53 protein-coding genes (2 of these 53 running past the window's edge) are annotated in these 57,434 nt (G+C 69.8%); 41 read left to right on the forward strand and 12 right to left on the reverse strand.

The genetic code is table 11. The features are described 5' to 3' along the window. A protein-coding gene (gene thrS / locus ABT061_RS37885) for a threonine--tRNA ligase (RefSeq protein ID WP_350927247.1) crosses the window boundary here: on the forward strand, positions 1–680 show its 3' portion. It extends 1,288 nt beyond the left edge of the window; 680 of the gene's 1,968 nt are visible here — the last part of the coding sequence; its start codon lies beyond the left edge, outside the window; it ends in the stop codon at positions 678–680. Between the two features lie 102 nt (positions 681–782). On the opposite strand, the gene ABT061_RS37890 is transcribed toward thrS, so the two are convergent. Continuing rightward, the gene (locus ABT061_RS37890) at positions 783–1,448 is read right to left on the reverse strand and encodes an Asp23/Gls24 family envelope stress response protein (RefSeq protein WP_350927249.1); all 666 of its coding nucleotides are present in this window, start codon (positions 1,446–1,448) and stop codon (positions 783–785) included. A 183-nt stretch (positions 1,449–1,631) separates the two neighbouring features. Between ABT061_RS37890 and ABT061_RS37895 the strand changes: the two genes are divergently transcribed. Next, positions 1,632–2,183 (forward strand): HIT family protein, encoded by a 552-nt coding sequence (locus tag ABT061_RS37895; protein WP_350927251.1) that lies wholly within the window; start codon positions 1,632–1,634, stop codon positions 2,181–2,183. Here the strand turns inward: ABT061_RS37895 and ABT061_RS37900 are convergent. The 3 genes from ABT061_RS37900 to ABT061_RS37910 all read right to left on the reverse strand — a co-directional run bounded on the left by ABT061_RS37900 (position 2,126) and on the right by ABT061_RS37910 (position 8,327). Then, a complete protein-coding gene (locus ABT061_RS37900; RefSeq protein WP_350927253.1) occupies positions 2,126–4,240 on the reverse strand; it encodes a hypothetical protein in 2,115 nt (704 codons plus the stop codon). The two genes, ABT061_RS37895 and ABT061_RS37900, sit on opposite strands and share 58 nt — an antisense overlap. A 208-nt stretch (positions 4,241–4,448) precedes the next feature. After that, complete coding sequence (locus ABT061_RS37905; protein WP_350927255.1) at positions 4,449–6,035, reverse strand: glycoside hydrolase family 10-like protein; 1,587 nt, start codon at positions 6,033–6,035, stop codon at positions 4,449–4,451. Between the two features lie 159 nt (positions 6,036–6,194). Then, the gene (locus ABT061_RS37910) at positions 6,195–8,327 is read right to left on the reverse strand and encodes an elongation factor G-like protein EF-G2 (protein WP_350927257.1); all 2,133 of its coding nucleotides are present in this window, start codon (positions 8,325–8,327) and stop codon (positions 6,195–6,197) included. Between the two features lie 276 nt (positions 8,328–8,603). Between ABT061_RS37910 and pgsA the strand changes: the two genes are divergently transcribed. The 16 genes from pgsA to ABT061_RS37990 all read left to right on the forward strand — a co-directional run bounded on the left by pgsA (position 8,604) and on the right by ABT061_RS37990 (position 24,584). After that, positions 8,604–9,221, forward strand: coding sequence for a phosphatidylinositol phosphate synthase (pgsA, locus tag ABT061_RS37915; protein ID WP_350927259.1), 618 nt, complete (start codon positions 8,604–8,606; stop codon positions 9,219–9,221). Between the two features lie 11 nt (positions 9,222–9,232). Continuing rightward, a complete protein-coding gene (locus ABT061_RS37920; protein WP_350927261.1) occupies positions 9,233–10,147 on the forward strand; it encodes a phosphatidylinositol mannoside acyltransferase in 915 nt (304 codons plus the stop codon). Continuing rightward, a complete protein-coding gene (locus ABT061_RS37925) occupies positions 10,144–11,313 on the forward strand; it encodes a glycosyltransferase family 4 protein (protein ID WP_350927262.1) in 1,170 nt (389 codons plus the stop codon). Before ABT061_RS37920 ends, ABT061_RS37925 begins: the two co-directional genes overlap by 4 nt. Then, positions 11,310–11,849: a LemA family protein gene (locus ABT061_RS37930; protein ID WP_350927264.1), complete on the forward strand. Its 540-nt coding sequence runs from the start codon at positions 11,310–11,312 to the stop codon at positions 11,847–11,849. Before ABT061_RS37925 ends, ABT061_RS37930 begins: the two co-directional genes overlap by 4 nt. Before the next feature lie 97 nt (positions 11,850–11,946). Next, a complete protein-coding gene (locus ABT061_RS37935; RefSeq protein WP_350927266.1) occupies positions 11,947–12,957 on the forward strand; it encodes a DUF3048 domain-containing protein in 1,011 nt (336 codons plus the stop codon). Between the two features lie 148 nt (positions 12,958–13,105). Beyond that, on the forward strand, positions 13,106–14,020 hold the full coding sequence (pdxS, locus tag ABT061_RS37940) for a pyridoxal 5'-phosphate synthase lyase subunit PdxS (protein WP_030919964.1): 915 nt from the start codon (positions 13,106–13,108) through the stop codon (positions 14,018–14,020). 170 nt (positions 14,021–14,190) lie between these two features. After that, on the forward strand, positions 14,191–14,781 hold the full coding sequence (gene pdxT, locus ABT061_RS37945) for a pyridoxal 5'-phosphate synthase glutaminase subunit PdxT (protein WP_350927268.1): 591 nt from the start codon (positions 14,191–14,193) through the stop codon (positions 14,779–14,781). 3 nt (positions 14,782–14,784) lie between these two features. Then, positions 14,785–15,537 carry a YebC/PmpR family DNA-binding transcriptional regulator gene (locus ABT061_RS37950; RefSeq protein WP_326638806.1) on the forward strand — a complete coding sequence of 251 codons (753 nt, stop codon included), beginning with the start codon at positions 14,785–14,787 and terminating at the stop codon, positions 15,535–15,537. Positions 15,538–15,726: 189 nt separating this feature from the next. Continuing rightward, the gene (gene ruvC / locus ABT061_RS37955; RefSeq protein WP_350927351.1) at positions 15,727–16,314 is read left to right on the forward strand and encodes a crossover junction endodeoxyribonuclease RuvC; all 588 of its coding nucleotides are present in this window, start codon (positions 15,727–15,729) and stop codon (positions 16,312–16,314) included. Further along, entirely contained in the window at positions 16,311–16,931 is a 621-nt protein-coding gene (gene ruvA / locus ABT061_RS37960; protein ID WP_350927270.1) for a Holliday junction branch migration protein RuvA, read from the forward strand. The genes ruvC and ruvA overlap by 4 nt, the downstream gene beginning before the upstream one ends. Before the next feature lie 73 nt (positions 16,932–17,004). Next, positions 17,005–18,063, forward strand: a complete 1,059-nt coding sequence (ruvB, locus tag ABT061_RS37965; protein WP_350927272.1) for a Holliday junction branch migration DNA helicase RuvB — start codon at positions 17,005–17,007, stop codon at positions 18,061–18,063. A gap of 226 nt (positions 18,064–18,289) precedes the next feature. After that, the gene (gene yajC, locus ABT061_RS37970) at positions 18,290–18,652 is read left to right on the forward strand and encodes a preprotein translocase subunit YajC (protein WP_350927274.1); all 363 of its coding nucleotides are present in this window, start codon (positions 18,290–18,292) and stop codon (positions 18,650–18,652) included. A 79-nt stretch (positions 18,653–18,731) separates the two neighbouring features. Then, positions 18,732–20,480, forward strand: coding sequence for a protein translocase subunit SecD (gene secD / locus ABT061_RS37975; protein ID WP_350927276.1), 1,749 nt, complete (start codon positions 18,732–18,734; stop codon positions 20,478–20,480). After that, entirely contained in the window at positions 20,480–21,553 is a 1,074-nt protein-coding gene (gene secF, locus ABT061_RS37980) for a protein translocase subunit SecF (RefSeq protein WP_350927278.1), read from the forward strand. The genes secD and secF overlap by 1 nt, the downstream gene beginning before the upstream one ends. Before the next feature lie 79 nt (positions 21,554–21,632). Further along, positions 21,633–22,151, forward strand: a complete 519-nt coding sequence (locus tag ABT061_RS37985; protein ID WP_350927280.1) for an adenine phosphoribosyltransferase — start codon at positions 21,633–21,635, stop codon at positions 22,149–22,151. A 237-nt stretch (positions 22,152–22,388) separates the two neighbouring features. Next, a complete protein-coding gene (locus ABT061_RS37990; protein WP_350927282.1) occupies positions 22,389–24,584 on the forward strand; it encodes a RelA/SpoT family protein in 2,196 nt (731 codons plus the stop codon). 145 nt (positions 24,585–24,729) lie between these two features. Here ABT061_RS37990 and ABT061_RS37995 read toward each other — a convergent pair whose 3' ends face one another. Together ABT061_RS37995 and ABT061_RS38000 are read right to left on the reverse strand one after the other, a co-directional pair. Next, complete coding sequence (locus ABT061_RS37995) at positions 24,730–25,959, reverse strand: DUF349 domain-containing protein (RefSeq protein ID WP_350927284.1); 1,230 nt, start codon at positions 25,957–25,959, stop codon at positions 24,730–24,732. 59 nt (positions 25,960–26,018) lie between these two features. Next, a complete protein-coding gene (locus ABT061_RS38000; protein ID WP_350927286.1) occupies positions 26,019–26,885 on the reverse strand; it encodes a peptidylprolyl isomerase in 867 nt (288 codons plus the stop codon). Between the two features lie 147 nt (positions 26,886–27,032). Between ABT061_RS38000 and ABT061_RS38005 the strand changes: the two genes are divergently transcribed. The 3 genes from ABT061_RS38005 to aspS are packed head-to-tail and all read left to right on the forward strand — an operon-like array spanning position 27,033 to position 30,763. Then, entirely contained in the window at positions 27,033–27,761 is a 729-nt protein-coding gene (locus tag ABT061_RS38005; protein ID WP_350927288.1) for an MBL fold metallo-hydrolase, read from the forward strand. A gap of 3 nt (positions 27,762–27,764) precedes the next feature. Continuing rightward, a complete protein-coding gene (gene hisS, locus ABT061_RS38010; protein WP_350927290.1) occupies positions 27,765–29,030 on the forward strand; it encodes a histidine--tRNA ligase in 1,266 nt (421 codons plus the stop codon). Further along, positions 29,027–30,763, forward strand: coding sequence for an aspartate--tRNA ligase (gene aspS / locus ABT061_RS38015; RefSeq protein WP_350927292.1), 1,737 nt, complete (start codon positions 29,027–29,029; stop codon positions 30,761–30,763). The genes hisS and aspS overlap by 4 nt, the downstream gene beginning before the upstream one ends. Before the next feature lie 305 nt (positions 30,764–31,068). On the opposite strand, the gene ABT061_RS38020 is transcribed toward aspS, so the two are convergent. Further along, positions 31,069–31,959, reverse strand: a complete 891-nt coding sequence (locus tag ABT061_RS38020) for a peptidylprolyl isomerase (RefSeq protein ID WP_350927294.1) — start codon at positions 31,957–31,959, stop codon at positions 31,069–31,071. A gap of 201 nt (positions 31,960–32,160) precedes the next feature. On the opposite strand from ABT061_RS38020, the gene ABT061_RS38025 reads away from it, so the two are divergent. Further along, positions 32,161–32,622, forward strand: a complete 462-nt coding sequence (locus ABT061_RS38025; RefSeq protein WP_350927296.1) for a DUF2231 domain-containing protein — start codon at positions 32,161–32,163, stop codon at positions 32,620–32,622. 31 nt (positions 32,623–32,653) lie between these two features. Continuing rightward, positions 32,654–33,967 (forward strand): replication-associated recombination protein A, encoded by a 1,314-nt coding sequence (locus ABT061_RS38030; RefSeq protein ID WP_350927298.1) that lies wholly within the window; start codon positions 32,654–32,656, stop codon positions 33,965–33,967. A gap of 293 nt (positions 33,968–34,260) precedes the next feature. Here ABT061_RS38030 and ABT061_RS38040 read toward each other — a convergent pair whose 3' ends face one another. Together ABT061_RS38040 and ABT061_RS38045 are read right to left on the reverse strand one after the other, a co-directional pair. Beyond that, entirely contained in the window at positions 34,261–34,752 is a 492-nt protein-coding gene (locus tag ABT061_RS38040; RefSeq protein WP_350927300.1) for an RNA-guided endonuclease TnpB family protein, read from the reverse strand. Then, positions 34,739–35,338: a hypothetical protein gene (locus ABT061_RS38045; protein WP_350927302.1), complete on the reverse strand. Its 600-nt coding sequence runs from the start codon at positions 35,336–35,338 to the stop codon at positions 34,739–34,741. Before ABT061_RS38045 ends, ABT061_RS38040 begins: the two co-directional genes overlap by 14 nt. 178 nt (positions 35,339–35,516) lie before the next feature. Here ABT061_RS38045 and ABT061_RS38050 point away from each other — a divergent pair, with 178 nt between their 5' ends. From ABT061_RS38050 to ABT061_RS38125, 16 genes are all read left to right on the forward strand, one after another. Next, the gene (locus tag ABT061_RS38050; protein ID WP_350927304.1) at positions 35,517–36,476 is read left to right on the forward strand and encodes a hypothetical protein; all 960 of its coding nucleotides are present in this window, start codon (positions 35,517–35,519) and stop codon (positions 36,474–36,476) included. Between the two features lie 131 nt (positions 36,477–36,607). Then, the gene (locus ABT061_RS38055; RefSeq protein ID WP_350927306.1) at positions 36,608–37,054 is read left to right on the forward strand and encodes a DUF948 domain-containing protein; all 447 of its coding nucleotides are present in this window, start codon (positions 36,608–36,610) and stop codon (positions 37,052–37,054) included. Further along, the gene (locus ABT061_RS38060; RefSeq protein ID WP_350927308.1) at positions 37,051–37,305 is read left to right on the forward strand and encodes a hypothetical protein; all 255 of its coding nucleotides are present in this window, start codon (positions 37,051–37,053) and stop codon (positions 37,303–37,305) included. The genes ABT061_RS38055 and ABT061_RS38060 overlap by 4 nt, the downstream gene beginning before the upstream one ends. Position 37,306: 1 nt before the next feature. Beyond that, the gene (gene alaS, locus ABT061_RS38065; RefSeq protein ID WP_350927310.1) at positions 37,307–39,979 is read left to right on the forward strand and encodes an alanine--tRNA ligase; all 2,673 of its coding nucleotides are present in this window, start codon (positions 37,307–37,309) and stop codon (positions 39,977–39,979) included. Positions 39,980–40,031: 52 nt separating this feature from the next. Continuing rightward, positions 40,032–40,505: a Holliday junction resolvase RuvX gene (gene ruvX, locus ABT061_RS38070; protein WP_350927353.1), complete on the forward strand. Its 474-nt coding sequence runs from the start codon at positions 40,032–40,034 to the stop codon at positions 40,503–40,505. Next, the gene (gene mltG, locus ABT061_RS38075; protein ID WP_350927312.1) at positions 40,502–41,323 is read left to right on the forward strand and encodes an endolytic transglycosylase MltG; all 822 of its coding nucleotides are present in this window, start codon (positions 40,502–40,504) and stop codon (positions 41,321–41,323) included. The genes ruvX and mltG (ABT061_RS38075) overlap by 4 nt, the downstream gene beginning before the upstream one ends. A 163-nt stretch (positions 41,324–41,486) precedes the next feature. Then, the gene (gene mltG / locus ABT061_RS38080; RefSeq protein ID WP_350927314.1) at positions 41,487–42,662 is read left to right on the forward strand and encodes an endolytic transglycosylase MltG; all 1,176 of its coding nucleotides are present in this window, start codon (positions 41,487–41,489) and stop codon (positions 42,660–42,662) included. Beyond that, entirely contained in the window at positions 42,656–43,483 is an 828-nt protein-coding gene (locus ABT061_RS38085) for a shikimate dehydrogenase (protein ID WP_350927316.1), read from the forward strand. The genes mltG (ABT061_RS38080) and ABT061_RS38085 overlap by 7 nt, the downstream gene beginning before the upstream one ends. 347 nt (positions 43,484–43,830) lie before the next feature. Then, positions 43,831–44,448, forward strand: coding sequence for a translation initiation factor IF-3 (gene infC / locus ABT061_RS38090; protein ID WP_451935649.1), 618 nt, complete (start codon positions 43,831–43,833; stop codon positions 44,446–44,448). Positions 44,449–44,578: 130 nt separating this feature from the next. Continuing rightward, on the forward strand, positions 44,579–44,773 hold the full coding sequence (gene rpmI, locus ABT061_RS38095; protein ID WP_030920046.1) for a 50S ribosomal protein L35: 195 nt from the start codon (positions 44,579–44,581) through the stop codon (positions 44,771–44,773). Between the two features lie 24 nt (positions 44,774–44,797). Further along, a complete protein-coding gene (gene rplT / locus ABT061_RS38100) occupies positions 44,798–45,181 on the forward strand; it encodes a 50S ribosomal protein L20 (RefSeq protein WP_012892552.1) in 384 nt (127 codons plus the stop codon). Positions 45,182–45,253: 72 nt separating this feature from the next. After that, a complete protein-coding gene (locus ABT061_RS38105; protein ID WP_350927321.1) occupies positions 45,254–46,069 on the forward strand; it encodes a TrmH family RNA methyltransferase in 816 nt (271 codons plus the stop codon). A 77-nt stretch (positions 46,070–46,146) separates the two neighbouring features. Continuing rightward, positions 46,147–47,229, forward strand: a complete 1,083-nt coding sequence (locus ABT061_RS38110) for a sensor histidine kinase (protein WP_350927323.1) — start codon at positions 46,147–46,149, stop codon at positions 47,227–47,229. 121 nt (positions 47,230–47,350) lie between these two features. After that, the gene (pheS, locus tag ABT061_RS38115) at positions 47,351–48,400 is read left to right on the forward strand and encodes a phenylalanine--tRNA ligase subunit alpha (RefSeq protein ID WP_350927355.1); all 1,050 of its coding nucleotides are present in this window, start codon (positions 47,351–47,353) and stop codon (positions 48,398–48,400) included. Beyond that, positions 48,400–50,925, forward strand: a complete 2,526-nt coding sequence (gene pheT, locus ABT061_RS38120; protein ID WP_350927325.1) for a phenylalanine--tRNA ligase subunit beta — start codon at positions 48,400–48,402, stop codon at positions 50,923–50,925. The genes pheS and pheT overlap by 1 nt, the downstream gene beginning before the upstream one ends. 129 nt (positions 50,926–51,054) lie before the next feature. Further along, positions 51,055–51,300: a hypothetical protein gene (locus ABT061_RS38125; RefSeq protein ID WP_350927327.1), complete on the forward strand. Its 246-nt coding sequence runs from the start codon at positions 51,055–51,057 to the stop codon at positions 51,298–51,300. Between the two features lie 50 nt (positions 51,301–51,350). Here ABT061_RS38125 and ABT061_RS38130 read toward each other — a convergent pair whose 3' ends face one another. The 3 genes from ABT061_RS38130 to ABT061_RS38140 all read right to left on the reverse strand — a co-directional run bounded on the left by ABT061_RS38130 (position 51,351) and on the right by ABT061_RS38140 (position 55,061). Further along, positions 51,351–51,956 carry a Uma2 family endonuclease gene (locus ABT061_RS38130; protein WP_502991568.1) on the reverse strand — a complete coding sequence of 202 codons (606 nt, stop codon included), beginning with the start codon at positions 51,954–51,956 and terminating at the stop codon, positions 51,351–51,353. 51 nt (positions 51,957–52,007) lie between these two features. Further along, positions 52,008–53,318: an MFS transporter gene (locus ABT061_RS38135; RefSeq protein WP_350927329.1), complete on the reverse strand. Its 1,311-nt coding sequence runs from the start codon at positions 53,316–53,318 to the stop codon at positions 52,008–52,010. Between the two features lie 81 nt (positions 53,319–53,399). Then, positions 53,400–55,061, reverse strand: coding sequence for a class I adenylate-forming enzyme family protein (locus ABT061_RS38140; protein ID WP_350927331.1), 1,662 nt, complete (start codon positions 55,059–55,061; stop codon positions 53,400–53,402). A gap of 271 nt (positions 55,062–55,332) precedes the next feature. Between ABT061_RS38140 and argC the strand changes: the two genes are divergently transcribed. Beyond that, entirely contained in the window at positions 55,333–56,355 is a 1,023-nt protein-coding gene (gene argC / locus ABT061_RS38145; protein ID WP_350927333.1) for an N-acetyl-gamma-glutamyl-phosphate reductase, read from the forward strand. Then, a protein-coding gene (argJ, locus tag ABT061_RS38150) for a bifunctional glutamate N-acetyltransferase/amino-acid acetyltransferase ArgJ (RefSeq protein WP_350927335.1) crosses the window boundary here: on the forward strand, positions 56,352–57,434 show its 5' portion. The gene runs 72 nt beyond the window's last position; only the first 1,083 of its 1,155 coding nucleotides appear in the window; the start codon lies at positions 56,352–56,354; its stop codon lies off the right edge, out of view. The genes argC and argJ overlap by 4 nt, the downstream gene beginning before the upstream one ends.

Below are 57,434 nucleotides of genomic sequence, written 5' to 3' on the forward strand. Positions count from 1 at the left end.
ACGACTTCTACCTGGAGCTGTCGACCAAGGACCCGGAGAAGTTCGTCGGCCCCGACGAGGTGTGGGAGGAGGCGACCGAGACGCTGCGCGAGGTCGCCGAGTCCGAGAAGCTGGAGCTCGTCCTCGACCCCGGGGGCGCCGCCTTCTACGGTCCGAAGATCTCCGTTCAGGCCCGCGACGCCATCGGCCGCACCTGGCAGATGTCGACCATCCAGCTGGACTTCAACCTGCCCGAGCTCTTCGAGCTCGAGTACCAGGCCGCGGACGGCACCCGGCAGCGTCCCGTCAAGATCCACCGGGCGCTGTTCGGCTCGATCGAGCGCTTCTTCGGCGTCCTGGTCGAGCACTACGCGGGCGCGTTCCCCCCCTGGCTCGCGCCGGTCCAGGTGGTCGGCATCCCGATCGCCGAGGCGCACGTGCCCTACCTTCAGGACGTCGCCAAGAAGGCTCGCGAGCGGGGCATCAGGATCGAGGTCGACGCCTCCGACGACCGGATGCAGAAGAAGATCCGCAACGCGCAGAAGTCCAAGGTGCCCTTCATGCTCCTGGCGGGCGACGACGACATCGCCAACGGCGCCGTCTCCTTCCGCTTCCGCAACGGCGAGCAGAAGAACGGGGTCCCGGTCGACGAGGCGATCACCGAGATCGTCGACGCGATCGAGCGCCGTCTCCAGGTCTGAGCCTTCTCCGAGGCTCCGGGTCCGGCTTCCCCTCGGGGGGCCGGACCCGTTCCTTTGACGGGGCCTGGCCCCCACATGGGGGCCAGGCCCCGTCAGGTGTCCCTAGTCGTGCTTCGCGGGCTCGGCGGGTGCCTCGGGCCGGATCTCGCCCGGCAGGCGGACGTCCTCCACGTCGACGTTGACCTCGACGACCCGCATGCCGAGCATCCGGCTGATGGTCCGGGCCACGTTGGTCTTCACCTCGTTGGCCACGTCCATCACCACGTGCCCGTACTCCGCCACGATCGACACGTCCACCGCGGCCGTACGGTCCTGCACATGGGCGCTGACGCCCCGGGGGCCGCGCCTGGCACCGATGCCGGCCCGCTCACGCACCGGCTCCACCGCGTGGGCGGTTTCGCCTCCCAACTCGGCGACGCCCGTGACCTCAAGGGTGGCGAGGGCCGCGACCTTCTCCACCACCTCGTCCGCCACCTTGATCCGGCCCTTCACCACGGCCGAGGACACCGGGGTGACCGGGGCCGGGGGAGTCAGCGGAGAGACGGGAGACACGGTCGCCGTCACGGCGGGGGAAGGGGAGGGCACCTCGTCCGGTGCCGGGATGATCGTCTCGACCACCGCCAGGACGGGCTCGCTCGTGGAGGATGCCGGCGGCTCCGTGTCGGCGGACAGGGACAGGCTGAGGGAGAACGGGCGGGTGGGCCTGCCACCGGTCTCGGCGGGAGACACGGTCTCCTCGGTCGGCTCCTCGACGGAGACGTCGGTCATGGGTACTCCTCGGCTGTCGGTGGTCTTGCTGGGGGATTCTGCCGGAAATTTGCGGCATTCGTCCGTTAATACGGTGAGATATAGATCGGGATCCCGTCCGGCCGCCGGATACCGGCCGGTTCCGGTGCCCCGGCGGGGGAGGCGCCAGACCGCGGGAATCGGCTTGGCAATATGCTGGCGACCATGAGCAACGAGCCGGAGGCGCAGTACGGAGCGGGAACACCGGACGCGTTCCAGAGACTCTGGACTCCGCACCGGATGGCCTACATCAAGGGGGCCAGCAAACCGACGGGTTCGGGCCCCGAGGACGGCTGCCCGTTCTGCGAGATCCCCCAGATGAGCGACGAGGACGGCCTGATCGTCGCCCGGGGTGACGCGGTCTTCGCGCTGCTCAACCTCTACCCGTACAACTCCGGCCATCTGATGGTCTGCCCCTACCGCCACGTGCCGGACTACGCGGACCTGGACGAGACCGAGACCACCGAGCTCGCCGACTTCACCAAACGGGCGCTGGTCGCCCTGCGCAAGGCCAGCGGCGCGCAGGGTTTCAACGTGGGCATGAACCTGGGCGGTGTGGCGGGCGCCGGGATCGCCGCCCACCTTCACCAGCACGTGGTGCCCCGCTGGGGCGGCGACACCAACTTCATGCCCGTCGTCGGCCAGACCAGGGTGCTTCCTCAGTTGCTGCGTGACACAAGGGAACTGCTCGCCGGCTCCTGGCCCGCCTCGTCGTAGCGCGAGGCTCCGCCCAAGGTCCTGATGCCCACCGACAGGGTCAGCGGCACGGCGAGCGCCAGTGCCATGGAGAGCACCGCGGCACCCGAGTCGTTGACCAGCATGCCGATCACCCCGCTGACCAGGGTGCCGATCAACCCGGCCCGCAGCGCGGGGGAGTGCGCGAACGCGGCGGGCAGCACCCCCGCGGTCGCCTGCTCCGGCCGTAGCAGCGCGTAGACGAGGAACGCCGTCGCGGCGATCACGACCGGCATCAGGTTGGGGCTGAGCAGCGTGCCCAGCATCGCGCCGAGCTTGCGGCCGATCACCTCGGTGGCCTCGCCGGTGAGCACCTGGCCGACGAAGCGCCCCAGGTGCGTCTGGAAAGCAGGCGGGCGCAGGTAGTCGAGGTAGGCGATGCCCATCACGGTGACGCCGCCCGCCACGCAGAACGCGCCCAGCTTGACGATCGAGACCCGCCTGCCCGCGATCAGCAGCGCGGTCACCGCGATCCCCGGTACGAACGCGATCACGCCGCCGAAGTCGCTGCCCACGCCCGGCCAGCCGCCCAGGATCATCGCGAAGCCGCCCAGCACCGCCACGGCGGTGACCGCCGCACCCGTGTGGCCTCCGCGCGTCAGCCGGTGCGCGATCGTGGCGGTCAGCAGCAGCACCGAGGTGGCGAAGAGCGCGAACGGGATGTTGCCCAGGCCGTAGTAGCGGGCCCCGACCACGGCGCTGTAGCCCATCACGCTGTTGAGCTGCAGGGTCGTCCCGGTCAGCAGGTCGCCCGCGAGCACCGCCGCGGTCACCCCCGCCACCACCGCCGGTGGTCCGAGCGGTGCGCGCCGCCATGGCCCCGCCAGCGCCAGCGTGGCCAGCAGCAGGGTGCATCCGGCGATCCCGCCGACCAGCGCGAGCAGCGGCGTGCGCGCGTCCTGCCAGGGGGTGAGGTTCACCAGGTACGTCGAGGCGGGCACCGAGGCCAGTGCCACCGCGGCCACGCGCATGCGCCTCAGCCCGCGCCCGCGGCGCAACAGCAGGAACGCGGTCAGGTAGAAGGCGACCTGCAACACGGCGACCGAGGTGAAGAAGACGCCGCCCACGTTCCTGATCGTCTGCCCGGCCACGTCGGCCCTCTCCAGGTCGGCCCGTGCGGCCTCGGTGGTGCCGGCCCGCCTCTCGCTCGCCTGCCAGGGGAGCCCGACCATGCCCGGCGGTGCCTCGACGCCGGTCAGGGAGAGCAGCGTCGCGGTGACGTCCGGCAGGATCGTGATGTCGTCGCGGTGGGTGGAGGCCGCTCCCAGGAAGCGGCCGGAGAGGTCTCCGTCGCGCATCATGGCAACCCGAAGGTGCGGGTCGGCGCCGTGGTCGGACAGGCCCGCCAGCAGCACGCGCGCATCCTTGGGCAGCACGCTCAGCACCGCTCCGGCCTTGGCGTCGGCCAGGCGCAGCGCCGCCGCCCGCTGCTGCGGGGTGAGCCGCTCCTCGACCTTGGGCAGCCGTCCGCCGGTGATGTAGGGCCTGATCAGATCGTCGACGTCGACGGCGATCACACGGCACCTGGTGAGCACGTCCGAGCGGATCTGCGCGGGGGAGGGAGCGTACACGTCGACCCTGCCCGATCTGTCGGCCAGTGCCAGCGCGGCCCCCGGGCCGATCGCCAGCGTGCACTCCCCGGCGGCGTGCACGGCCTCGCCGAGGGCGCCCGCGTTACGCTGCCCGGCGACGTCGCGCAGGTATCCGTAGCCGGGGATGACGGCGCCCGTCTTGTCGGCCTCGGGCAGCGGGGGGAGCCCGCAGCCGTAGCCGACCGCGGACCTCACCCCGGCCGAGATCGTCAGCCAGCCGTCATAGGGACAGGTCACCCGGCCCACCGCGCGGACCGACAGCGAGCCGATCGCGCTCTGCGTGGCCAGCCGCCACAGATTCGGGGTGCCGCCGGGGCTGAGGTCGCTCCACTGCAGGCCAGGAATGCCGATCAGCACCACCCGTCCGTCCACCCGCGTGGCGGACTGCGCGACACCTGGCCACAGCAATCCCAGGACCAGCGCAAACGCGAAAAGCGTCCGCTTCACCGACGACCTCCCCTTTAGCTTCTGCCAGGTGCTCGCACCGTAGGGGAAGATCGTGTCACGGGTCCAGCGAATCCGGGGGTGGCCGGGGGCGCGGCGAGTCCGGAGGCAGGCCGCGGGGTACCCGGGCGCTCACCGCCGCGCCCTGCCCGTCCCACGGCGCGCCCACGCCCGCACGGACGCGTGTCCGAGAGGGCGTGGGCGTGTCCGGTCAGCTCCCGGTGGGGGCGCTCTCGTTCTGCAGGCGGTCCAGGGCGGTGACCAGGTAGGTGCCGCCGCCGGTCGTGGTGAAGGTCTGGCGGTCGCCGTCCACCGCGGGCACGACCGCGACCAGGTTGCGGGCGTCGGCGGTGGCGCACTCGCCTGGCTTGCCGGAGGCGATCCGGTAGACCGCGTACGAGCGGGCCTCCGGGGAGCTCTTCCAACTGAGCGAGGTGCCCTGGAGTCGCAGGTCCGCGGGCTTGGCCGGGGCCTGCCCGCCGCGGTCCTTGATCAGCGGCAGCAGCGCCGGGCGCGGGTAGTGGCTCTTGACGATGCGGTCCAGCACGCCCAGAGGGTCGGTGGACAGCTGCTTGGCGCTGAAGTAGACGTCGCCGGAGACCTGCTTGTTCTTGCGGTTCTGAGTGAGGTGGGAGGGCAACTCGCCGGGCCTGGTCCAGGCGGGGGTGTCGGTGGCGCCGACCCGGTACAGGGCCTGGCCGATGTAGAGGTGCACGTCGGTGCCCTTGACCTCGTTCGCCCACCAAGGCATCAGCACGTCGTAGTCGGCGGCCTTGAAGCCGCGCGGCCAGTAGAGCTGCGGTATGACGTAGTCGACGGTGCCCTTGCGGATCCAGTGGCGGGCATCGGCGTAGATGGAGTCGTACGCCGACATGCCGCCGGTGGCCGAGCCGGTGGGATCCTCGGACTTGTTGCGCCAGATCCCGAACGGGCTGACGCCGAACTTCACGCTGTTCCTGACCTCGTGCACCGCCCTGTCGACCTGCGCGATCAGTTTGTTGACGTTGGCGCGGCGCCAGTCGGCGAGCTTGGCGCCCTTGCCGTACTTGGCGAAGGCGGCGTCGTCGGCGAACCTCGCGTTCCCGGAGGGATAGGGGTAGAAGTAGTCGTCGAAGTGGACCCCGTCGACGTCGTAGCGGGTCACCACGTCCTTGACGACCTTGGTGACGTGGTCGCGGACCGCGGGCAGGCCGGGGTTGTAGTAGGCCTGGCCGCCGTGCTTGACGATCCACTCGGGGTGGACCCGGGCGGGGTGGTTCGCGGGCAGCCTGGACAGGTCGCCGTCGGGGGAGGCGCGGTAGGGGTTGAACCACGCGTGGAACTCCAGGCCGCGCCGATGGGCCTCGGCGATGAGGAAGGGCAGCGGGTCCCAGCCGGGGTCCTTGCCCGCGGTGCCGGTCAGATACTGCGACCACGGCTCCAGGTTCGACCTGTACAGCGCGTCGGAGGCCGGGCGGACCTGGACGAACACCGCGTTGAACCGCCGCTTGACCGCGTTGTCGAGGATCCTGACGTACTCCGCCTGCTGCCGGGCGGCGGACAGACCGGTCCGCGAGGGCCAGTCGATGTTCTTGACCGTGGCGATCCACACCCCGCGCAACTGCCGCTTGGGGTATCTCACATCCACCGGGCACTGTGCCGAGGTGGAGGTCGTCGCTCCCGCCGTTTCGGCCGAGACCGCCGAGCTCTTGGCGCCCTTGGGCCGGGCCGGCGCGGTGTCGGGGCCGAAGGTGTATGCGGCACCCGTGGTCAGAACGGCGAGGGCGGCAGCGGCCAGAAGAGGGCGTCCGTTTCGCATGGTTCCCAAGTCTGGCACCTGGACCGGTGTGCTCTGGCCGGAAAAAAGAAATCGTTTCGTGATGACTTTGTTATGCGAGTGCGTGCTGGGAGGCGTGTGTCCGATGGGGTGTGCCCACCGGGTGGCGACCTGCCGCCGGGCACACGCCTCATCGCCCGATCAGCCGGTGACCTTCTCCACCAGATGTGACGGAAGCGGCTCGTAGCGCAGGAAGACCCGCTGGAACGTCCCCGTGCCGTGTGACATGGATCTCAGGTCGATGGAGTACCGGGTGATCTCCAGCTCGGGCACCTCGGCCCTGACCAGGGTACGTCCCACCCCCACCGGCTCCGTGCCGAGCACGCGGCCCCTGCGCGAGGACAGGTCGGACATCACCGCGCCCACGTGCTCGTCGGAGACCAGCACGGACACCTCGTCGACAGGTTCGAGCAGCAGCGTGGGCACCTTGGTCGCGGCCTCCTTCAGCGCGAGCGCCCCGGCGATCTGGAAGGCCATGTCGGAGGAGTCGACCGAGTGGGCCTTGCCGTCGTACAGCGTCACCCGCACGTCCACCATGGGGTAGCCGGCGAGGACCCCGCGCTGCATCTGGGTGCGTACGCCCTTCTCCACCGAGGGGATGAACTGGCGCGGCACCACGCCGCCAACGATCTTGTCCACGAACTCGAAGCCGCCGCCGGACGGCAGGGGCTCGACCTCCAGGTGGCAGACGGCGAACTGGCCGTGGCCGCCGGTCTGCTTGACGTTGCGGCCCAGGGCCTGGCAGCGGCCGCCGAAGGTCTCCCTGAGCGGCACCCGCAGCTCGATCCTCTCCACCTCCACACCGTGCCGCCTGCTCAGCCGCTCCAGCAGCACGTCGGTGTGGGCCTCGCCCATACACCACAGCACGAGCTGGCGGGTCTCGGGGTTGTGCTCCAGCCGGAGTGTCGGGTCCTCGGCGACCAGCCGCTGCAGCGCCTGGCTCAGCTTGTCGTCATCCGCCTTGGACTTGGGCTGGATCGCCACCGGCAGCAGCGGCTCCGGCATCGTCCAGGCCTTCATCAGCAGCGGGTTCTCCCGGTCCGACAGGGTGTCGCCGGTCTCCGCGCGCGACAGTTTGGCCACCGCCGCGATGTCCCCGGCCACGCACTTGGCGGTCGTCCGCTGGAGCTTGCCCAGCGGCGAGGAGAGCGCCCCGATGCGCTCGTCCACGTCGTGGTCCTCATGCCCGCGGTCGGCCAGGCCGTGCCCCGAGACGTGCACCGTCATGTCGGGGCGCAGCGTGCCGGAGAAGACCCGCACCAGGCTGATCCGGCCCACGTACGGATCGCTGGTCGTCTTGACGATCTCCGCGACCAGCGGCCCGTCGGGGTCACAGGTGATGCCGGCGACGGGCCGGCCGTCGATCGAGGTGATCTCCGGCATCGGGTGCTCGGGTGGCGATGGGAAGCCCTGGGTGATGAGCTCCAGGACCTCCAGCGCGCCCACGCCGGTCCCCGCGGCCAGCACCGGGTAGAAGCCGCCGCGCGCGACGGCCTTCTCCAGGTCCCCGACGAGGGCCTTGGTGTCGATCTCCTCGCCGGAGAGGTAACGGTCCATCAGGGACTCGTCCTCGCTCTCCTGGATGATGCCCTCGATCAGGGTGCCCCGGTAGATCTCGATCTGGTCGGCGTAGGCCGGGCCCGGGGAGTTCTCCGTCCTGGTGCCGGTCGCGTAGTTGTAGAACTTCTGGCTCAGCAGCCCGATCAGGCCGTTCACCCTGCCGTTGGTCACCACCGGCAGGTACAGCGGCGAGACGCCGTCGCCGAAGGCCTCCTGGCAGGCGGCGAGGACGTCCTCGAAGTTCGCCCGCTGGTGGTCGATCTTGGTGATCACGACCGCGCGGGGCATCCCGACCGCCGCGCACTCCTCCCAGAGCATCCTGGTCAGGCCGTCCACGCCCTCGACGGCCGAGACGACGAACAGCGCCGCGTCGGCCGCGCGCAACCCGGCACGCAGGTCGCCGGCGAAGTCGGCGTAGCCGGGCGTGTCCAGCAGGTTGATCTTGATGTCGTTGTGGATCACGGGGGCCACGGTGAGATTCACCGAGCGCTGCTGGCGCACCTCGACCTCGTCGAAGTCGCTGGCCGTCGTGCCGTCCTCGACCCGGCCGGGCCGCTGGATGGTCTTGGTCGCGGCCAGCAACGCCTCCACGAGCGTTGTCTTCCCGGCACCGGAATGGCCGACCAGCACGACGTTTCTTATCTTGTCCGGCTGATCGACCGTGGGTGCCCTCCCCGCGGCTCCCGCTGTTCCGCCGGTTGCTCTCTCCGCCACATCGCCTCCCGCGTCGTTGCCGAAGGGGCGCGGCCTGGTGGGGCCACACCCCCGCCGATCCGCTGCCGCGTCCATACACCGCATGGACGCGGTGTGTTCACCAAATACCCATGTGGCGAATATCACAAGAGGGGTGGGGCGATCCTATTGCGAGCGGGAAGTCTGATCGCTAGGTGTCCGAGCCTCCTCCGGAGAGCCCTCGCCACGACGGCAACGCCTTGTCACACGGCTCGCCGATGCGCGCTCGCAGGCCGGGTGGCCTACGATCGGAGCGCGATGCTGAAACTTCTGCGCCCCGCCGTCACCCGAGTCTTGACCCCGCTGGGCAGGGCACTCACCCGCCGCGGGATCAGCCCCAACGTGGTCACCGCGGTGGGCACGCTCGGCACCGTCGCCGCCGCGCTGTTCTTCTACCCCAGGGGCCAGCTGTTCGTGGGCACGATGGTGATCACCTTCTTCGTGCTGGCCGACCTCCTCGACGGGGTCATGGCCAGGATGACGGGCGCGGGAAGCACCTGGGGCGCCTTCCTCGACTCCACGCTCGACAGGGTCGGCGACGCGGGAATCTTCTCCGGGCTGGTGTTCTGGTTCATCGTGAGCGATCAGCGGACGCTGGCGGGGGTCGCGCTGTTCTGCCTCGTCGCCGGAGCGGTGGTGTCCTACGTCAAGGCCAGGGCGGAGGCATTGGGCATGACGTGCGACGTCGGTCTCGCCGAGCGGCCGGAGCGCCTGGTGGTGGGTCTGGTCTCGGCCGGACTCGGCGGCCTCGGTGTGCCGTACATCCTGGCCGCGGGGCTCTGGCTGCTCGCCGCGGCCAGCGCGGTCACGGTCGGCCAGCGCCTGCTGCACGTGCGCCGGCAGGCCGTCTCCACCTCGCCCCGGCCCCTCCGCTGATCGGAAAATCGATGACAGACAAGCCCTCCCCCCAGGACCGTCTCGTCGCGGCCGCGTTCGGCGCCGGATGGACGATCGTGCCCCGCCTGCCCGAGCGGCTCACCGCCTGGGCCTTTCGCGCCGCCGCCGACCGGCTGTGGAGGCACCGGGGAAAGTCGGTGCTCAGGCTGGAGGCCAACCTCGCCAGGGTCAAGGGCGCCTCGCCGGGCGACCCGGCGATCCGGGAGCTCAGCCGCGACGGCATGCGCTCCTACTTCCGCTACTTCCACGAGGTTTTCCGGCTGCCCTCGATCCCCGTCGCCGAACTCGTCTCCCGGATGCACGTGATCGGGGCGGAGCCCGTCTACGACAACCTCGCCGCGGGGCGCGGCGTGGTCCTCGCCCTGCCGCACATGGGCAACTGGGACCAGGCGGGCGCCTGGTTCGCCGGGACGGGACATCCCTTCACCACGGTCGCCGAGCGGCTCAAACCCGAGTCGCTGTTCCATCGCTACACCGCCTTCCGCGAGGGGCTGGGCATGGAGGTGCTGCCGCTCACCGGTGGTGACGGTCACACCTTCGGCACCCTGGCGCAGCGCCTGCGCGCCGGGCTCCCGGTCGCCCTGCCCGCCGAACGCGACCTGACCGCGAACGGTGTCGAGGTGCAGTTCTTCGGCTCGGCCACGCGGATGCCCGCCGGCCCCGGCCTGCTGGCCGTGCACACCGGGGCCGCCCTCATCCCGACGATCCCCTACTTCCAGGGGACCGGCTGGGGCCTGCAGTTCCACGAGGAGATCGCGGTCCCGGCCGAGGGCACCAGGAAGGAGAAGGTGGCCGTCGTCACGCAGAGCCTCGCGGGCGTCTTCGAGAAGGGCATCGCCGAGCACCCCGAGGACTGGCACATGCTCCAGCGCCTCTGGCTCGAGGACCTGGAGCCCAGGGGATGAGGATCGGCATCGTCTGCCCCTACACCTGGGACGTGCCGGGCGGAGTCCAGGTGCACATCCGCGATCTCGCGGAGGCGCTCATGGAGGAGGGCCACCACGTCTCGGTGATCGCCCCCGCCGCGGACAACGCCCCGCTGCCCCCGTACGTGACCTCGGCGGGCCGCGCGATTCCGGTGCCCTTCAACGGGTCGGTGGCCAGGCTGTCGTTCGGGTTCCTGTCGGCGAACCGGGTGCGCCGCTGGGTGCGCGAGGGCGCCTTCGACGTGCTGCACGTGCACGAACCGGCCATCCCCTCGCTGGGACTGCTCGCCTGCTGGGTGGCCAGGGGGCCGATCGTGGCCACCTTCCACGCCTCGTACGGTAACTCCCGGTCCTTCTCGGTCACGGCCTCGGTGCTGATGAGCGCGCTGGAGAAGATCACCGGCCGGATCGCCGTGTCCGACGCGGCCAGGAAGACCCTGGTCGAGTTCATGGGCGGCGACGCCGTGCTCATCCCCAACGGGGTGACGGTCGGCCGCTACGCCGAGGGCGAGCCGCTGCCCGGCTGGGACGAGGGCGAGGTGATCGGCTTTCTCGGCAGGATGGACGAGCCGCGCAAGGGCCTGCCGGTGCTGCTGGAGGCATTCGTCCTGCTGGCCGCCGAGCGGCCGGCGCTGCGCCTGCTCCTGGCCGGGCCGGGTGACGCCGCCGAGGTGCTGGAGCGCGTCCCGGCCGCCCTCCACGACCGGATCGGCCTGCTCGGCATGGTCAGCGAGGAGGACAAGGTGCGTGCCTACCACACGGTCGACGTCTTCTGCGCACCCAACCTGGGGGGTGAGAGCTTCGGCATCGTGCTGACCGAGGCGATGTCGGCCGGCGCGGCGATCCTGGCGAGCGACATCCCGGCCTTCCGCAAGGTGCTCGACGACGGCCAGGCGGGAGCGCTGTTCGAGACGGGCGACGCCACCTCGCTCGCCCGCCGGGCCGCCGAGCTGCTCGACGACCCCGTGCGCCGGGCCAAGCTGTCGCAGGAGGCCCGCGCCGCCGTGCGGAAGTACGACTGGTCGACGGTCGCCCGTGACGTCCTGCGGGTCTACGAGACGGTGGCGAGTACGGCCGGGGTCGAGGAGGACGCCGAGGGCACGGTGGCGAGCAGGGCCTGGGCCGAGGGGAACGACACGCTGTGACGACCACGCTGATCCTGGTGGTGGGCGCGATCGTGGTGCTCTGCGCCGTCTACATCTCCTGGCGGGCGGGCAGGCTCGACCGGCTGCACATCCGGCTGGAGCTGGCCCGTGAGTCCCTGGACGCCGCCCTGGTGCGGCGGACCGCCGTCAGCCTGGAGCTGGCCGCCTCCCGGCTGCTGGACCCGGCGACGAGCCTGGTGCTGGCCGCGGCCGCCCACGAGGCCCGTACGGCGGGCCCCGAGGAGCGTGAGCACGCCGAGAGCGACCTGTCGCGCACCCTGCGAGCCGTCGTCGACCAGGAGCGCTTCCGTGACCGGCTGGCCGACACTCCGGCAGGTTCCGACCTGCTGGAGGAGTTGGGGGCCGCGGTGGCCAAGGTCCTCTACTCCCGCCGGTTCTACAACAACGCGGTGGGCGTGACCCGCGCGGCGCAACGCCGCTGGCTGGCCCGCACGCTGCGGCTGGCCGGGTACACCGAGTATCCGGGCTTCTTCGAGATCGACGATGCGCCGCCGAAGGCCCTGGCCGCCGAATAAGCCGCACATAAACTGGAGTAACTGACAAGTCGGACACCGGTAGGCTCTTGGCGGTTCGTGGCCGAGTGGCTAAGTGGCTGACTTGAGGAGATGAATCGTGCGGGTTTCTCGGATGATCGCCGTCACGCTGGCGGGAGTCGCGGTTCTCGCGCCGGTCGCGGCCTGTTCCTCCGACAAGCCCGCGTCGGCGGGCAATCCGGTGGCCGGTGAGCCGAGCGCGGAGCCGACCCCCACGCCCGAGCCGACGCACCCCTTCACCGGCCTGCCGGGCGCGGCCCGCAGGCCGGTGCTCGCGGCGAAGATCGAGAACACCTCGGCGGGCAAGCCGCAGCTCGGCCTCAAAAGCGCGGACATCGTCTACATCGAGCAGGTCGAGGCGGGCCTGACCCGGCTGATGGCGATCTTCTCCTCGAAGATCCCGGCCAAGATCGGCCCGGTCCGCAGCGCCCGCATCTCCGACCTGCACATCGTCCCGCAGTTCGGCAGGCCCGCCTTCGCCTACTCGGGCGCGCAGACCAAGATGCTCCCCTTCATCGCCGAGGCGCCGCTGTTCGACGTCTCCGACAGCCGGGCGCCGGGCGCCTACTTCCGCCAGGAAGGACGCTTCGCCCCCTACAACCTGTTCGCCAACACCAGGCAGCTGCTGAGCGAGGCGCCCAAGGCGAGCAGGGCCAAGGACATCGGATTCACCTTCGGCGACGCCCCCGAGGGCGGCGTGCCGCGGAAGGCGTACAGCGTGAAGTACCCGGCGGCCCGTTTCACCTTCGCCTGGTCGCAGGCGGCGGGCAAGTGGCTGATCTGGCAGGACGGCAAGAAGGACATGGCGGCCGAGGGCGGCCAGCTCGGCGCGCCCACGATCGTCGTGCAGTACACCAAGACGGAGCGCTCGGAGTTTCACGACAAGAACCAGAGCTACACGCCGCTGGTGCACAGCACGGGCAAGGGCAGGGCGATCGTGCTCCGCGACGGGCAGGCGTTCAAGGCCCGCTGGTCACGGGAGACGGAGAAGGACGGCACTGTCTTCACCACGGAGGCGGGTGAGCCGATGAACTTCGCCCCCGGTCAGGTCTGGATCGCACTGGCCTCCGCCAAACCCGTCATTCCCTGACGCGCAAGTCCTACATCATGTTCAAGAGGATCTTCTAAGAACGACAAGACGGCGTGTAGGGGGCATCCTGCCCAGCGCCTACGATGGAAGCGTAGTGGCCGTCCAGCGCGGGCGGCCCGTGATCCGCAGCCGTCGTGAGGTAGAGACCGTGTCCAGCAGCACGCCCGAAGTCAGCGATACCACCGTCACCGGAACCGCCCGGGTCAAGCGCGGCATGGCAGAGATGCTCAAGGGCGGCGTCATCATGGACGTCGTCAACGCCGAGCAAGCCAAGATCGCCGAAGACGCCGGTGCCGTGGCCGTCATGGCCCTCGAACGGGTACCCGCCGACATCCGCGCCCAGGGCGGTGTCTCCAGGATGAGCGACCCCGACATGATCGACGGCATCATCGCCGCCGTCTCGATCCCGGTCATGGCCAAGGCCCGCATCGGCCACTTCGTCGAGGCTCGGGTGCTCCAGTCGCTTGGCGTCGACTACATCGACGAGTCCGAGGTGCTCACCCCGGCCGACTACGCCAACCACATCGACAAGTGGCAGTTCACGGTGCCCTTCGTCTGTGGCGCGACCAACCTGGGCGAGGCGCTGCGCCGCATCACCGAGGGCGCGGCGATGATCCGTTCCAAGGGCGAGGCGGGCACCGGCGACGTCTCCAACGCCACCACCCACATGCGCAAGATCAGGGGCGAGATCAAGCGCCTGACCTCGCTGCCCGCCGACGAGCTCTATGTCGCGGCCAAGGAGCTCCAGGCGCCGTACGAGCTGGTCGCCGAGGTCGCCAAGACCGGCAAGCTGCCGGTGGTGCTGTTCACCGCCGGTGGCATCGCCACCCCGGCCGACGCCGCGATGATGATGCAGCTCGGCGCCGAGGGCGTGTTCGTCGGCTCGGGCATCTTCAAGTCCGGCAACCCCGCCGAGCGCGCCGCCGCGATCGTCAAGGCCACCACCTTCCACGACGACCCCGACGTCATCGCGAAGGTCTCCCGCGGTCTGGGCGAGGCCATGGTCGGCATCAACGTCGACGACATCCCGGCCCCGCACCGGCTGGCCGAGCGCGGCTGGTAGCGGAACTCAGGGAAACCGGCGGAGAGGCGGCCTCCTTGAGGGAGGCCGCCTCTTCGGCGCTAGAAGGGCCCTCCAGGAAGGCCCAGGGCTGGTTATGAACCAGTTTGGGGTGATCCGTGGGGTGGCCATACCCTGAAAGGGACGTTTCTTTTCCAGGGGAAGGACCATCGGTGACCATCGTCCCGACGATCGGCGTGTTCGCGCTCCAAGGCGACGTGCGCGAGCACGTGCGCTCGCTGGAGGCGGTGGGTGCCAGAGCGGTCGCCGTACGGCGCCCCCACGAACTGGAGGCGGTCGACGGCCTCGTCATCCCGGGCGGCGAGTCCACCACGATGTGGAAGCTCGCCGAGACCTTTGAGCTGCTCGAACCGCTCCGGATGCGGATCAAGGCCGGGATGCCCGCCTATGGCTCCTGCGCCGGCATGATCATGCTGGCGGACCGGATCGAGGGCGGCGTCGAGGGCCAGCAGACGATCGGCGGCATCGACATGGTCGTTCGGCGCAACGCCTTCGGCCGCCAGGTCGACTCCTTCGAGGCCGACATCGACTTCGCCGGCCGCGGTGCCATGCGGGCGGTCTTCATCCGCGCACCCTGGGTGGAATCCGTGGGTTCGGGGGTCGAAGTGCTGGCGTTGGCCGAACCTGGAGATAGGATCGTCGCGGTCCGTCAAGGACCGCTGCTCGCCACATCCTTCCACCCGGAGATTACCGGGGATGTTGGTGTGCATTCATATTTCGCTGAGATGGTGAGGGAGCTCTAGGGGATGTCCGGCCACTCCAAATGGGCGACGACGAAGCACAAGAAGGCGGCGCTTGATTCCAAGCGCGGCAAGCTGTTCGCCAAGCTCATCAAGAACATCGAGGTCGCGGCACGGACGGGCGGCCCCGATCCGGACGGCAACCCGACGCTGTACGACGCCATCACCAAGGCGCGCAAGAGCTCGGTTCCGATCGACAACATCGAGCGCGCCCGCAAGCGCGGCGGCGGCCTGGAGGCCGGCGGCGCCGACTGGCAGACCATCATGTACGAGGGCTACGCCCCCGGCGGCGTCGCGGTGCTGATCGAGTGCCTCACCGACAACCGCAACCGGGCGGCTTCCGAGGTCCGTGTCGCGCTGACCCGCAACGGTGGCTCGCTGGCCGACCCGGGCTCGGTGTCCTACATGTTCAACCGCAAGGGCGTCGTGCTCGTCCCCAAGGGCGAGCTGGGTGAGGACGACGTGCTGACCGCGGTCCTCGACGCGGGCGCCGAGGAGGTCAACGACCTGGGCGACCAGTTCGAGGTCGTCTCCGAGGCCACCGACCTCGTCCCGGTCCGCAAGGCCCTGCAGGAGGCCGGGATCGACTACGACTCGGCCGAGTCCGGCTTCATGCCGACGATGAACGTCCCGCTCGACGAGGACGGCGCCCGCAAGGTCTTCAGGCTGATCGACGCCCTTGAGGACAGTGACGACGTGCAGAACGTCTGGGCCAACTTCGACGTCTCCGACGAGGTCATGGAGAAGCTCGACGCGTGATCTCGCGCTTCGGCGTCCCCGCCGCGGAACCCCGGGCGGTGACCGCCTTCACCGTGCCCCGCGTGCTCGATCGCCGCTGACACTTCCCGCGGGCCCCGCGAGGGCCGTGCGCGACGTGCTCTCAGGCGGTAGAGTCTGGCACCGAACAGGTGTTCGGCGAGCGGAGGCGTGCCGGTGCGGTTGCCCGAACTGCGGGTCATGGGGGTCGATCCCGGGCTTACCCGATGCGGGCTCGGCGCCGTCGAGGGGAGGCCGGGCGCGCCGCTGAGCCTGGTCAAGGTCGGAGTGGTCCGCACCCCCGCCGACGACGAGATCGGCGCCCGGCTGGTGGCGATCGAGACCGGCATAGAGCAGTGGCTCGACGAGCTCGAACCCGACGCGGTGGCCGTGGAGCGGGTCTTCGCCCAGCACAACCTCAGGACCGTGATGGGCACCGCGCAGGCCTCCGCCGTGGCGATCCTGTGCGCCTCCCGCAGGGGGCTGCCGGTCGCCCTGCACACGCCGTCCGAGGTCAAGGCGGCGATCACCGGCAGCGGCACGGCCGACAAGCAGCAGGTCGGCACGATGGTGACCCGGCTGCTGCGGCTGGACGCCATGCCCAAGCCCGCCGACGCCGCCGACGCGCTCGCCCTCGCGATCTGCCACGTGTGGCGGGGCGGAGCCCAGAGCAGGCTGGCCGAGGCCGCCGCGAAGGCCGCGAGCGGCCCCGGCACGAGCGCGGCGGCCTACTTCCGCGGCCGGGGCAGGGCCGGATACCCGAGAGGAACCACGAAGTGATCGCCTCGGTACGAGGACAGGTGACCGCGATCGCCCCCGACGGGGCGGTCGTCGAGGTGGGCGGGGTGGGAGTGCTCGTGCACTGCACGCCGGGCACGCTGGCGACGCTCAGAACGGGCGAGGAGGCCCGGCTGGCCACCTCGCTGGTGGTCCGCGAGGAGTCGCTGACGCTGTTCGGCTTCGCCACCGACGACGAGCGCGGGATCTTCGAGATGCTGCAGACGGCCAGCGGGGTCGGACCCAAGGTCGCACTGGCGATGCTGGCCGTGCACACCCCCAACGCGCTCAGGATGGCCGTGGCCACCGCCGACGTCAAGGCGCTGACCAGGGTCCCCGGGGTGGGCCCGAAGGGCGCCCAGCGGATCATCGTCGACCTCAAGGGCAAGCTCGGCACGCCTGAGGAGGCGGTCAACGCCGCGCTCAACGGCCGCGCCGCCGTGCCCGCCTGGCGCGATCAGGTCCACTCCGGCCTGGTCGGCCTGGGTTACTCGGTACGGGACGCGGACGAGGCGGTCGCCGCCGTCGCGCCCCGGGCCGACGCCGAACTGGCCGAGGGCCGCACCCCGCAGGTGGCGGCGCTGCTCAAGGCGGCACTCGGCGCGCTGAGCACGCGATGAGAGGTGCGACGGGGAGAAGGCGGCGGGGAGAGCGCGGGCGCCTCCGCCGTACGGTGAGCAGAGGTGGGGCGGCGTGAGTTTCGAACGGGATCTGGTGTCGCCGGACGCCGAGGGCGACGAGAGGAACATCGAGGCGGCGCTGCGGCCCAAGCGGCTGGAGGAGTTCATCGGGCAGGCACGGGTGCGCGAGCAGCTGTCCCTGGTGCTGCAGAGCGCGCTGCGGCGCAACCGGCCGCCGGACCACGTGCTGATGAGCGGCGGTCCCGGGCTGGGCAAGACGACCCTCTCCATGATCATCGCGACCGAGCTCTCCGTGCCGCTCCGGATCACCTCGGGGCCCGCGCTCGAGCGGGCCGGTGACCTCGCGGCGATCCTGTCGACCCTCTCGGAGGGCGAGGTGCTGTTCATCGACGAGATCCACCGCATGGCCAGGCCCGCCGAGGAGATGCTCTACCTCGCGATGGAGGACTTCCGCGTCGACATCGTGGTGGGCAAGGGGCCGGGGGCGACCGCGATCCCGCTGGAGATCGCCCCGTTCACCCTGGTCGGGGCCACCACCAGGGCCGGCATGCTCCCCGCGCCGCTGCGTGACCGCTTCGGCTTCGTCGCGCACATGGACTTCTACGGGGTCGCCGAGCTGGAGCAGGTGCTGCACCGCTCCTCGCGCCTGCTGGGCGTGACGCTGCCGGGCGACGCCGCCACCGAGATCGCTGGCCGCTCGCGGGGCACGCCCCGCATCGCCAACCGCCTGCTGCGCAGGGTCCGCGACTTCGCCGAGGTGCGCGCGGAAGGCGTCATCACCAGGGACGTCGCCTCCGCCGCGCTCAACCTCTACGAGGTCGACGCCGAGGGGCTCGACAGGCTCGACCGGGCGGTGCTCGGAGCGCTGCTGCGCAAGTTCGGCGGCGGCCCGGTGGGGCTGTCGACGCTGGCGGTCGCGGTGGGGGAGGAGCCGGAGACGGTCGAGGTGGTCGCCGAGCCGTTCCTGGTGCGGCAGGGTCTGCTGGCCCGCACCCCCCGTGGCCGGGTCGCGACCGCCGCGGCCTGGACCCATCTGGGGCTGGTGCCCCCGCCGGACGCCTTCGGCGCCTCGTTCCTCATCGATCTTGGGGATGATGCTGAGCAAATCTAGCGTTGTGCATCGGTAGGGGAGACGTACAAGCTTGATCACAGATGGATGACAACTGTATCGAAATGGGAACTTCCCTGCGTGCCGGATCGTGACTTCGTTGCCGCGCTTCTAACAACTCGCCTAAACTCCGAGCCTTGGCTGGCTGTGTAGGCTGACGTGCTGAGCGGCGTGGTCGTATATGACGTCCGGTTTCACGCCGGTCATTCTCAAGAGAGGGAGCGGCCCTGTGGGCGGCAACTATTCAAGCCTGATCATGATCGCTCTCATGGTCGTGGTCTTCTACTTCCTGCTGATCCGACCGCAGCGCAAGCGGCAGCAGGAGCAGGTCAAGATGCAGAACAGCCTTACGCCGGGCACCGGTGTCATGACCACGACGGGTCTTTTCGGGACCGTGGTGGCCATCGACGCCGACGACGTGATCCTGGAGATCGCCCCCGGTGTGGAGACTCGCTGGGTGAAGGCGGCGATCGGCCGCGTCCTGGTTCCCGTCGACGATGTGGAGGAGGATGTCAAGGCCGTCGACCACGACGTCGCGGAGACCACCGAGCAGCAGAGCGAAGAGCGCGACTCGGCGAGCAAGAAACTGTGAATAGGTTCACCACCAATCCCCTATAACCGAAAGTCGACCAGTGGCCCGACCGACCAGCGGCCAGAGCAGACCGGGGCGCATGCTCCTGGTGCTTCTGGCGATCATTCTCGCCATGGGAGGGGTGATGCTCCTCAACAAGGCGTACACCCCGGAATATGGCCTCGACCTCGCCGGCGGCACGACAGTGACGCTGCAGCCCATCACCCCGAACGGAAGCGCTCCCTCCCAGGAGAGTCTCGATCTGGCGGTGAACATCATCCGCGAGCGGGTGAACGGCAGCGGCATCTCCGACGCCGAGGTCGCCAAGTCCGGTGACAACATCGTCATCTCCGTCCCCGGAGTTGGCCAGGAGGAAGTCGTCAAGCTGGTCGGCACCACTGCGGAACTGCGGTTCCGCCAGGTGCTGGCGATCGGGGCCGGATCGCCTCCGCCCCCCGGGGAGCTGGCCACCCAGCCGCCGACGCCGTCCCCCTCGCCCGCCACCTCCGGGGGCAAGGGAACCAGGGCGCCCAAGCCCACCGAGTCCGCGGTGCCGAAGCCGGCCGCGACAGCCGCCCCCGACACGAGCACCTCGCCCGCCGGGCGCGCCCTGTCGTCGGGGCTGCTCAAACCAAGCCCAGGAGCAAGCTCCGAGTCCTCTACGGAGCCTGCTCAACCCGGCGACCAGTCTTCCAAGCCGGGTGACGGCACCGCCGCGCCGACGGCCCCGCCGGCGGCGGCCGAGGACCCCATGGCGGGCGTCGACCCCACCGGGATCGACCCGGCGGCCCTCAAGGAGTTCCAGACGCTCGACTGCGCCAAGCAGACGAACCGAGGGGCACAGGACGCGCCGGACAAGCAGTACGTGGGCTGCAGCACCGACGGCAGCACCAAGTTCATCCTCGACAAGGCGGCCGTGACCGGCACCTCGATCGACAGCGCGTCCTCAGGCGTCGACCAGACCACCGGCGAGTGGCTCGTCCAGCTCTCCTTCAAGGGCCAGGGCCCCGACCAGTGGTCGAAGATCACCACCACCGCCTTCAACTCGCAGGCCCCCCGCAACCAGATCGCCATGGTCCTCGACGGCATGGTCATCTCCGCGCCGGTCATCCAGGAGCCGATCACCGGCGGCCGTGCGCAGATCTCCGGCAACTTCACCCAGGTGAGCGCCGACGAACTGGCCAACCAGCTCAAGTACGGCGCGCTCCCGCTGAAGTTCGAGAAGAGCTCCATCGACGAGGTCTCCTCCACCCTGGGCGCCGACCAGCTGCGCGGCGGCCTCATCGCGGGCGCGATCGGCCTGCTGCTGGTCGTGATCTACTCGATGCTCTACTACCGGGGCCTGGGCGTCGTCTCGGTGCTGAGCCTCCTGGTGGCGACGGTTCTGACCTACCAGTCGGTGGTGCTGCTCGGCGCGTTCGCCGGCTTCCGCCTCTCGCTGCCGCACATCATCGGCCTGATCGTCTCGATCGGTATCACCGCCGACTCGTTCATCGTCTACTTCGAGCGCATCCGTGACGAGATGAAGGAAGGCCGCCGCTCGCTGCGCACGGCGATCGAGGTCGCCTGGGTCCGGGCCCGGCGGACGATCCTCATCGCGGACGCCGTCATGTTCATCGCCGCCGTGGTGCTGTACTTCCTGGCGGTCGGCGGTGTGGCCGGGTTCGCCTTCGCGATGGGCCTGACCACGCTCATCGACATCGCGGTGGTGTTCATGTTCACCAAGCCGTTCGTCGCGATGCTGGCGAGGCTGAAGTTCTTCGCCAAGGGTCACAAGCTCTCCGGCCTCGACGCCGAACGCATGAGCGAGACCGCCACCGCTCCCAAGACCGCTCCGCAGGAGGCCTGATGTCCGGCATCGCGCGCCGGCTGTACCGGGGCGAGGTCAACGTCGACTTCGTCGGCCGCAGGAAGCTCTGGTACAGCCTCTCCGTAATCCTGCTGGCGATCTCCATCGCCGGTCTGGTCTTCAACGGCCTCAACCTGGGCGTGGAGTTCAAGGGCGGGTCCGTCTTCTCCTTCAAGGCCCCGGCGTCCGTCAACATCGAGCAGGTGCGCGGCACGTTCACCGAAGCCGGTGTGCACCAGGTCATCGCGCAGACGACCCAGAACGGCTGGCGGGTCACCACGGAGAGCCTCCCGGCCGAGCAGGTCACCGCGGTCCAGAAGGCGGTGGCGGGCGAGTTCAAGCTGCCGCAGAACGAGGTCAACCTGCAGGTGATCGGTGCCTCCTGGGGCGGCCAGGTGGCCAACAAGGCCATCATCGGACTGATCGTCTTCATGCTGGCGATCATCCTGTACCTGACGATGGCCTTCGAGTGGAAGATGGCGCTGTCGGCCGTCGTGGCACTGTTGCACGACCTGGTGATCACCGCCGGTGTCTACGCCTGGTCCGGCTTCGAGGTCACCCCGGCGACCCTGCTGGGCTTCCTGACGATCCTCGGATACTCGCTGTACGACGCCGTCGTCGTCTTCGACATGATCAAGGAGGTCACCGCCAAGCTCGGCACGACCTCCAAGATGACCTACACCGAGGCCGCCAACAACGCGCTGAACCACACGCTGATCCGGTCGCTGAACACCACCCTGGTGGCGATCCTGCCGGTCGCGGCGATCCTCTTCATCGGCACCACGCTGTTCGGCGCCGGTACCCTGAAGGACCTGTCGCTGGCCCTGTTCGTCGGCATGATCGTCGGAACCTACTCCTCGCTGTGCGTCGCGACGCCACTGCTGGTCACGCTGAAGGAGCGCGAGCCGCGCTACCAGGCGATCGCCCGCAGGCTCGCCGCCCACGGGGGTGGCTCCGGGGGCAGGACGACGCGCCAGCCGGTCACCGCCGGAGCGTCCAACGGGGCCGCCAACGGGGCCACCACCGTGGTCAACGGGGCCGCGGCCGGTGGCGACAAACGCAAGAAGAAGTAAGCTCCGAGCAGTTCGCGCCTCCGCTCCCTGCCCAGGGGGCGGAGGCGTTTTCCTTCCCCCTTTCCAAGGAGTGCCGACCATGACCGAGCTGAGCAGGCTGATCCTCGATCGCATCCGGGACGTGCCCGACTACCCGCAGCCCGGGGTGATGTTCAAGGACATCACCCCGCTGCTCGCCGACCCGGTGGCGTTCGGCGCGGTGACCAAGGCGCTCGCCGGGCTGTACGAGGTGGACAAGATCGTTGGAATCGAGGCGCGGGGGTTCATCCTGGCCGCCCCGGTCGCCTGCGAGGCGGGCGCGGGCTTCGTCCCGGTACGGAAGAAAGGCAAACTGCCCTCTGAGACGCTTGAGGCGTCCTACGATCTGGAGTACGGCTCCGCCATCATCGAGGTTCACCGGGACGCCTTCATCCCCGGAGAGCGCGTCCTCATCGTCGACGACGTGCTCGCCACGGGGGGGACGGCGCGCGCGGCGGTGGAGCTGGTCCGCGAGGCGGGTGCCGAGGTCGTCGGCCTCGCCGTGCTCATGGAGCTGGCCTTCCTCAAGGGTCGCGAGCGCCTGACCGACGTCGAGTTGCACTCCCTCGTCGTCGTTTGATCGACCCCGCGGACAAAAGCACACAACCCCGTCTGGATACACTGAGGGATCTGGACTCGAACGTGAGGAGTCTGAGTGCCCCGTGATGTGGTCGTCCCCGACACGACCGCCAACGGTGGCGGTCCCGAGATGGCCGTCCCAGCAGGCGACGCCGGTTCCGCCATGTCCGGAGCCGTCGAGGAGAAGCCGGCGGTAAGGCGAAGGCTCGCACGTTTTGGGGGGCAATGGGGTGGCGGCATGAATCCGGTTCTGGAGCCGCTGTTCCGCACGGTCCGCGCTACCCATCCGAAGGCGGATCTGCGGCTCATCGAGCGCGCCTACGACGTGGCGGCCTATCACCACCGCGACCAGAAGCGCAAAAGCGGTGACCCGTACATCACCCACCCGCTGGCGGTGGCGACGATCCTGGCCGAGCTCGGCACCGACGACGAGACGCTGTGCGCCGCGCTGCTGCACGACACCGTCGAGGACACCGCCTACGGCCTGGACGAGCTGCGCTCGGACTTCGGCGACAACATCGCACTGCTGGTCGACGGCGTCACCAAGCTCGACAAGGTCAAGTTCGGCGCCGCGGCCGAGGCCGAGACCGTACGCAAGATGGTCGTGGCGATGTCCCGGGACATCCGGGTGCTGGTGATCAAGCTCGCCGACCGGCTGCACAACATGCGCACCATGCGCTACCTGCCCGAGCACAAGCGGCACCAGAAGTCCCGCGAGACGCTGGAGATCTTCGCGCCGCTCGCCCACCGGCTGGGCATGAACACCATCAAGTGGGAGCTGGAGGACCTCGCGTTCGCCATGCTCTACCCCAAACGCTACGACGAGATCGCCCGGATGGTCTCGGAACGGGCCCCGCGCAGGGACCTGTTCCTGCAGGAGGTCATCGAGAAGGTCTCCGGCGACCTGCGCGACGCCAAGATCCGCGCGGCCGTCAAGGGCCGCCCCAAGCACTACTACTCCGTCTACCAGAAGATGATCGCCAGGGACGTCGCCTTCGACGACATCTACGACCTGGTCGGCATCCGGGTGCTGGTCGACACGGTCCGCGACTGCTACGCGGCACTCGGAACGATTCACGCGCGATGGAACCCGGTGCCCGGCCGGTTCAAGGACTACATCGCGATGCCCAAGTTCAACATGTACCAGTCGCTGCACACCACGGTCATCGGCCCGGAGGGCAAGCCGGTGGAGCTGCAGATCCGCACCCATGGGATGCACCACAGGGCCGAGTACGGCGTGGCGGCGCACTGGAAGTACAAGGAGGACATGACCACCTCCGGTCCTCCGGGGGCGAAGCTGAAGCCCGCCAGCGACATGGCGTGGCTGCGCCAGCTCCTCGACTGGCAGAAGGAGACCGCCGACCCGGGGGAGTTCCTGGAGTCGCTCAGGTTCGACCTGTCGGTCTCGGAGGTCTACGTCTTCACGCCCCGGGGTCAGGTCATCGCGCTGCCCGAGAACGCGACGCCCGTCGACTTCGCCTACGCCGTGCACACCGAGGTGGGGCACCGTTGTATCGGAGCCAGGGTCAACGGCCGCCTGGTGCCCCTGGAGTCGCGACTGGGCAACGGCGACACGGTGGAGATCTTCACCTCCAAGTCGCCCGACGCGGGCCCCTCGCGTGACTGGCTGAAGTTCGTCAAGTCGGGACGGGCCCGTAACAAGATCCGGCAGTGGTTCTCCAAGGAGCGCCGCGAGACCGCGATCGAGGCGGGCAAGGAGGCGATCGGCCGCGCCATGCGCAAGCAGGGCCTGCCGCTGCAGCGCCTGATGTCCGGAGAGTCCCTTCTGGCCCTCGCCAGGGATCTGCGCTACCCGGACGTCTCCGCGCTCTACGCGGCCGTGGGAGAGGGCCACATCGCCGCGCAGGCGGTCGTGCAGAAGCTCGTGACGTCCATCGGAGGAGTGGACGGCGCGGAAGAGGACATCGCCGAGGCCTCAGTGCCGACCAAGCTGCGCGGCCGTCCCCGGGGCAGTGGCGGTGCCGGAGTGGTCGTCGCGGGCGACTCCGACGTCTGGGTCCGCCTGTCGCGATGCTGCACTCCCGTGCCCGGCGATGAGATCGTCGGTTTCGTCACCCGCGGGCATGGCGTGTCGGTGCACCGCACCAACTGTCCCAACATGGATCAGCTCAAGTCCGAGCCCGACCGCCTGGTCGAGGTCGCCTGGTCCGCCGCGGACGACTCGGTGTTCCTGGTCGCGCTGCAGGTCGAGGCGCTCGACCGGCCGCGCCTGCTCTCCGACGTGACCCGCACGCTCTCCGACCAGCACGTCAACATCCTGTCGGCGTCGGTGACGACGTCCAGGGACAGAGTGGCGATCAGCAAGTTCACCTTCGAGATGGGCGACCCCAAGCATCTGGGGCACGTCCTGAAGGCCGTCCGCAACATCCAGGGCGTCTACGACGTCTACCGGGTCAGCGGCGCCGGTTCCTGAGCGTCGGGCGCCCTCGGAATCTCCGAGCAGGGGAGGCGCCGACGCCCCATCGCGAACGTCAGGGCCGCGGAGGACGCTCCCCGGTCGGGGAGCCCTCCGCGGCCCTGTCGGTCCTTCAGATCGCGTCAGCCGCTCGCGAAAGGGGTCAGGAGAACTCGGCGAGCGTGCGCTCGGCCTCCTCCAGCCAGGAACGGCGGGCGGCCAGGGCCTCCTCGGTGTCCTTGACGTCCTTGTCCCTGCCCGCGTCCCTGGCCTTGGCCAGGCGGCCCTCCAACTGCGCGATCGACTTGCGCAGCTGGTCGACCGTGTTCTGGGCGCGGGCGCGTGCCTCGGGGTTGGAGCGCTTCCACTCCGCCTCCTCGGCCTTGCGGACCGCGTCGTCGATCTTGCGCAGGCCACCTTCCAGCCGGTCGCGCTGCTCGCGCGGGACCGGGCCCGCGGCCTCCCAGCGCTCCAGGACGCCGCGCAGGGCGCTCCTGGCCGCACGGGCGTCGGTGACCGGGAGGATCTTCTCGGCCTCGGTCAGGAGTTGCTCCTTGACCTCGGCGTTGGCCGCCAGTGAGGCGTCGCGCTCGGCGAAGACGGCCGAACGCGCCTGGAAGAACTGGTCCTGGGCGCCCTTGAAACGGCCCCAGAGCTCGTCCTCGACCTCCCGGGAGGCCCGGCCCGCGGACTTCCACTCCTGCATCAGCTCGCGGTAGGCCGACGCGGTGGAACCCCAGTCGGTGGACGAGGCCAGCGCCTCGGCCTCGGCCACGATGCGCTCCTTGGCGGAGCGCACGCCCTCGCGCTGCTCGTCCAGCCCCGCGAAATAGGCCTTGCGCCGCTTGGCGAAGGCCGTGCGGGCCGCCGACAGGCGCTTCCACAACGCCGCCTCGGTCACCCGGTCGATGCGCTCGGCGGCCTTCCACTCCTCGATCAGCTGGCGCAGCCGCTCGCCACCGGTCTTCCAGTGGGTGGTGTCGTCGGCGATGCGCTCGGCCTCGGCGACGATCCGCTCCTTGACGCCCTTGGCCTCGGCCCTGGCCACGTCGCGAGCGGCCTTGACCTCCTCCCGGCGCTGGGCGACCAGCTCCGTGAGGGTGTTGAGGCGGTTCAGCAGCGCGTCGAGGTCGCCGACCGCGTGCGCGTCGGTGATCGCCTCACGGAGCTTGACGATGGTCGCCTCCGCCTGGGCGGGCGGCAGATCGGTGCCGCGGACCCGCTGTTCGAGCAGGGTGACCTGCCCGGCCAGCTCGTCGAACTTGCGATGGAAGTAGGCGAGTGCCTCTTCCGGTTCGCCGGCCTGCCAGGACCCGACGGCCCGTTCTCCCTCAGCCGTACGTACGTAGACGGTGCCGTCGTCGTCTACCCGGCCCCACGGGTCGGTGCTCACCGTGTCCTCCCGCACTTTCATCAGCCTTTCGGGACTTACCGCCCCTTGTATGTATTACGTCAGCTCTTGCTGGACATTGTCACGTCTTTGATTTCGAGGGTTTCCTTCGGTGCCCCGGTGCCGTCAGGTCCCGGAGTGATGACGCCCGCCTTGTTCACCTTGTCGAGGATCTCCAGGCCCTTGGTGACCGTACCGAAGGGTGTGTAGTCCGGTGTCAGTGGGGCATCGCCGTACACGAGGAAGAACTGGCTGCCGTTGGTGTCGGGGCCGCTGTTGGCCATGGCCACGACGCCGCGTGTGTACTTGGCGCCCTCCAGGTTCTCGTTGACGAAGCGGTAGCCCGGGCCACCCTGACCGTCGGTGGGGTTCTTGCCGTCGGCCTTGGCCAGCGGGTCGCCGCACTGCAGCATCGGGAACTGGTCGGAGCCCAGCCGGTGACACTTGGAGCCGTCAAAGTACTTCTTCTGCGCCAGGAAGGCGAAGGAGTTGACGGTGCACGGCGTCTTGTCGGCCGACACCTTGATGACGATGTCGCCCTGGTTGGTCTTCAGGGTCATCGTCGTGGGAGTCTTGTCGACCTTCGCCGGAGGCAGGCCCACGTCCTTGGTCGTGCCGCCTTCCGAGGCGACGTAGCCGCAGGTGCCGCTGGCCGCGTCGAAGGCCGTCGGCTGCGCGCCGGCGTCCGCGGAGGCCGTCTCCGAAGGGTTCCCCGAGGGTGCCGGATCGGCGGTCGCCGTCGTGTCGGAACCCCCGAACACGTTGGTCGCGACGATCACACCCGCCACGGCCAGCACACCGACCACACTGGTGCCGATGAGTGCGATGCGCTTGGCCCTGGCGACCTTGGCCTCACGTTCGATGCGCCGCTTCGTCTGCCGCTCGTAGTGCTCGCGCGCCAACTGCTTCTGGCGCTCCCTGCCGCTCACCGCTTCGCCCTCCCGAGTGCCGAGTCGTACTTAATGAGGTGGGCGAATCGTATCGGCCAATGGGTAATGGTTCGCAGCCCGCCGACCCGCACCGGTACCCTTCGGTTACATTCCCATCCGCATTCTTGACGAGATCAGCTGAGGCAGATGCTCATCGCCGGCTTTCCCGCAGGGTCCTTCCAGACCAACTGTTACGTCGTCGCTCCCGCCGCGGGCGAGGAGTGCGTGGTCGTCGATCCCGGCCAGAACGCCGTCGGCGACCTCGATGACCTGCTGCGCGAGCACAGGCTCAAACCGGTCGCGGTGCTGGTCACCCACGGGCACCTCGACCACATGTGGTCGGTCGCCCCGGTCTGCGGCGCGCGTGACGTCCCCGCGTGGATCCATCCCGAAGACCGCGCGCTGCTGTCCGATCCCGGCAAGGGGATGTCGCTGTCCGCGAAACAGCAACTGTTCGGGGGACTGACCTTCACCGAGCCGGACGACGTGCGCGAGCTCGCGGACGGCGAGGTGCTGCGGCTGGCGGGCCTGGAGCTCACCGTCGACCACGCCCCCGGCCATACCAGGGGGTCGGTGACCTTCAGGTTGCCCAGCACCGAGGAGATCCCCGACGTGCTGTTCTCGGGCGACCTGCTCTTCGCCGGCTCCATCGGCCGCACAGATCTTCCAGGCGGCGACTACCCGACCATCCTGCGCAGCCTGGCGGCCAAGTGCCTGCCGCTGCCGGCGGACACGGTGGTGCTGCCCGGCCACGGACCACAGACCACGATCGGCCAAGAGCGTGCCACCAATCCGTATCTCGCGGAGGCGGAGCAGGCCGCGGGCGCAGGCCCCGCGGGTCTCGGGCACGACCGCGGCCCCGGCAGGGGACTTTAGACAATGACTTTGCAGGCGCCCAAGGGCACCTTTGACTGGCTCCCACCGCGTTCGGAGCGGGCGCTCGCCGTACGCGAGGCGCTGACCGCCCCCGCCCGCCGGGCGGGTTACGGCTACATCGAGACGCCGGTCTTCGAGGACACCGCGCTGTTCGTGCGCGGCGTCGGTGAGTCGACGGACATCGTCTCCAAGGAGATGTACACCTTCGAGGACAAGGGCGGGCGCTCCATCACGCTGCGCCCGGAGGGCACCGCCTCGGTGGTGCGCGCGGTCCTCCAGCACGGCCTGCACAACGGGCAGCTTCCGGTGAAGCTCTGGTACTCGGGCAGCCAGTTCCGCTACGAGCGGGCGCAGAAGGGCCGCTACCGCCACTTCTGGCAGGTCGGTGCCGAGGCGCTGGGCTCCGAGGACCCGGCGCTCGACGCCGAGCTGATCCTGCTGGCCGTTGACGGCTACGCCGCGCTGGGGCTCACCGGGGTCCGGCTGCTGATCAACACGCTGGGTGACAGGGAGTGCCGCCCCGTCTACCGGGCCGCGCTCCAGGACTTCCTGCGCGGCCTCGACCTCGACGAGCCCACCCGGCAGCGGATCGAGATCAACCCACTGCGCGTGCTCGACGACAAGCGCCCCGAGGTGCAGGAGCGGCTGGTCGGCGCGCCGCTGATCGTCGACCACCTGTGCGGGGCGTGCAAGGCCTATCACGAGGAGGTCCGCTCGCTGCTGACCGCCTCCGGCGTGGCCTACACCGACGACCCCCGGCTGGTCCGCGGCCTCGACTACTACACGCGGACCACGTTCGAGTTCGTCCACGACGGGCTCGGCTCCCAGTCCGCGGTCGGCGGCGGGGGCCGCTACGACGGGCTGAGCGAGATGCTCGGCGGTCCCGCCCTGCCCAGCGTCGGCTGGGCGCTCGGCGTCGACCGCACGGTCCTGGCCATGGAGGCCGAGGGCCTGTTCGCGGGCGACGGCGAACAGGCGCGCGTACAGGTGTACGGTGTGCCGCTGGGTGAGGAGGCGCGCCGCCGGATGTTCCTTCTTGTCACCGAGTTGCGCCGGGCGGGCCTGGCCGCCGACATGTCGTTCGGCGGCAAGGGTGTCAAGGGCGCCATGAAGGGCGCCGACCGCTCGGGGGCGAGCTACGCGGTGATCCTCGGCGAGCGTGATATCGCCGCGGGGACCGCGCAGGTCAAGGACCTGGTCAGCGGAGAGCAGACCGCCGTACCACTCGCTGAGATCGTCACGACGTTGAAGGAGAGACTGGACAAATGATCCGCACGCACGAAGCGGGATCACTGCGCGAGGAGCACGCCGGGCAGCAGGTGACGCTCGCCGGATGGGTGGGGCGACGCCGCGACCACGGCGGCGTGGTCTTCATCGACCTGCGTGACGCCTCCGGCTCCGCCCAGGTGGTCTTCCGCGAGGAGGACGACGCCCACGGCCTGCGCGCCGAATACTGCGTCAAGGTCGTCGGGCAGGTGCGGGTCCGCCCCGAGGGCAACGAGAACCCCGACCTGCCGACCGGTGCGATCGAGGTCGTCGCCTCCGAGGTCGAGGTGCTCAGCGAGTCCGCCCCGCTGCCGTTCCCCATTGAAGGCGCGGCCGGCATCTCGGAGGAGGCCAGGCTCAAGTACCGCTACCTCGACATCCGCCGCCATCAGGTCGCGCACGCCATGCGCACCCGTTCCAAGGCCACCTACCTCGCCCACGAGGTGATGAACGAGCACGGGTTCGTCTACGTCGAGACTCCGACGCTGACCCGTTCGACCCCCGAGGGCGCCCGCGACTTCCTCGTCCCGGTCCGGCTCCAGCCGGGCAGCTGGTACGCCCTGCCCCAGTCGCCCCAGCTGTTCAAGCAGCTTCTCCAGGTCGCCGGGCTTGAGCGCTACTACCAGCTCGCCAAGTGCTACCGCGACGAGGACCTGCGCGCCGACCGGCAGCCGGAGTTCACCCAGATCGACGTCGAGATGTCCTTCGTGGACCAGGACGACGTCATCGCCCTGGGCGAGGTGCTGATCGGGCGCATCTGGAAGGAGACGGTCGGCTACGACCTGCCGGTGCCGCTGCCCCGGATGACCTACCGCGACGCCATGGCCCGCTACGGCTCCGACAAGCCCGACCTGCGCTTCGGCCAGGAACTCGTCGAGATGACGGAGTTCTTCGCCGACACCACCTTCCGCGTGTTCCAGGCGCCGTACGTGGGCGCGGTGGTCATGCCGGGCGGTGCCTCGCAGACCCGCAAGGAGCTGGACGGCTGGCAGGAGTGGGCCAGGTCGCGCGGCGCCAAGGGCCTGGCCTACGTGCTCGTCGGGGAGGACGGCACGCTCGGCGGGCCCGTCGCCAAGAACCTGTCGGAGACCGAGGCGGCCGGCCTGGCCGCCAAGGTGGGGGCCGAGCCCGGTGACGCGATCTTCTTCGCGGCCGGTGCGGCCTCCGCCTCCCGCGACCTGCTCGGCGCGGCCCGGCTGGAGATCGGCCGTCGCTGCGACCTGATCGACGAGTCGGTGTGGAACTTCCTGTGGATCGTCGACGCCCCCATGTTCGAGGAGGACGGCGAGGGCGGCTGGACCGCGGTGCACCACCCCTTCACCGGTCCCAAGCCCGAGTGGGCGGACAACTTCCAGGACCACCCCGGCGAGGCCCTGGCCTACGCCTACGACATGGTCTGCAACGGTATGGAGATCGGTGGCGGCTCGATCCGGATCCACCGTGCCGAGATGCAGCAGCGCGTCTTCGACGTGCTCGGCATCTCCAAGGAGGAGGCGGAGAACAAGTTCGGCTTCCTGCTGGAGGCGTTCAAGTACGGCCCGCCGCCGCACGGCGGCATCGCCTACGGCTGGGACCGGATCTGCATGCTCCTGGCGAGAGGTGACTCCATCCGCGACGTCATCGCCTTCCCGAAGACGGCCTCGGGCTTCGACCCGCTGACCGGCGCGCCCACCCCGATCACGGCGGAGCAGCGCAAGGAGGCCGGCGTCGACAGCAGGCCCAAGGCCGACGCCTGATCCGAGGTCCGCACCAGGAGTGACCGAGGGCCCCCGGACGACGTTCCGGGGGCCCTCGGCGCGCCCGGGGCACATGGCCCCGGTGGTGCTCTCCGCGGGCCTGTCGGGCATCCTGCGCGGCCGGGCGGAGGGGGCCGGGCCTTCCCGACGGAGCGGGCCCCACGTCCCTTACCCGGCCGCTCCGGCGTCCCGGCTCCCGGGCGGGCGGCCTCGCCCCGAGTCGTACGGGGGTGATACCGCAAGACGCCCCGGCGGTCGGATGACCACCGGGGCGTCTCGCGGGCGGCGGACCGCCGCGGATCCGGCTAGGAGAGCCGTACGGTCTTGATGATCACCGGGATCTTGGGAGCGTTGGAGCCGCCGTCACCGGTGATGTCGTCGGGGTTGCTGATCCAGCCGCCCTTGTAGATCTTTTCGAGGATCTCCATGCCCTTGGAGACGACACCGAAGGGTGTGTAGGCCTTCTCCACCTGGTCGGTCTCGTCGGCCAGCGAGATCCAGAACTGGCTGCCGTTCTGGTTGACGGCGTCGACCGCCTGGGCCACCGCGACCGTGCCCCTGGTGTACGGGATCCCGCCGAGGTTCTCGCTGTCGTAGACGTAGCCCGAGGTGCCCTGACCGTCGGTGGGGTTCTTGCCGTCGGCCTTGGCCTGCGGGTCACCGCACTGCAGCAGGCCCACCCCGGAGTTCTCCGGGGTGGCCAGGCGGTGGCACCTGGTGTTGTCGAAGAAGTGCTTCCTGGCCAGGAAGGCGAAGGAGTTGACCGTGCAGGGAGCCTGCGCGGTCGCCAGGTCGATCACGACGTCACCGTGGTTGGTGGTGATCGTCATGGTCTTCAACTTCAGGTTGGGCTTGGCCGGCGGCCTGCCCACGTTCTTCATCGGGCTGCCGCTGGTGTCCTTGCGGTAGGAACAGGTCACGGGGGCCGGGGGGGCCGTGATGCTCGGCTCGGGCGTCGCGACGGCGTCCTCGGACGGTGTGCTGCTCGCATCGGGCGTCGCGGCGGCCTGGACCTCCTTGCCGTCACCGCCGAGGAGCCTCACCCCGGCGAACAGGCCTCCCGCGACGACGACCACCGCGATGACAGCTCCGATGACGGCGTTCCGCTTCGACGTGCTCTTCTGCTGCTCAGCACGTTTCGCCTGCCGCTCCTTGTGCTCCCGAGCCAACTGGCTCTGGCGGTCCTCGGCGCTCACCGCTATGTCCTCCAGGATTACTGTTACATGACTACGGACTGGCGGAAAGCGTACCGGCCCTAAGGTGTGCTGCACGTAAGTGGCGGAATTCACCGGATGGGGACAGAGGGGAAAGACCGGGATCTCTTCACACTCTCCATAACCCGTTCATGGTGGGATCCGTACTTGCTGATGACGAGCCACGCACCACCGGAGCGCTCCATGTTCGACGAGATCCTCGGTCTGCCCCTCCACCCCCTGGTCGTCCACGCCGCCGTGGTCCTGACCCCGCTCCTGGCGGTGCTCGCCGCCGTGTACGCGCTGCTGCCCCGTACCCGGCCCGTGCTCACCTGGGCGGTGGTCGGGCTCGCCCCGATCGTGCCGGTGAGCGTCTTCGTGGCACGGGAGAGCGGGGAGTCGCTGGAGGAGGGCCGTTTCGCCTCCGCGGGCGGGCAGGTCGGCGAACGCATAGCCGAGCACGCGAGCTTCAGCATCCCCCTGCTGCTCGTCACCCTCGCCCTCGGGGTGATGTCGCTGGCTCTCGTCCACGTCTCGCGCGGTGACCGGTTCGGCCGTCGGGCGGGGCTGGCCGTCTCGGCGCTGACCGTGGTCCTGGCCGCCGTCGCGCTCTACTACGTGGTGCGGGCCGGGCACAGCGGGGCCGTCACCGTCTGGGCGAACTGAGGCGTAGCCGGGCAGCGGTACTGTCTCAGGAGTGGACAGCCTGTTCGATTCGGCGGCGGAGGAGGCCCATCGCGGCCAGGAGCCCCTGGCGGTGCGGATGCGCCCCAGGAGCCTGGACGAGGTGATCGGCCAGCGGCACCTGCTGGGCTCCGGTACGCCGCTGCGCCGCCTCGTCGAGGCCGAGGCGCCGATGTCGCTCTTCCTCTGGGGCCCGCCGGGCACCGGCAAGACCACCCTCGCCTACGTGGTGGCGGGCGTCACCAAACGCCGCTTCGTGGAGGTCTCCGCGGTGTCGGCGGGTGTCAAGGAGGTCCGTGCGGCCATCGAGCAGGCCCGGCGAGAGCTGGGCATGTCCGGTCGCCAGACCGTCCTGTTCGTCGACGAGGTGCACCGTTTCAACAAGGCGCAGCAGGACGCCCTGCTGCCCGCCGTGGAGAACCGCTGGGTCACCTTCATCGGCGCCACCACGGAGAACCCCTTCTTCTCCGTCATCTCGCCCCTGCTGTCGCGCTCGCTGCTGCTGACCCTGGAGTCGCTGTCGGAAGACGACATCCGGGTGGTGCTGGAGCGCGCCGTCGCCGACCCACGTGGTCTGGAGGGAAGGGTGCGCCTGGCGCCCGAGGCCGCCGAGCATCTGGTGCGGCTGGCCGGCGGCGACGCCCGCAGGTCGCTCACCTACCTGGAGGCCGCCGCGCTGATCGCCGCCGACGGCGAGGTCACCGTCGAGGTGGTGGAGCGGGCGGTGGACAAGGCGGCCGTGCGCTACGACCGTCAAGGCGACCAGCACTACGACGTGATCAGCGGTTTCATCAAGAGCATGCGGGGCTCCGACGCCGACGCCGCGCTGCACTACCTCGCCCGGATGGTCGAGGCGGGCGAGGACCCTCGGTTCATCGCCCGCAGGATCGTCATCTTCGCCTCCGAGGACGTCGGCATGGCCGATCCCACCTGCCTGCAGGTCGCGGTGGCCGCGGCCCAGGCGGTGGAGTTCATCGGCCTGCCGGAGGGGCGGCTCAACCTGGCCCAGGCGGTCATCCACTGCGCGCTGGCCCCCAAGTCCAACGCGGTGATCAATGCCATCGGCGCGGCCGCCGAGGACGTGCGGCGCGGCAACATCGGCCATGTCCCCGACCATCTGCGTGACGCCCACTACCCGGGAGCCAAGAAGCTCGGCCACGGCAAGGGCTACAAGTACCCCCACGACTTCGAGCACGGCCTGGTCCGTCAGGAGTACGCGCCCGAGGAGCTCAGGGACCGGCGCTACTACCGGCCCACCCGGCACGGTGCCGAGGCGGGCTTCGCCGACCGCTGGTCCAGGATCCGCACCTTCCTGCGCGGAGAGTGACCCGCCGTACCGCTCGCCCGGCCCCCGGCACGCCGCCACGTACGATCTCGCGGGTCGTCCCGCTCCCACTGCCCGGCTCAGGCCCGAGGGCTCACCCCGCCGGGCGGCCCCGCTCCGCGAGCGGGGCGCGCCGGCGCGGGAAGCGCATGGTCAGCAGCCTGGCGCGTGGGGCGACCCGTCCGGCCAGGTTGAACAGGGCCTCGGTGCGCGAGCGGTCGGCGTCGAGATGGGTCAGCTTCTCGGCCCCGAGGGGGCCGAGCTTGCAGCTCCTCGCCGTCGATGGATTCGACGGTTCAGGCCGCGTCGTCGGCAGCGTGACGCACTGCCCGGCGACCGATGTTGATCGCCGCGAAGTAGTCCGCCGGGCCAGCGAGCCCGCACGAAACACACCGGAACTCATCCCTGGTGGGACGGTTCCGTTTGTCGAGGTGACCGCAGCCTGGGCAGGTGCGGGAGGTGTTGCGCGGATCCACCAGCCGTACGACCACCCCGGCCAGGGCGGCCTTGTACGCCACGAACGTGCGCAGTTGATGAAAACCCCAGGAGTTCAGGTCGGCACGCTGAGCCTTACGAACCGTGACCCGCTCCCGAATGCCTTGAAGGTCTTCCAGGGCGATCCCAGAGCGGGTGTCTTTGGCCTTGCCGACCAACTGTTTGGAGATGACGTGGTTGACGTCGCGGGCGAACCGCGACTCCTTACGGCGGCGCCTCTTCAGCAGCCGCTTGGCGGATTTCGTGCCCTTGGCCTGGAGGCGGGCTCGCAGGCGGGCGTTACGCCGCCGCACCGCCCGCACCCCCCTTGCCGCTGTAGGGCTCACCCGTGGAGTCGGTGGCGAGGTTGACGATGCCCAGATCAACCCCCAGCCACTCCCTCGGCTCCTCCCCCGAGGGTGGATCGGGCACCTCGACGACCACGGAGAGGAAGAACACGCCGTCGCGATAGACGAGATCCGCCTGACCCCGCAGGGTCGCTCCTGCACTGTTCAGCCACCGCCCCCGGTAGAGAACGGGCACGACGACCCGGCCGCTCAAGGTGAGGAGACTGATCGAATCTGGGCCTTTCCAGGTGAGGATGCGCGGGTCGTAGGCGACCGCCCCCAGCTGGCGGAAGACCAGCTTGATGGTCTTGTCGCGCTTGTAGGCCTGGCAGGCCTTGGCGATGGAGCGGACGGCCATCTGCGCCGACAGCCCGAACTCCTGGCGCAGGTCGGCGTAGACGAGCTTCTGCAGTACGAGCTTGTTCGCGGTGCGGTGGGCAAAAGCGATCTCGGCTGCCCTAGTGGCGGCGGCGTTGCACGCGCGCATCGTCGCCAGCAGCGCCCGCCCCTGTTCAGGCGAGGGCGCGAGTTTCAGCACCTCTGTCACCAGCACGCACCGAGTCTGTCACTCACCGCTACCGGACGGCACCGTTTTCCGCGTTCCCTCCCCGCCGCGAACGACGGGGCTTCCACGCTGCAATTCCGGTGAACAGGTTGACGCCCAGGTAGAAGGTGATCGCCGCGTAGGCCAGGTCGCGGAGCGACATCAGCCTCTGGGCTTTCCTTCCCCGGTGCGCGCCGAGGGATCGGGGCTGAGGGGCGGTGACCAGCGGGAGATCACCTTCACCCCGCGCCGCTCCCTGGGTATCGGCGCCTTCCAGGAAGCGCGCTCGATGACTCTCCGGGGCAAGGAGCGATCCCCAGGGGCTGTGCGAGACCTCAGGCTGCCCACCCGCTCCCTGCTGCAGGTGGTCCTCGCGGGCGGTCTCGGAGTGGTCCTGCCCGTCGCGCTGACCGAGGTCTGGCGGCAACCGGGCTGGGTGCTCGGCCTCCTTGTCCAGGCGCTCGCCGTGCCGCTGCTGCTCGGCGTGGCCGCGGTACGCGAGTTCGCGATCTTCGGAGGCGGCACGCCGCTGCCGTACAACCCGCCCGGAAAGCTGGTGACCGGCGGCCCCTACGGATACGTGCGAAACCCGATGCAGGTCTCGATGGCCGGGACCTGTCTCGTCCTCGGCCTCTTCGACCCGCGGTTCCTCGCCGCGGTGCCGGTCGTCCTCGCCTACGGCGCCGGTCTGGCGGCCTGGCACGAGGGGGAGCGGCTCACCGGCCGTTTCGGCGAGGAGTGGGCGGCCTACCGGCGGGCCGTCCGTCCATGGGTGCCGCGCCTGCGGCCCGTCATGCCGCCGGCCTCGGTGTACGTGTCAGGCGGCTGCGTCGCGTGCTCGGCAGTGGGGAGATGGATCGTCCGCAGGCGGCCCGAGGGGCTGCGGGTGCTGGCCGCCGAGGAGCACCCCTCGGGGCCGCGCCGGATCAGCTACGAGCGCGCGGACGGGCGGGTTTTCCAGGGCGTGGCCGCGATGGCGTACGTCCTCACCCATATCCACCTCGGCTGGGCGCTGGCTGGCTGGGCCCTCATGCTCCCCGGGGTCGACCGGTTCGCGCAGCTGTGCGTGGACGCCTTCGGGTACGGTCCGCGGACCGTGCGCTCCCCGTACGTTACGGAGGGCGGGCCGGGCGCGGAGGCACCGTGAACCCCGTGCGGTCCGAAGAGCGCCCGGGTCCTTCGGAGGCGGGCCTTCCCCGAAAGGACCGGCCGGCCCCGAAGGCGTGGTCCGGTCGCGCGCGGTAAGTGAGGATGAGTGATATCGGGCACGATAGGGTTTTGCCAATCCACCCGACCATGGCCGGGGTCACCTATGAGGGGACGGGTCCGCACATGCTTACCGCAGGAGAGGTCGCGGGGCTGATCGTCGCGATGGCCTGGGCGATCCTGGTCTGTTTCATGGCCGTCGTCATGGTCAGGCTGGCCCGCCTGCTCACCGAGACCACCAAGATGGTCTCCCAGCTGGGGGACCGCGTCGTGCCTCTGCTGGAGGACGTGTCGGCCGCCGTCGGCGAGACCAACCGTCAGCTGGTCGCCATCGAGGCGATCACCAGGGACGTCAAGCAGGTCAGCGGGCACGTGGCCAAGGTCAGCGACGTCACCCAGAACCTGGTCACCGGGCCGCTGATCAAGGTCGCGGCCCTCACCCACGGTGTCCGCCGGGCCGTGGGTGCCCGCAGGCGCGCCAGGCCCGCCGCGCAGGCGCTGGAAAGGCGGCGGAGATGATCCGCAGGCTGTTCTACATGGGCCTGGGCGCGTTCGGCGCGCTGTGGGTCATGCGTAAGCTTCAGGCACTGCACCCGAACCACCTGGCCCGCCGGGCCGTTCGGAACGCGGGCGGGGTCCTGGAGCAGGCGCGGGATCTCGCGGAGGACGCCCTGCGGGGCGCGGCCGAGCGGGAAACCGAGTTGCGATCCAGGTTCGGGCTCGACACTGTGGAAAACCCCTATCACTCCAACGTAAAGGATGGCCGCTGACATGGAGTCGGCAGAGATCGCCCGCCGCTTCCTGCGCTTCTTCGAGGAGCGTGGGCACACCGTTGTGCCCTCGGCCAGCCTCATCGCCGAGGACCCGACGCTGCTTCTGGTCAACGCGGGCATGGTGCCCTTCAAGCCCTACTTCCTGGGCCAGCAGAAGCCGCCCTACAAGCGGGCCACCAGCGCGCAGAAGGTCGTCAGGACCCTCGACATCGACGAGGTCGGCAAGACGACCAGGCACGCCAGCTTCTTCCAGATGCTCGGAAACTTCTCCTTCGGCGACTACTTCAAGGAGCAGGCGATCCCGTTCGCCTGGGAGCTGCTGACCAAGCCCGAGTCCGAGGGTGGGTTCGGCTTCCCCGAGGACCGCCTCTGGGTCACCGTCTACCTCGACGACGACGAGGCCGCCGACATCTGGCACAGGAAGGCCGGAGTGCCGCTGGAGCGCATCCAGCGCCGTGACCTGGCGGACAACTACTGGCACATGGGCGTGCCGGGTCCTGGCGGGCCGTGCAGCGAGATCTACTACGACCGCGGTGCCGAGTACGGGCGCGAGGGCGGCCCGATCGTCGACGAGAACCGCTACCTCGAGGTGTGGAACAACGTCTTCATGCAGTTCCAGCTCGGTGCGGTCCGCAGCAAGGTGGACTTCGACATCGTCGGCGAGCTGCCGGCCAAGAGCGTCGACACGGGCATGGGCCTGGAGCGCATGGCGGCGATCCTGCAGGGCGTCGACAACATCTACGAGATCGACACCACGTACAAGATCCTTGACCGGGCCGCGGAGCTCACCAAGACGCGTTACGGCCGCGACGAGCGCGCCGACGTCTCGCTGCGGGTCATCGCCGACCACGTCAGGACCGGCGTGATGCTCGTGGCCGACGGGGTGCTGCCCTCCAACGAGGGCCGGGGATACGTGCTCCGCCGCATCCTGCGCCGTGCCATCCGTAACCTGCGCCTGCTCGGCGCGGGCGAGGAGCGCTACATGCACGAGCTCACCGCGGTGACCGTCGATGTCATGGGCCGGCAGTACGCGGAGCTCAAGGCCGACGCCCCGCAGATCCACGGCGTCATCGACGCGGAGGAGGGGTCCTTCCTCGGCACCCTCCGCACCGGCACCGCGATCTTCGACGTGGCGGCCGAGGAGACCAAGCGCAAGGGGCGGGGCACGCTCGCGGCCGACCAGGCCTTCCAGCTCCACGACACCTACGGGTTCCCGATCGACCTGACCCTGGAGATGGCCTCCGAGCAGGGGCTGCAGGTCGACGAGGAGGGCTTCCGCCGGCTGATGAAGGAGCAGCGCGACCGGGCCAAGGCCGACGCCGCCTCCAAGAAGACCGGCAACGCCGACATCTCGGTCTTCGGCCAGCTCCTGGAGAAGGCCGGCAAGGTCGAGTTCCTCGGCTACGACCACGTGACGGCCGAGGCCGAGGTCGCCGGCCTCCTCGTCGACGGCGCCTCCGTCGCCGCGGCGGGCGCGGGTACGACGGTCGAGGTCGTGCTGAGCCGCACCCCGTTCTACGCCGAGGGCGGTGGCCAGCTCTCCGACCAGGGCCTCATCCGCACCGGCGGGGCCGAGGTGGAGATCGTGGACGTGCAGTCCCCGGTCGCCGGCCTCGTCGTGCACCGGGGCAAGGTCCGTACCGGGGAGATCCGGGTGGGCGAGACGGCCCAGGCCGAGATCGACGTCGAGCGGCGCCGGGCCATCTCCCGCAGCCACACCGCCACCCACCTGGTGCACCGGGGCTTCCGCAACGCGCTGGGCGAGACCGCGGCGCAGGCCGGTTCCGAGAACTCGCCGGGCCGCTTCCGCTTCGACTTCACCGCCGCGGGCGCCGTGTCGCCCAGCGTGTTGCGCGACGTCGAGGATGAGGTCAACGCGGTCCTGATCAACGACCTGCGGGTCAACGCCTTCCACACCTCCCAGGCCGAGGCCCGCGCGATGGGCGCGCTGGCCCTGTTCGGTGAGAAGTACGGCGACACCGTCCGCATCGTCGAGGTCGGTGAGTACTCCCGTGAGCTCTGCGGTGGCACCCACGTCGCCAGCTCCGGGCAGCTGGGCCTGGTCAAGGTGCTGGGTGAGGCCTCGATCGGTGCGGGGGTGCGCCGCGTGGAGGCCCTGGTCGGCCTCGACGCGTTCCGCTTCCTGGCCAGGGAGAGCGTGCTCGTCGCCCAGTTGTCGGAGCAGCTCAAGGCGCGCAGGGAAGAGCTCCCCGAACGCGTCGAGGGCATCGTCACCCGGTTGCGCTCTGCGGAGAAGGAACTGGCCACGTTGCGCTCGGCCCAGGCGCTCGCCGGTGCGGGGGAGATGGCGGGAAACGCCCGTGATCTGCATGGAGTCTCCGTTGTGACGCACCGTGCGCCTGATGGAACATCTCCTGATGATCTGCGTAAACTCGCACTCGACGTGCGCGGCCGGTTCCCGAGCGACCGCGCTGCGGTCGTCGTCGTCGCCGGTGTCCCCAATGACCGGCCGGTCGTCGTGGCCGCGGTCAACGAGGTGGGACGCGATCGTGGCCTGAAGGCCGGCCGTCTGGTCGGCGTCGCCGCGAAGGCACTCGGAGGTGGCGGTGGCGGTAAGGATGACGTCGCTCAGGGAGGCGGTGTGCGTCCCGAGGCGATCGACGAGGCGCTCGCGGCCGTCGACCAGGCGATCACGCAGACGCTCACCTGATGGGGAACGACACTCTCGAGCCGCGGCCGGTACGAGGGTGGAGACAGAGATGATGAGAAACGGCATTCGGCTGGGCGTCGATGCCGGCTCGGTCCGTATCGGCGTGGCCAGAAGCGATCCCTCGGGGTTGCTGGCCACGCCGGTGGAGACCGTCCGGCGTGGCAGGGGCGACCTCGACCGGCTCGCGGAGATCGCGGCCGAGTACGAGGTCGTCGAGGTGGTGGTCGGCCTGCCGACCTCGCTCTCCGGGCGCGAGGGGCAGGCGGCGGCCGTCGCCCGTGACTTCGCGAACCGGATCGCACTCCGGCTGGCGCCCGTCCCGGTGCGGATGTTCGACGAGCGGTTGACCACCGTCACCGCCCAGCAGGGACTGCGGGCCAGCGGGGTGAAGGCGAAGAACCAGCGCGGTGTGGTGGACCAGGCTGCCGCCGTCGTGCTGCTCCAGGCGGCGCTGGACGCCGAACGCGCCACCGGCAGGCCTCCCGGCAGCCCTGTCGCGCCACCGGGCGGCGGGACCGTTCGGTGAGCCGTCCGCGGCCGATATGGCTGTTGGTGGCCGGGGCGACGGTGCTCGCCGCCGTCGCCGGGACGGCGGCCGGGCTCGTCGTGGTCCGCCCCTATCTCATGCCCGCCGACTTCGAGGGGCCGGGATCCGGCACGGTCGTCGAGATCTCCGAGGGGGCGAGTGCCGGTGCGATCGGGCCGGCGCCGGCCGACGCCGGAGTGGTGGCAAGTGCCAGGGCGTTCGTCAGGGCGTCGGAGGAGCAGGCCAGGACGGGCAGCCTGCACCCCGGCCACTTCAGGCTCCGCTTCCCCGCCACCTACGAGATCGAGCCCGGCACGACCGCTCAGGACGTGCCGGTCGCGATGGTGGAACGTTACAAACAGGCCGCCGAGCACCTCGACCTCAAGGAGCGGGCCGCCAGGAAGCGGTTGACCCCCCTGGAGGCTGTCACGATGGCGAGCATCGTCCAGGCGGAGGGTGGGCGGGACCCGGACTATCCGAAGATCGCTAGAGTGATCTACAACCGGATCAGGGCAGGAACGCCACTTCAACCGGACACCACGGTGCTGTACGCGCAGGGGCGCAGGACCCTGGAGGTGTCCGAGAAGGACACCGAGGTGAGGTCTCCGTACAACATCTATCGCAGACCCGGCCTGCCCCCCGGACCCATCGCGAACCCCGGGGAGAAGGCGTTGATCGCGGCACTTCGGCCAGATCAAGGTGATTGGTTCTGGTTTGTAACCACAGATCCGGAGCATAGAATCACGAAATTCACTGACAAAGAGAGTGAGTTTGTGAGATACCGGGAAGAGCTGAACAGATACCTCGGGAAGCGTTGATGCCCGGCGGAACACCCCCCGTTCCGCCGCATGCGGCGCCCCGTACCCGCGAACCAGACGACCACTTCCGGAACACCGGAAGGTCTGGCCGGGTGCTTTCCTTCGGTTTGGCACACCCGCTTGACGCCAGGCCGTCCCTAGCGGGAGATTGGCCAGCGCCTCTATGAACGATCTCGATATGGACTTCCTGGTCGGCTCCGACGACGAAGGTCGGCCGGGCCGAAGATCTCGCGCGTCCTCAGGACGCGACTCCGGTGGCCGGCGTGGCCGGCGCAGGAAGCGCCGTCGTAACCGGGGCGGCTTCCTCGCCCCCATGCTCGCGGTCATCGTGCTGTTCGGCGGCATCGGTGCCGCCGGCTTCTACGGCTACACCTGGGTCCGCGACGTGATGACCCCGGACGACTACACCGGACCCGGGTCCGGCGAGGTCGTCGTGGAGATCAAGGACGGCCAGAACGCCTCCGACGTCGCCCAGACCCTGGAGGAGCAGGGCGTGGTGAAGAGCGTCAAAGCCTTCGTCAACGCCGTCGCCCAGGCGGGCAAGAGCTCCTCCCTGCAGCCTGGCGAATACAGCATGCGCAAGCAGATGGCGGCCGCGGAGGCCGTCAAGCTTCTCGATCCGGCGAAGCGGCTGCTGGAGAGGGTCACCCTCAAGGAGGGGCTGCGCCTGAGCGACACCCTCAAGCAACTCGCCGAGAAGACCGGCAAGCCGCTCAGGGAGTTCCAGCAGGCGGCCAAGAACAGCCGGAAGCTCGGCCTGCCGTCCTACGCCAGGGGCAGGCTGGAGGGCTACGCCTTCCCGGCCACCTACGACATCAGGCCCAAGATGACGCCCTCCGACATCCTGGTCGCGCTGGTCGAGCGCTTCACCCAGACGGCGGAGAAGGACGACCTGCAGGGTAAGGCCAAGGAACTCGGGCACACTCCGCACGAGATCATGACGATCGCCAGCATCGTCCAGGCCGAGTCCGGTACCAAAGAGGACATGGGCAAGGTGGCCCGGGTCATCTACAACCGGCTCGACGGCAATCCCCGCCGCAAGCTGGAGATGGACAGCACGGTGATGTACGGGCTGAACAAGTACGGCATCGAGTCCTCCCACAAGGATCTTGAGAGTTCCTCGCCCTACAACACCTACAGGTTCGAGGGCCTGCCTCCCGGACCGATCGCCAACCCGGGAGACGACGCCATCCAGGCGGCGCTCAACCCCACCAAGGGGGACTGGGTCTGGTTCGTGACCACCTGCCCGGCGCGGCAGATCACCAAGTTCGCCTCGACGGAGACGGACTTCTTCGCGCTCAAGGCCGAGTACGAGAGAAACAAGGGGAACGGATGCTGAGAGCGGCGGTCCTGGGGTCGCCGATCGCCCACTCGCTCTCCCCGTACCTGCACCGCGCCGCCTACGAGGGCATGGGCCTGCACGACTGGCGCTACGAGGCGATCGAGTGCGACGAGGCCGGGCTCCCCGGCCTCCTCGACGGGCTGGACGCCGACTGGGCGGGGCTCTCGCTCACCATGCCGCTCAAGCGGGCCGTGCTGCCGCTGCTCGACACCGTCTCGGAGCTCGCACTCCAGGTGGGTGGGGCCAACACGGTGATCCTGCGCGACGGCGCCCGGCACGGGGACAACACCGACGTGTACGGCATCGTCCGGGCGCTCGCGGAGGCGGGCGTGGCCCCGCCCGCCTCCGCGACCGTCCTCGGCGGGGGCGCGACGGCATCCTCCGCGCTGGCCGCCCTGCGTGAGCTGGGCCTGGGCGAGGCGACCCTCGTGGTCCGTGACCCGTCCAGGGCGGCGGAGACCGTCGAGACGGCCGAGCGGCTGGACATGAGCCTGACGGTGCAGACCTTCGACAAGCTCGACACCGCGCTGGGGGTCGACCTGGTCGTCTCGACCCTGCCCTCCGGCGCGGCCGACGGTTTCACCGAGTCGCTGGCGGACGTGCCGGCGCTCTTCGACGTGGTCTACGCACCCTGGCCCACCCGACCGGCGGCGGCGGTGGCCGAGCGGGGCGGGACTGTCGTCGGAGGTTTCCCGATGCTCCTGCACCAGGCTGTCCGGCAGGTCGAGATGATGACCGGCCGCGCGGACGTGCCGGTGGAGGCGATGCGCGAGGCGGGGAAGAGCGAGATCGTCAGGCGTGCCGCCTCGACGGAATGATTCTGGGTGAGCATGTCGTTGTGGTAGAGTGACTAATCGATCGGTCCGGCGTTCCTGCTGGACGCGCAAGCGGAGGTCATCCTCCCACCTCGTCGGCCGCAAGGCTGACAGGTCAGGATCACACCGGGTAGGTTTCCGGCGAGCTTAACGGCATAAAGCCTTCGAGTTCATGTGGCCCCGCATGCGTGACGTGCGGGGCATCTTGCGTTCGACGCGCCTTTACTGGGTGCGTGTTCTGCGACTTCCCGGCACGATCGAGCATGTTGCGACCTTTCGTAAGAAAGGTCGCGGATCGCAACCTAGGAGGCCCCATCAGCGCCGAGCCCCGCATCAATGACCGCATTCGCGTGCCCGAGGTCCGCCTCGTGGGCCCGAACGGCGAACAGGTGGGCATCGTCTCCATCGGCGATGCTTTGAAGCTGGCTCAAGAAGCCGACCTCGACCTGGTCGAGGTCGCGGCGACGGCTCGCCCGCCAGTGTGCAAGCTCATGGACTACGGCAAGTTCAAGTACGAGTCCGCGATGAAGGCACGCGAGGCGCGCCGTAACCAGGCGTACACCATCATCAAGGAGATCAAGCTCCGGCCGAAGATCGACCCGCACGACTACGAGACCAAGAAGGGTCACGTGGTGCGGTTCCTCAAGGCCGGCGACAAGGTCAAGGTCACCATCATGTTCCGTGGTCGGGAGCAGTCCCGGCCCGAGCTGGGCTTCCGGCTCCTGCAGCGACTGGCGGAGGACGTGACGGAGCTCGGCTTCGTCGAGTCCCAGCCCAAGCAGGACGGCCGAAACATGATCATGGTGATCGGCCCGCACAAGAAGAAGGCTGAGGCCAAGGCCGAGAAGGCGGCGGCCAAGGCGCGGCATGACGAGAACCCCTCGGGGGACAGGTCGCCGGCCGGCGGCGAGACGCACGTCAACGACGAGGTGTCCGTCAACGGAGCGGTGGCTGCCCCGCAGGAGTAACTCGCATAGCCTGGATCGTCAGGTAGTCGCGATATCACGTCGAGACCGGGTCCGGTCTCGTAGTCAGGCATGCCCTTGACTTGGGTTACCGGCCCGGGACATCGGCACGATCGAGGGAGAGACGGCTGAGATGCCGAAGATGAAGACGCACAGCGGTGCGAAGAAGCGGTTCAGGCTCACGGGTTCCGGCAAGCTTGTGCGCCGCCGCGCCAACCGTGCGCACTACAACGAGCACAAGCCGTCCACCTTGACGCGTCGTCTCAAGCCCGAGGTCGTGCTCTCCGACGCCGACTCCAAGAAGATCAAGAAGCTGCTCGCTAAGTAACCGCCCCCGGGGAGATAGATACACATGGCACGCGTGAAGCGGGCGATCAACGCCAAGAAGAAGCGCAAGGTCGTTCTCGAGCGGGCGAAGGGCTATCGGGGTCAGCGTTCCAGGCTGTACCGCAAGGCCAAGGAGCAGATGCTCCACTCGATGACGTACGCCTACCGCGACCGCAAGGACCGCAAGGGCACCTTCCGCCGTCTCTGGATCCAGCGCATCAACGCCGCTGCCCGCCAGAACGGCATCACCTACAACAGGCTCATCCAGGGCCTGCGGCTCGCCTCCATCGAGGTCGACCGCAAGATCCTCGCTGACCTCGCGGTCAACGACGCCGCCACGTTCGCGACGCTGGTCGAGGCCGCCAAGAAGGCGCTCCCGGCCGACGTGAACGCGCCGGTCGCCGGCTGAGCGAGACACTGACGACCATGCGGTCCGCAGCGGTGACGCTGCGGGCCGCATTCGCATTCTTGGGGGACGGGCATGGCCGGGTCTGAGCTGACCAATATCAAGTCACCGCGGGTCAAGGCCGCGCGGAGGCTGACCAAGCGGGCTTTCAGGGACCGCGACCGCTCCTTCCTGGCAGAGGGGCCACAGGCGGTCCGTGAGGCGCTGGCGCTGGACGGCGTCGTGGTGGAGCTGTTCGCCACCGCCGAGGCCGAGCTGCGCCACGCCGACGTCATCGCCGCCGCCACCGCCGCGGGGGTGCCCCTATTCCGGGCCAGTGGCGAGGTCATGGCCGAGCTGGCCCAGACCGTCACCCCCCAGGGACTGCTGGCCGTGTGCCGCTTCGTGCACGTGCCCCTGAACGACTCCGTCACCTCCGACGCCAGGCTGGTGGCCGTGCTCGCCCACGTTCGCGACCCCGGCAACGCGGGCACGGTGCTGCGCACCGCCGACGCCGCGGGTGCCGACTCGGTGGTCTTCACCGACGCCTCGGTCGATCCCTACAACGGCAAGTGCGTGCGGGCCAGCGCGGGCAGCCTGTTCCATCTCCCGGTCACCACGGGTGTCCATGTGACCCGGGTCGTGGAGCACCTGAAGGGTTCCGGGCTGCGGGTGCTCGCCGCCGACGGCGCGGGCAAGCAGACCCTGGACGACATGGACCTGTCCGGCCCGACGGCCTGGATCTTCGGCAACGAGGCCTGGGGGCTTCCCGAGGAGATTTTGGAGTTGGCCGACGACGTCGTCCGGGTTCCGATCTACGGGCGGGCCGAGAGCCTGAACCTCGCGACCGCCGCCGCGGTCTGTCTGTACGCATCTGCCCGGTCTCAGCGCACCGGTCCCGGCGCCAGGTGACGCCCCCCGCCTCGAGGCTGCCGTACGACGCGGGAAACCCGCTATTGTCGGCCATGTAGCGTCGAGGAGGCGGGGTCGTGCACGGCGAACACACCGGCGAGCGGAGCACCGATCCCGCTTCTGTGATCGACGTCGACGAGCTTCCCGACGGCCTCGTGGTGACCGATGGGGACGGCCACGTGCTGACCGTCAACCGGGCCGCGGCCCGGTTGACCGGGGTCACCCGCGAGCAGGCCGCGGGGCGGCACCTGCGCGATGTGTTCTCCTTCCACGACCACGACGGGCGCGACTGGTGGAAGTGGCTCGACACCTACGGCGGGTTGCGCACCCGCACCCGCCAGCCCGAGCTGCCGCTGCGCACCCTCGGTGGCCAGGAGATGCTGGTGGCCGCCCGGCTGGTGCGAGAGCCACTGCGGGGCGGCGAGGTGGTCCGGGTGGTCATCACGCTGCGTGACACCGGAGCCCGTGCCCGACTGGAGCGCAGCCGCGCCGACCTGGTCTCCACGGTCGCCCACGAGCTGCGCTCCCCGCTGACCAGCGTCAAGGGGTTCACCGCGACCCTGCTGGCCAAGTGGACCCGTTTCACCGACGACCAGAAGCTGGTCATGCTGGAGACGGTCAACGCCGACGCCGACCGGGTGACCAGGCTGATCACCGAGCTGCTCGACGTCTCGCGTATCGAGTCGGGGCGGCTGGAGATCCATCGCCAGGTGGTCGACATCCCGGCCAGGATCTCCAAGGTCATCGCGGGGCGGGTGGCGGCGGGTGAGCCGGACGACCGCTTCCTGCTCCAGGTGCGCGGTGAGCTGCCCGAGACCTGGCTCGACCAGGACAAGATCGATCAGGTGCTTGCCAACCTGGTGGAAAACGCGGTGCGGCACGGGCGCGGTACGGTGACAATAGTCGTCGAACCGAGCGAATGGGGAGTGACCGTGTCCGTCCGTGACCAGGGAGAGGGCATCCCGCCCGAGCTGGTCACGCGCGTCTTCCGGCAGTTCTGGCGGGGCAACGCCCGCCGCCGCGGCGGCACCGGGCTCGGCCTGTTCATCGTCAAGGGGCTGATCGAGGCTCACGGTGGCACCATCTCCGTGCAGCGCGGACCCGAGGGCGGCGCCGAGTTTCGATTTATGGTGCCCACCGGCACCCCTGACTTCGCCTGAGCGTGAATGCCAGCCCGGTGGGCTTACCCGACTAGACTCGTGGCCGCTCAAGCCCTGGATTCGGAGCTCTCTCTTGTCAAACTACGACCCGGTCGAGGTGACCCCGCTGCACGCCGACGAGATGGCGCGCATGCAGGCCGACGCGATCGACGCCGTCAAGGCGGCGCGCGACCTCGAAGAACTCAAGCAGGTGCGCCTCGCGCACGCCGGTGACCGCTCACCGATCGCCCTGGCCAACCGCGAGATCGGCGCCCTGCCCCCGGCGGCCCGCGCCGAGGCGGGCAAGCGTATCGGCGGCGCCCGCAAAGCCGTCGCCGACGCTCTCGCCGAACGACAGGCGCAGTTGGAGGCCGAGCGCGACGAGCGGGTCCTCGTCGAGGAGACCGTCGACGTCACGCTGCCCTCTGGCCGCGCCTCCCGAGGTGCCAGGCATCCGCTGACCACCCTCCAGGAGCGCATAGCCGACGCCTTCGTCGCGATGGGCTACGAGGTGGCGGAGGGCCCCGAGCTGGAGGGGGAGTGGTTCAACTTCGACGCGTTGAACATCTCCGCCGACCACCCGGCGCGCTCGGAGCACGACACCTTCTTCGTGGAGTCCGTCGACTCGGGCAAGGTGCTGCGCACCCAGACCTCTCCCGTTCAGATCCGGGCGCTGCTCAGCAGGGAGCTTCCGATCTACGTGATCTCGCCGGGCAAGGTGTTCCGCACCGACGAGCTTGACGCCACCCACACCCCGGTCTTCCACCAGGTCGAGGGGCTGGCGATCGACGAGGGCCTGACCATGGCCCATCTCAAGGGCACCCTCGACCGGTTCGCCGAGGTCATGTTCGGTGAGGGCATCACCACCCGGTTCCGGCCCAACTACTTCCCGTTCACCGAGCCCTCGGCCGAGATGGACCTGAAGTGCTTCGTCTGCCGCGGTGCCTCCGCGATACCGGGAAACCCGTCCTGCCGCACCTGTAAGTCGGAGGGCTGGATCGAGTGGGGCGGCTGCGGCATGGTCAACCCGCGGGTGCTCATCGCCTGCGGCGTCGACCCCGCCCGCTACAGCGGCTTCGCCTTCGGCATGGGCGTCGAACGCACCCTGATGTTCCGCCACAACGCCGAGGACATGCGCGACATGGTCGAGGGAGACGTCCGCTTCACGCTCCCCTTCGGAATGGAGGTCTGATGAAGGTCTCGCTTTCATGGCTGCGGGAGTACGTCGATCTCCCCGCCGTCACGGCGCACGAGATCGCCGAGAAGCTCACCGCGGCCGGGCTCAAGCTGGAGTCCGTCATCTCCTACGGCCACGACATCAAGAACGTCGTGGTGGGCGAGGTGCTCTCCATCGAGACCCTGGAGGGTTTCAAGAAGCCCATCCGCCACTGCCAGGTCGAGGTGGGGGAGGCCGCGCCTCGCGAGATCGTCTGCGGTGCGACCAACTTCGAGGCCGGCGACCGTGTCCCGGTCGCGCTGCCCGGCGCCGTGCTGCCCGGCGGGTTCGAGATCGCCTCCCGCAAGACCTACGGACGCCTGTCGGACGGCATGATCTGCTCGGAGGCGGAGCTCGGGGTGGCCGAGTCCTCCCCGGGCATCCTCGTGCTGCCCGGGGACACTCCGATCGGCGCCGACGTGGTCGAGCTGCTCGGCCTGCGCGACGACGTGATCGAGCTTGAGATCACCCCGGACATCGGCTACGCGCTCTCCATCCGGGGTGTGGCCCGCGAGGCCGCCGCAGCCTTCGACTCGGCGTTCCTCGACCCGGCGGACGTCTCCCCGCCCGTCGCGTCAGGTCCCGCCTACCCGGCCTCGATCGCCGACCCGTCGGCCTGTGACCGCTTCGTGCTCCGCGAGATCCGCGGGTTCGACCCGTCGGCGAGCAGCCCGCTGTGGATGCGCGCACGGCTCACCCGCGCCGGTATGCGCCCGGTCTCGCTGGCCGTCGACGTCACCAACTACGTCATGCTGGAGCTCGGCCAGCCGCTGCACGCCTTCGACGCCGCCAGGCTGACCGGTGAGATCGTGGTGCGCAGGGCCGAGCCCGGCGAGACGCTGGAGACACTCGACCACGTGGTCCGCAAGCTCCACCCGGACGACATCCTGATCACCGACGGGTCGGGTGTGATCTCGATGGCCGGCACCATGGGCGGCCTGCACACCGAGATCTCCGACGCCTCCACCGACATCGTGATCGAGGCAGCCCACTTCTCCACCAGTGGCATCGCGCGCATGTCGCGCCGGCACAACCTGGTCAGCGAGGCATCCAAGCGCTTCGAGCGGGGCGTCGACCGGGAGCTTCCGCTGTACGCCTCCTGGCGTGCGGCTCAGCTTCTGGCCGAGCTGGGCGGCGGCACGATCCAGCCGGGCGTCACCCACGCCGAGGTGGAGGTCGAGCCGGCCCGTGTCGCCATCCCGAGCGGCTACCCCGGCAGGGTCGCGGGCACCGTCTACGACCGGGAGACGGTGATCCGCCGCCTGGAGCAGGTCGGCTGCGCGGTCGAGAGCTCCGCCACCGAGACCGGCGGCACCGCCGACGGGATCGCCGCGAAGCTCGCGGTCACCGGCGACGACATGCTGGTGGTCACCCCACCCTCGTGGCGGCCTGACCTGACCGACCCGAACGACCTCGCCGAGGAGGTCATCCGGCTGGAGGGCTACGAGAACCTGCCCTCGATCCTGCCCGCCGCCCCCGCGGGTGCCGGTCTCACCGAGAGCCAGCGCCTGCGCCGCCGGGTCGGCCGCTCACTGGCCGCCGCCGGCTACGTCGAGATCCTCTCCTACCCGTTCAGCGGGGAGCGCGACTTCGACAACCTGCAACTGCCCTCCGACGACGCGCGCCGCCTGGCCGTACGGCTGGCAAATCCGCTCAGCGAGGACGAGCCGCTGATGCGGACCACCCTGCTGCCCGGCCTGCTCAAGACGCTGGTCCGCAACGTGGGCCGGGGTTTCGGTGATGTGGCGCTGTTCGAGACGGGCCTGGTCTACCGGCCCTCGCCGGACGCGCCCGCCGTCGCCCCCGTGCTGGGCGTCGACCGCAGGCCGAGCCCGGAGGAACTGGCCTCGATCGAGTCCGCGCTGCCGGCCCAGCCGCTGCGGGTCGGGGTCGTGCTGGCCGGGGAGTTCGAGCCGTCCGGCTGGTGGGGCAAGGGCAGGGGAGCCGACTGGGCGGACGCCGTCGAGGCGGCCCGGGTGGTGGCCGCCGAGGCCGGCGTCACCCTCGACGTCCGCGCGGACCGGCACGAGCCCTGGCACCCGGGCCGCTGCGCCGCGCTGTACGCCGGTGACGTGCTCGTCGGCCACGCCGGCGAGCTGCATCCGCGCGTGGTCGAGGCGTACGGCCTGCCCCCGCGCACCTGCGCGATGGAGCTGGAGCTGACCCGGCTGGAGCAGTCGCCGGTCGGTCGGCCGCAGGCGCCGGCGATCTCCGGCTACCCGGTCGCGAGCCAGGACGTCGCGCTCATCGTCGACGCGGCGATCCCGGTGGCCCCGGTGGAGGCGGCGCTGCGCGAGGGCGCGGGCGAGCTGCTGGAGTCGATCCGGCTGTTCGACGTCTACGCCGGTGCCCAGGTGGGCGAGGGCAGGAAGTCTCTCGCCTACTCCCTGCGCTTCCGGGCGGCCGACAGGACGCTCACGGTGGAGGAGACCACCGCGGCCCGTGACGCGGCCGTGGCCCTGGCCGCCGAGCGCACCGGGGCGCGGTTGCGCGGCGTCTGACCGGCGACTGAGGGGCTCGGGACACATCCCGAGCCCCTTTCATCGCTCCGGACCGGGATTCCCGCCGGTCCGGAACCTTCATTCCGCCCCATGGCCCGGCCACGGGCGGATCTTCCCTCGGGAGGGACGATGAGGCATCTGCTGGTGTTCGCCGAGCGCGACGCCGCCGAGGAGGTCGCCGAGATCGTGGCCGAGGAGTTTCCGATGATCGGCGTGCCTGCCGTGGTCAGGGAGACCCTCGCGGGTGAGGACGACGCCGAGGACGCACAATGGCTCGTGGTGGTCGAGGACCTCGCCGAGACCCTCACGCCGGAGGGCCTGGCCCGCCTGGACACCCTGCTCGAGGATCGCGACGGCTGGCGCGAGACCGGGTGACGGTCGGCCGGGTGCCGCGTCACGAGGGGCGTGGGCTCCGACCGGAGGACTCAGAGCTTGTCGATCTCGGTCAGGTCGATGTCGATGTCGAAGGGGGCCGAGATCTTGAGCCGGTCGTGGTGGATGCCGGTGAGAACGTAGGACCGGGCGAGCGGGTCGAGTTCGTAGACGTAGACCGCGGGCCTTCCCGACTGGTTCTCGACCAGCCAGAAGTGTGCGATGCCCGCCTCGGCGTACAGCGTCGGTTTGCGGTCGCGGTCGCGCCGCTCGGAGTCCGGCGAGACGACCTCCACGGCCAGTACGACGTCCTCCGCCCGGTAGTAGGTCTGTTCCGGGCTGTGCTCGGCGGAGGCGCGAATGACGCTCACATCGGGCTCGGGCCGCTGCTGCCTGCCCAGCACGACGCTCATCTCCCGGCGCGCGCGAAGATCGGCGGGCGCGGCGTGACGGAGGGCGTCGACCAGCAGATCCACCGCTCGCATGTGAAAAGAAGCCTGAGGACTCACGAAGACCAGGCTTCCATCGATTAACTCTGTGTGTGCGGGCAATTGCGGAATGCGATCGAGATCCTCGGCGGTGAATCCCCCCGGCGGAGGGAACACCCAGTCGGGCAGCGAGGACTCCGTCATCTCGGGGCTCCGTACGTCGACCGTCATGACCTCACAGTAGCAACAGGATTCCACTCTGTGAGGGTGGTTGCGGGTGCCTTATCCCTGGACGGGAGCGACCTTCTCGCGGCGGGCGCGCTCCCTGAGCGCGTGTTCGTCGGTGCGGGCGTCGTAGTCGCGGAACCTCGGCAGCAGCGCGGCCATCGCGGCCACCGCGCCGACGCACAGCAGGCCGCCCGCACCCAGGGAGAAGCGGGTCCCGCCGAGCTGGGCCATCAGGCCGGCCCTGGCGTTGCCCAGCATCGGGCCGCTGGTGTAGGAGAGCAGCTCGATGCCCGCCAGGCGGCCGCGGAACTCGTCGGGGATGGTCTGGTTCCAGATGGTCGAGCGGAAGACACCGCTGATCATGTCGGCGGCCCCGGCCACGGCCAGAAAGGCGAAGATGCCCCAGACGCTGGGCATGAGCGCCGCCAGCGCCACCGCCACGCCCCACACGGCCGCCGCGACGATCACGCCGAGGCCGTGGCGGTGCACGTGCCTGGTCCAGCCGGAGGTGACCGAGGCGATCAGCGAGCCGACGGCCGAGGCGGAGAAGAAGAGCCCCAGAGCCTCGGGTACGCCCAGCTCGTCGGCCAGGAACGGGTACAGCGCGGTGGAGAAGGCGAAGATCATCGCGGCGACGTCGACCAGGTAGGTGCCCATCAGGTCGGGGCGGCCCACGGCGTAGCGGACCCCGTCGACCAGTGACCTGATCGAGGCCGCGGGGGCGTTCTCCCGCTGCGGCTGGGCCCGCACCATCTGCAGCAGGACCAGGGAGAGCAGGAAGGTCACCACGTTGACGCCGTACGCGACGGCGACGCCGAACCAGGCCGCGATCAGGCCGCTGAGGCCCGGGGCGACGATGGCGCCCAGGTTCCACCGGAAAGCGCTGAGCGCGGCGGCCGCGGTCAGCTGGTCGTGCCTGACCACGCGGGGCAGCAGCGACTCCAGGCTGGGCCGTTGCAGGCTGCCCAGCCCGGCCGAGAGCGCGCCGACCACGTACAGCACCCAGACCTGCGGCTTGGGCAGTAGCGCGTTGACGGTCAGGATCAGGACCGTGAGGCAGAGTCCCACCTCGGTGTAAAGGATGATCTTGCGCCGGTCCAGCGCGTCGGCGATCGCCCCGCCCCAGAGCCCGCACACCACCATCGGGACGAACTCGGCCACGCTGACCAGGCCTACCGCCAGGTAGGAGCCGGTCAGCTCCTTCATCTGCAGCGGGACCGCGACCAGGGTCAGGAAGGTGCCGAACATCGTGACGACGCCGGAGCCGAAGAGCAACCGGAAGTCACGGGAGTCGCGGAGCGGGCTGAGGTCCATCGTCAGGCGACGGAGCAGGGCTCTGACGGACCGGTCAGCGTTTTCTGGCACGAACAGGTAGTTTCGGCGATGACCTGCGCGGAGGGCAACTCATTTTCCGGCAGGTCACCGCCGGGTCGAGCGCGGCGGGCCTCAGGAGCCCAGGACCTCCTTGCGCAGGTGGGTTTTGAGGATCTTGCCACCGGGGTTGCGGGGAAGTTCCGTGTCACGTACCCAGAACCTGACCGGGACCTTGAAGGGGGCGATCCGCTCGCGCAGGAAGGCCCGCAGCTCCTCGGCGGTCGCCGGGGACGACAGCCGCACCACCGCGCCGACCTCCTCGCCCAGCTCGTCATGGGGGATGCCGATCACCGCGGCGTCGTCGACCGCCGGGTGCTCGAACAGGGCGGCCTCGACCTCGGCGCAGTAGACGTTCTCGCCGCCGCGGATGACCATGTCCTTGGCCCGGTCCACGATGAACACGAACCCCTCGGAGTCCACCCTGGCCAGGTCACCGGTGTGCAGCCAGCCGCCGACGAAGGTCTCGGCGGTGGCCTCGGGCCGGTTCCAGTAGCCCAGGATGACGTTCGGCCCGCGCAGGCAGAGCTCGCCGACCGCGCCGACCGGCAGCTCGTCGCCGAGCGGATCGGCGATCTTCACCTCGACCACCGCCATCGGCAGGCCGATGCTGTCGGGTTTGGCCAGATAGTCGGTGCCGGCGTTGCTGATGGCGAGCGCGGTGGTCTCGGTCATGCCGTACCCGTTGGAGGGGGCGCGGCTGGGCAGTTGCTCGGTGATGCGCTCCAGTAGTTTCGGCGGGGCGGGGGCACCGCCGTACCCGAGGGCGTTGAGGCTGGAGATGTCGTGCTTGTCCAGGTCGGGGTGGGACAGGAGCTGCCATACGTTGGTGGGCACACCGGTGAGCCCCGTGATCTTCTCGCGCTCGATCAGCTCCAGCGCGCGGCCCGCGTCCCACTTGTACATCAGCACCAGACCGCTCCCGCTGAACATGGTGGTGGTCATCACCGCGAAGCAGCCGGTGACGTGGAAGAGCGGAACGGTGAGCAGGGTGACGCGGCGCTGCCCCGCCGTCTCGCCCGGGTCCCCGCCCGCCCTGACCATGCTGCGGTACATGCCGTAGGCGACGGTCATGGGCGACTGCCCGACGTTGCGATGGCTGCCGAGCGCGCCCTTGGGGCGGCCCGTGGTGCCGGAGGTGTAGAAGATCGTTGCCGGATCCTCGGGGGAGAGGTCGACCGGCGGCAGCGTCACGTCCGCCGCCACCTCGCCCATCACCTCCTCGAACGCGCGGGCGCCCTCGGGTACCTCGCCGCGGGTCACGATCAGTGCCGGGGGCAGGCCGGTGAGCCCGGCCGCCCGCTCGCCGTCGGCGATCAGCACCTTGGCGCCGGAGTCCGACAGGCCGTACTCCAGTTCCTGCGGGGTCCACCAGGCGTTGAGTGGAACGGCTATCGCCCCGATGGCCAGCGCGGCCGAGAAGGCGATCACCCATTCGGGGTAGTTGCGCATGGCGATGGCGATCCGGTCGCCCTTGGCCACGCCGTACTCGTCCACCAGACGCCGTGCGAGCGTGGCCGCCCGCCTGAAGTGCTCCTCGTAGGTGATGTGCTCGTCCTCGTACGTCAGGAAGATCTTGTCGCCGTGAAACCGGCTCGTCTCGAGGAGCGCCCGGAAGTCGCGGGGGGCGTGCTTCCAGGTTTTGACGGTCCCGCCGTGGCCGGGGACCTCGTCCATCTCGAAAAGCTGTCCGGGACCGGTGAGCTGGGCCTGGACCTGGTCATGGGTGACAGTCATACGTTCGCACTCCCGAAGGGTGGAAGGACCGGAGATCGCCACGATACTGACCGGTAGGTATGCGCAACAATGCCGAAACGCAACTGATTGCCTTGTCCCCGTAATCGAGAGCCGAAAAGCATGATTTTTGCGACTTTTCCGCTGCTCTGGGGCATTCCGTAGGCCGGTAACCCCCGCATAACCGGCTTGCATGACAATCCCTGGAGATGCATAATCTCTCTAGCAAGAGCATGAGTGAGTGTGTATGAACATGCAGAGATCAGGGGGGCCGATGAGAGCGGCGATCGCGGGTGCCAGCGGCTACGCCGGAGGTGAGCTCCTGCGCCTGCTGCTGTCCCACCCCGGCATCGAGATCGGCGCGCTGACCGCGGCCTCAAGCGCCGGCACGGCGCTCGGCGCCCACCAGCCACACCTGACCCCGCTGGCCGGTCGGATCCTGCTGGAGACCACCCCAGAGACCCTCGGCGGCCACGACCTCGTCTTCCTCGCCCTGCCGCACGGCCAGTCGGCCGCCGTCGCCGAGCAACTCGGTGACGGCACCCTCGTCGTCGACTGCGGCGCCGACTTCCGGCTCACCGACCCCGCCGCCTGGGAGCACTTCTACGGCGGAACCCACGCCGGCACCTGGCCGTACGGGTTGCCCGAGCTGCCGGGCCGGCGCGAGGAACTGCGCGCGGCCTCCAGGATCGCCGTGCCCGGGTGCTACCCGACGGCGGTCACCCTGGCGATGTTCCCCGCCTTCGCCGCCGGCCTCGTCGGGCCCGACGTGGTGGTGGTAGCCGCCAGCGGCACCAGCGGAGCGGGCCGGGCGCCCAAGCCGAACCTCCTGGGCAGCGAGGTGATGGGCTCGGCCAGCGCGTACGGCGTCGGCGGCGTCCACCGGCACACCCCGGAGATGGAACAGAACCTCTCCCCGTTGGCGGGTGAGCCGGTCACCGTCTCCTTCACCCCCGTGCTGGCGCCGATGAGCCGCGGCATCCTCGCCACCTGCAGCGCGCCCGCCAGAGCGGGCCTCACCCCGGCGGTCCTGCGCGAGGCGTACGAGGTCGCCACCAAGGACGAGCCGTTCCTGCGGCTGCTCCCCGAGGGCCAGTGGCCCGCGACCTCGATGACTCTCGGAGCCAACACCGCCGCCCTCCAGGTCGTCCTGGACGAGCGTGCGGGCCGCGTCGTCGCCGTCGTCGCCATCGACAACCTGACCAAGGGAACGGCGGGCGGGGCCATCCAGAGTGCCAACCTCGCCCTCGGCCTGCCGGAAGAGCTAGGCCTTCCTCTCAATGGAGTCGCCCCATGAGCGTGACCGCCCCCCTCGGCTTCCGGGCGGCGGGTGTCGCCGCCGGAATCAAGTCCGGTGCCGCCCGCGACCTGGCACTGATCGTCAACGACGGCCCTTCCCGCGCCGCGGCGGGAGTCTTCACGGCCAACCGGGTGAAGGCCGCACCCGTCCTGTGGTCCGCGCAGGTGCTGTCCGGGGGCCGGGTCCACGCGGTGGTCCTCAACTCCGGCGGCGCCAACGCCTGCACCGGGCCGCTGGGTTTCCAGGACACCCATGCCACCGCGGAGAAGGTCGCCGAGGCGCTGGGAGACTCGGCCGGCGAGATCGCGGTCTGCTCCACCGGTCTGATCGGTGAGCGCCTGCCGATGGAACCGCTGCTGGCGGGGGTCGATCTCGCGGTCTCACAGCTCGCCAGGGACGGCGGGCTGGCCGCCGCCGACGCCATCCGCACCACCGACACCGTCTCGAAGATCTCCTTCAGGAAGGGCGCCGGCGGCTACATGGTCGGCGGCATGGCCAAGGGGGCGGGCATGCTCGCCCCGGGCCTCGCCACCATGCTCTCGGTGATCACCACCGACGCCGACCTGCCCGCCGAGCAGCTCGACGAGGTGCTCCGCAAGGTGACGCGGGTCACCTTCGACCGGCTCGACGCCGACGGTTGCATGTCCACCAACGACACGGTGCTGCTGCTGGCCAGCGGCGCCTCCGGTATCACTCCCGACCTCGCCGAGTTCGAGCAGGTCCTCCTCGCGGTCTGCGCCGACCTCGCCCGCCAGCTGCTGCTGGACGCAGAGGGCGCCTCCAAGGCGATCGCCATCGAGGTCGTCGGCGCCGTCTCCGAGGAGGACGCGGTCACCGTCGGCCGTACCGTCTCCCGGTCGAATCTCCTCAAGTGCGCCATCCACGGAGAGGACCCCAACTGGGGCCGGGTGCTGTCGGCCGTCGGCACCACCGACGCCGTCTTCGAGGCCGACCGGCTCAACGTGGCCATCAACGGCATCTGGATTTGCCGGGGCGGTGCCGCGGGCGACGACCGCTCCAAGGTCGACCTCACCCCGCGCGATGTGACGATCACCATCGACCTGTCGGCGGGCCCG

Origin of the sequence: Streptosporangium sp. NPDC002544 (assembly GCF_040295965.1) — a bacterium.
GTDB lineage: Bacteria > Actinomycetota > Actinomycetes > Streptosporangiales > Streptosporangiaceae > Streptosporangium.

Excerpts from the sequence above, each read along its gene's own strand:
- ABT061_RS38125 (WP_350927327.1), top strand. The coding sequence starts at position 51,055 with ATGAGGCATCTGCTGGTGTTCGCCGAGCGCGACGCCGCCGAGGAGGTC.
- ABT061_RS37925 (WP_350927262.1), top strand. The coding sequence starts at position 10,144 with ATGAGGATCGGCATCGTCTGCCCCTACACCTGGGACGTGCCGGGCGGA.
- ABT061_RS37990 (WP_350927282.1), top strand. The coding sequence starts at position 22,389 with ATGAATCCGGTTCTGGAGCCGCTGTTCCGCACGGTCCGCGCTACCCAT.
- rpmI (WP_030920046.1), top strand. The coding sequence starts at position 44,579 with ATGCCGAAGATGAAGACGCACAGCGGTGCGAAGAAGCGGTTCAGGCTC.
- ABT061_RS37950 (WP_326638806.1), top strand. The coding sequence starts at position 14,785 with ATGTCCGGCCACTCCAAATGGGCGACGACGAAGCACAAGAAGGCGGCG.
- ABT061_RS38105 (WP_350927321.1), top strand. The coding sequence starts at position 45,254 with ATGGCCGGGTCTGAGCTGACCAATATCAAGTCACCGCGGGTCAAGGCC.
- secF (WP_350927278.1), top strand. The coding sequence starts at position 20,480 with ATGTCCGGCATCGCGCGCCGGCTGTACCGGGGCGAGGTCAACGTCGAC.
- argC (WP_350927333.1), top strand. The coding sequence starts at position 55,333 with ATGAGAGCGGCGATCGCGGGTGCCAGCGGCTACGCCGGAGGTGAGCTC.
- ABT061_RS37890 (WP_350927249.1), bottom strand. The coding sequence starts at position 1,448 with ATGACCGACGTCTCCGTCGAGGAGCCGACCGAGGAGACCGTGTCTCCC.
- pgsA (WP_350927259.1), top strand. The coding sequence starts at position 8,604 with ATGCTGAAACTTCTGCGCCCCGCCGTCACCCGAGTCTTGACCCCGCTG.
- ABT061_RS38140 (WP_350927331.1), bottom strand. The coding sequence starts at position 55,061 with ATGACTGTCACCCATGACCAGGTCCAGGCCCAGCTCACCGGTCCCGGA.
- ABT061_RS38060 (WP_350927308.1), top strand. The coding sequence starts at position 37,051 with ATGATCCGCAGGCTGTTCTACATGGGCCTGGGCGCGTTCGGCGCGCTG.
- ABT061_RS38005 (WP_350927288.1), top strand. The coding sequence starts at position 27,033 with ATGCTCATCGCCGGCTTTCCCGCAGGGTCCTTCCAGACCAACTGTTAC.
- ABT061_RS37985 (WP_350927280.1), top strand. The coding sequence starts at position 21,633 with ATGACCGAGCTGAGCAGGCTGATCCTCGATCGCATCCGGGACGTGCCC.
- ABT061_RS38025 (WP_350927296.1), top strand. The coding sequence starts at position 32,161 with ATGTTCGACGAGATCCTCGGTCTGCCCCTCCACCCCCTGGTCGTCCAC.
- ruvX (WP_350927353.1), top strand. The coding sequence starts at position 40,032 with ATGAGAAACGGCATTCGGCTGGGCGTCGATGCCGGCTCGGTCCGTATC.
- aspS (WP_350927292.1), top strand. The coding sequence starts at position 29,027 with ATGATCCGCACGCACGAAGCGGGATCACTGCGCGAGGAGCACGCCGGG.
- ABT061_RS37895 (WP_350927251.1), top strand. The coding sequence starts at position 1,632 with ATGAGCAACGAGCCGGAGGCGCAGTACGGAGCGGGAACACCGGACGCG.
- pheT (WP_350927325.1), top strand. The coding sequence starts at position 48,400 with ATGAAGGTCTCGCTTTCATGGCTGCGGGAGTACGTCGATCTCCCCGCC.
- pheS (WP_350927355.1), top strand. The coding sequence starts at position 47,351 with ATGGCGCGCATGCAGGCCGACGCGATCGACGCCGTCAAGGCGGCGCGC.
- ABT061_RS38085 (WP_350927316.1), top strand. The coding sequence starts at position 42,656 with ATGCTGAGAGCGGCGGTCCTGGGGTCGCCGATCGCCCACTCGCTCTCC.
- ABT061_RS38130 (WP_502991568.1), bottom strand. The coding sequence starts at position 51,956 with ATGACGGTCGACGTACGGAGCCCCGAGATGACGGAGTCCTCGCTGCCC.
- mltG (WP_350927314.1), top strand. The coding sequence starts at position 41,487 with ATGAACGATCTCGATATGGACTTCCTGGTCGGCTCCGACGACGAAGGT.
- ABT061_RS37920 (WP_350927261.1), top strand. The coding sequence starts at position 9,233 with ATGACAGACAAGCCCTCCCCCCAGGACCGTCTCGTCGCGGCCGCGTTC.
- alaS (WP_350927310.1), top strand. The coding sequence starts at position 37,307 with ATGGAGTCGGCAGAGATCGCCCGCCGCTTCCTGCGCTTCTTCGAGGAG.
- secD (WP_350927276.1), top strand. The coding sequence starts at position 18,732 with ATGCTCCTGGTGCTTCTGGCGATCATTCTCGCCATGGGAGGGGTGATG.
- rplT (WP_012892552.1), top strand. The coding sequence starts at position 44,798 with ATGGCACGCGTGAAGCGGGCGATCAACGCCAAGAAGAAGCGCAAGGTC.
- ABT061_RS37905 (WP_350927255.1), bottom strand. The coding sequence starts at position 6,035 with ATGCGAAACGGACGCCCTCTTCTGGCCGCTGCCGCCCTCGCCGTTCTG.
- hisS (WP_350927290.1), top strand. The coding sequence starts at position 27,765 with ATGACTTTGCAGGCGCCCAAGGGCACCTTTGACTGGCTCCCACCGCGT.